This is a genomic window from Pontibacter populi, assembly GCF_019336435.1.
In the GTDB taxonomy this organism is placed as follows: domain Bacteria; phylum Bacteroidota; class Bacteroidia; order Cytophagales; family Hymenobacteraceae; genus Pontibacter; species Pontibacter humidus.
This window is the reverse complement of the sequence record NZ_JAHWXQ010000003.1, coordinates 288,358-346,028: the sequence shown is the minus strand read 5'-3', so window position 1 is coordinate 346,028 and position 57,671 is coordinate 288,358. Positions and strand designations below refer to the sequence as shown.

49 protein-coding genes (2 of these 49 only partly in view) are annotated in these 57,671 nt (G+C 45.7%); 36 read left to right on the top strand and 13 right to left on the bottom strand.

Features of this window, described 5'->3' with window-relative positions:
* Together KYK27_RS13230 and KYK27_RS13225 are read right to left on the bottom strand one after the other, a co-directional pair.
* On the bottom strand, positions 1–137 hold the 5' end (the start) of the coding sequence (locus KYK27_RS13230; protein WP_199110521.1) for a response regulator. Its footprint begins 310 nt before the window's first position; 137 of the gene's 447 nt are visible here — the first part of the coding sequence; its start codon is at positions 135–137; its stop codon lies off the left edge, out of view.
* Positions 138–147: 10 nt separating this feature from the next.
* Positions 148–1,683, bottom strand: coding sequence for a PAS domain-containing sensor histidine kinase (locus KYK27_RS13225; protein WP_199110520.1), 1,536 nt, complete (start codon positions 1,681–1,683; stop codon positions 148–150).
* Positions 1,684–2,045: 362 nt separating this feature from the next.
* On the opposite strand from KYK27_RS13225, the gene KYK27_RS13220 reads away from it, so the two are divergent.
* The 3 genes from KYK27_RS13220 (at position 2,046) to KYK27_RS13210 (ending at position 5,964) form a co-directional block, all read left to right on the top strand.
* Positions 2,046–3,875: a hypothetical protein gene (locus tag KYK27_RS13220; RefSeq protein ID WP_199110519.1), complete on the top strand. Its 1,830-nt coding sequence runs from the start codon at positions 2,046–2,048 to the stop codon at positions 3,873–3,875.
* 5 nt (positions 3,876–3,880) lie between these two features.
* A complete protein-coding gene (locus KYK27_RS13215; RefSeq protein ID WP_199110518.1) occupies positions 3,881–4,330 on the top strand; it encodes a 6-pyruvoyl trahydropterin synthase family protein in 450 nt (149 codons plus the stop codon).
* Positions 4,331–4,527: 197 nt separating this feature from the next.
* Positions 4,528–5,964: a M48 family metalloprotease gene (locus KYK27_RS13210; protein ID WP_199110517.1), complete on the top strand. Its 1,437-nt coding sequence runs from the start codon at positions 4,528–4,530 to the stop codon at positions 5,962–5,964.
* 83 nt (positions 5,965–6,047) lie between these two features.
* Here KYK27_RS13210 and abc-f read toward each other — a convergent pair whose 3' ends face one another.
* Positions 6,048–7,976: a ribosomal protection-like ABC-F family protein gene (abc-f, locus tag KYK27_RS13205; protein ID WP_199110516.1), complete on the bottom strand. Its 1,929-nt coding sequence runs from the start codon at positions 7,974–7,976 to the stop codon at positions 6,048–6,050.
* Positions 7,977–8,214: 238 nt separating this feature from the next.
* Here abc-f and KYK27_RS13200 point away from each other — a divergent pair, with 238 nt between their 5' ends.
* Positions 8,215–8,766, top strand: a complete 552-nt coding sequence (locus KYK27_RS13200) for a 2'-5' RNA ligase family protein (RefSeq protein WP_199110515.1) — start codon at positions 8,215–8,217, stop codon at positions 8,764–8,766.
* A gap of 71 nt (positions 8,767–8,837) precedes the next feature.
* Here the strand turns inward: KYK27_RS13200 and KYK27_RS13195 are convergent, their stop codons facing one another.
* The 3 genes from KYK27_RS13195 to KYK27_RS13185 form a co-directional block, all read right to left on the bottom strand.
* On the bottom strand, positions 8,838–9,809 hold the full coding sequence (locus tag KYK27_RS13195) for a deoxyhypusine synthase family protein (RefSeq protein WP_199110514.1): 972 nt from the start codon (positions 9,807–9,809) through the stop codon (positions 8,838–8,840).
* Between the two features lie 250 nt (positions 9,810–10,059).
* Positions 10,060–10,602, bottom strand: a complete 543-nt coding sequence (hslV, locus tag KYK27_RS13190; protein WP_199110513.1) for an ATP-dependent protease subunit HslV — start codon at positions 10,600–10,602, stop codon at positions 10,060–10,062.
* Between the two features lie 169 nt (positions 10,603–10,771).
* Complete coding sequence (locus KYK27_RS13185; protein ID WP_199110512.1) at positions 10,772–12,589, bottom strand: glycoside hydrolase family 15 protein; 1,818 nt, start codon at positions 12,587–12,589, stop codon at positions 10,772–10,774.
* Positions 12,590–12,768: 179 nt separating this feature from the next.
* Between KYK27_RS13185 and KYK27_RS13180 the strand changes: the two genes are divergently transcribed.
* Positions 12,769–13,353 carry a DUF922 domain-containing protein gene (locus KYK27_RS13180; RefSeq protein WP_199110511.1) on the top strand — a complete coding sequence of 195 codons (585 nt, stop codon included), beginning with the start codon at positions 12,769–12,771 and terminating at the stop codon, positions 13,351–13,353.
* Positions 13,354–13,843: 490 nt separating this feature from the next.
* On the opposite strand, the gene KYK27_RS13175 is transcribed toward KYK27_RS13180, so the two are convergent.
* Together KYK27_RS13175 and KYK27_RS13170 are read right to left on the bottom strand one after the other, a co-directional pair.
* The gene (locus KYK27_RS13175; RefSeq protein ID WP_199110510.1) at positions 13,844–15,565 is read right to left on the bottom strand and encodes a pyruvate dehydrogenase complex dihydrolipoamide acetyltransferase; all 1,722 of its coding nucleotides are present in this window, start codon (positions 15,563–15,565) and stop codon (positions 13,844–13,846) included.
* 85 nt (positions 15,566–15,650) lie between these two features.
* Positions 15,651–16,316 (bottom strand): histidine phosphatase family protein, encoded by a 666-nt coding sequence (locus tag KYK27_RS13170; protein WP_199110509.1) that lies wholly within the window; start codon positions 16,314–16,316, stop codon positions 15,651–15,653.
* 58 nt (positions 16,317–16,374) lie between these two features.
* Between KYK27_RS13170 and KYK27_RS13165 the strand changes: the two genes are divergently transcribed.
* From KYK27_RS13165 to menD, 3 genes are all read left to right on the top strand, one after another.
* Entirely contained in the window at positions 16,375–16,794 is a 420-nt protein-coding gene (locus tag KYK27_RS13165; RefSeq protein ID WP_162425941.1) for a PaaI family thioesterase, read from the top strand.
* A 4-nt stretch (positions 16,795–16,798) separates the two neighbouring features.
* The gene (locus KYK27_RS13160) at positions 16,799–18,010 is read left to right on the top strand and encodes an isochorismate synthase (protein WP_199110508.1); all 1,212 of its coding nucleotides are present in this window, start codon (positions 16,799–16,801) and stop codon (positions 18,008–18,010) included.
* A 161-nt stretch (positions 18,011–18,171) separates the two neighbouring features.
* The gene (gene menD, locus KYK27_RS13155; RefSeq protein WP_199110507.1) at positions 18,172–19,866 is read left to right on the top strand and encodes a 2-succinyl-5-enolpyruvyl-6-hydroxy-3-cyclohexene-1-carboxylic-acid synthase; all 1,695 of its coding nucleotides are present in this window, start codon (positions 18,172–18,174) and stop codon (positions 19,864–19,866) included.
* Between the two features lie 700 nt (positions 19,867–20,566).
* Here menD and KYK27_RS13150 read toward each other — a convergent pair.
* Positions 20,567–21,502 (bottom strand): transglutaminase domain-containing protein, encoded by a 936-nt coding sequence (locus KYK27_RS13150; RefSeq protein WP_219337371.1) that lies wholly within the window; start codon positions 21,500–21,502, stop codon positions 20,567–20,569.
* Between the two features lie 464 nt (positions 21,503–21,966).
* On the opposite strand from KYK27_RS13150, the gene glgP reads away from it, so the two are divergent.
* Positions 21,967–23,619, top strand: coding sequence for an alpha-glucan family phosphorylase (gene glgP / locus KYK27_RS13145; protein WP_199110505.1), 1,653 nt, complete (start codon positions 21,967–21,969; stop codon positions 23,617–23,619).
* An 810-nt stretch (positions 23,620–24,429) separates the two neighbouring features.
* Here the strand turns inward: glgP and mug are convergent.
* Entirely contained in the window at positions 24,430–24,990 is a 561-nt protein-coding gene (gene mug / locus KYK27_RS13140) for a G/U mismatch-specific DNA glycosylase (RefSeq protein WP_199110504.1), read from the bottom strand.
* A 273-nt stretch (positions 24,991–25,263) separates the two neighbouring features.
* Between mug and KYK27_RS13135 the strand changes: the two genes are divergently transcribed.
* The 6 genes from KYK27_RS13135 to KYK27_RS13110 are packed head-to-tail and all read left to right on the top strand — an operon-like array spanning position 25,264 to position 31,898.
* Positions 25,264–26,154 carry an EboA domain-containing protein gene (locus KYK27_RS13135; RefSeq protein ID WP_199110503.1) on the top strand — a complete coding sequence of 297 codons (891 nt, stop codon included), beginning with the start codon at positions 25,264–25,266 and terminating at the stop codon, positions 26,152–26,154.
* 51 nt (positions 26,155–26,205) lie between these two features.
* Positions 26,206–27,132, top strand: coding sequence for a TatD family hydrolase (locus tag KYK27_RS13130; protein WP_199110502.1), 927 nt, complete (start codon positions 26,206–26,208; stop codon positions 27,130–27,132).
* 1 nt (position 27,133) lies between these two features.
* Complete coding sequence (gene eboC, locus KYK27_RS13125; protein WP_199110501.1) at positions 27,134–28,045, top strand: UbiA-like protein EboC; 912 nt, start codon at positions 27,134–27,136, stop codon at positions 28,043–28,045.
* 16 nt (positions 28,046–28,061) lie between these two features.
* Positions 28,062–29,270 (top strand): 3-dehydroquinate synthase, encoded by a 1,209-nt coding sequence (locus KYK27_RS13120; protein ID WP_199110500.1) that lies wholly within the window; start codon positions 28,062–28,064, stop codon positions 29,268–29,270.
* An 11-nt stretch (positions 29,271–29,281) separates the two neighbouring features.
* The gene (gene eboE, locus KYK27_RS13115) at positions 29,282–30,514 is read left to right on the top strand and encodes a metabolite traffic protein EboE (protein WP_199110499.1); all 1,233 of its coding nucleotides are present in this window, start codon (positions 29,282–29,284) and stop codon (positions 30,512–30,514) included.
* Positions 30,507–31,898: an alkaline phosphatase family protein gene (locus KYK27_RS13110; RefSeq protein ID WP_199110498.1), complete on the top strand. Its 1,392-nt coding sequence runs from the start codon at positions 30,507–30,509 to the stop codon at positions 31,896–31,898. Before eboE ends, KYK27_RS13110 begins: the two co-directional genes overlap by 8 nt.
* A gap of 32 nt (positions 31,899–31,930) precedes the next feature.
* Here KYK27_RS13110 and KYK27_RS13105 read toward each other — a convergent pair whose 3' ends face one another.
* On the bottom strand, positions 31,931–32,173 hold the full coding sequence (locus tag KYK27_RS13105) for a hypothetical protein (protein ID WP_233150430.1): 243 nt from the start codon (positions 32,171–32,173) through the stop codon (positions 31,931–31,933).
* Between the two features lie 471 nt (positions 32,174–32,644).
* Here KYK27_RS13105 and KYK27_RS13100 point away from each other — a divergent pair, with 471 nt between their 5' ends.
* The 5 genes from KYK27_RS13100 (at position 32,645) to KYK27_RS18450 (ending at position 36,660) form a co-directional block, all read left to right on the top strand.
* A complete protein-coding gene (locus KYK27_RS13100) occupies positions 32,645–33,277 on the top strand; it encodes a hypothetical protein (protein WP_199110497.1) in 633 nt (210 codons plus the stop codon).
* 12 nt (positions 33,278–33,289) lie between these two features.
* The gene (locus tag KYK27_RS13095; protein WP_199110496.1) at positions 33,290–34,324 is read left to right on the top strand and encodes an SDR family oxidoreductase; all 1,035 of its coding nucleotides are present in this window, start codon (positions 33,290–33,292) and stop codon (positions 34,322–34,324) included.
* A 231-nt stretch (positions 34,325–34,555) separates the two neighbouring features.
* Positions 34,556–35,284: a hypothetical protein gene (locus tag KYK27_RS13090; protein WP_199110495.1), complete on the top strand. Its 729-nt coding sequence runs from the start codon at positions 34,556–34,558 to the stop codon at positions 35,282–35,284.
* 245 nt (positions 35,285–35,529) lie between these two features.
* Positions 35,530–36,330 carry a hypothetical protein gene (locus tag KYK27_RS13085; RefSeq protein WP_199110494.1) on the top strand — a complete coding sequence of 267 codons (801 nt, stop codon included), beginning with the start codon at positions 35,530–35,532 and terminating at the stop codon, positions 36,328–36,330.
* Positions 36,331–36,528: 198 nt separating this feature from the next.
* Complete coding sequence (locus KYK27_RS18450) at positions 36,529–36,660, top strand: hypothetical protein (RefSeq protein ID WP_255532116.1); 132 nt, start codon at positions 36,529–36,531, stop codon at positions 36,658–36,660.
* 39 nt (positions 36,661–36,699) lie between these two features.
* On the opposite strand, the gene KYK27_RS13080 is transcribed toward KYK27_RS18450, so the two are convergent.
* On the bottom strand, positions 36,700–37,812 hold the full coding sequence (locus tag KYK27_RS13080; RefSeq protein WP_233150429.1) for an alanine racemase: 1,113 nt from the start codon (positions 37,810–37,812) through the stop codon (positions 36,700–36,702).
* A gap of 195 nt (positions 37,813–38,007) precedes the next feature.
* On the opposite strand from KYK27_RS13080, the gene KYK27_RS13075 reads away from it, so the two are divergent.
* The 7 genes from KYK27_RS13075 to KYK27_RS13045 all read left to right on the top strand — a co-directional run bounded on the left by KYK27_RS13075 (position 38,008) and on the right by KYK27_RS13045 (position 44,345).
* Complete coding sequence (locus KYK27_RS13075; RefSeq protein WP_199110493.1) at positions 38,008–38,679, top strand: GIY-YIG nuclease family protein; 672 nt, start codon at positions 38,008–38,010, stop codon at positions 38,677–38,679.
* 36 nt (positions 38,680–38,715) lie between these two features.
* Positions 38,716–39,180 (top strand): hypothetical protein, encoded by a 465-nt coding sequence (locus KYK27_RS13070; RefSeq protein WP_199110492.1) that lies wholly within the window; start codon positions 38,716–38,718, stop codon positions 39,178–39,180.
* 137 nt (positions 39,181–39,317) lie between these two features.
* Positions 39,318–40,691, top strand: coding sequence for an oxygen-independent coproporphyrinogen III oxidase (gene hemN / locus KYK27_RS13065; protein ID WP_199110491.1), 1,374 nt, complete (start codon positions 39,318–39,320; stop codon positions 40,689–40,691).
* A 944-nt stretch (positions 40,692–41,635) separates the two neighbouring features.
* Positions 41,636–42,169 (top strand): CopD family protein, encoded by a 534-nt coding sequence (locus KYK27_RS13060; RefSeq protein WP_199110490.1) that lies wholly within the window; start codon positions 41,636–41,638, stop codon positions 42,167–42,169.
* 149 nt (positions 42,170–42,318) lie between these two features.
* Positions 42,319–42,957 carry a hypothetical protein gene (locus tag KYK27_RS13055; protein ID WP_199110489.1) on the top strand — a complete coding sequence of 213 codons (639 nt, stop codon included), beginning with the start codon at positions 42,319–42,321 and terminating at the stop codon, positions 42,955–42,957.
* Between the two features lie 382 nt (positions 42,958–43,339).
* The gene (locus tag KYK27_RS13050) at positions 43,340–43,552 is read left to right on the top strand and encodes a DUF1737 domain-containing protein (RefSeq protein ID WP_199110488.1); all 213 of its coding nucleotides are present in this window, start codon (positions 43,340–43,342) and stop codon (positions 43,550–43,552) included.
* A 157-nt stretch (positions 43,553–43,709) separates the two neighbouring features.
* On the top strand, positions 43,710–44,345 hold the full coding sequence (locus KYK27_RS13045; protein ID WP_199110487.1) for a class I SAM-dependent methyltransferase: 636 nt from the start codon (positions 43,710–43,712) through the stop codon (positions 44,343–44,345).
* A gap of 116 nt (positions 44,346–44,461) precedes the next feature.
* On the opposite strand, the gene KYK27_RS13040 is transcribed toward KYK27_RS13045, so the two are convergent.
* Positions 44,462–45,451 (bottom strand): polysaccharide deacetylase family protein, encoded by a 990-nt coding sequence (locus KYK27_RS13040; RefSeq protein ID WP_199110486.1) that lies wholly within the window; start codon positions 45,449–45,451, stop codon positions 44,462–44,464.
* A gap of 330 nt (positions 45,452–45,781) precedes the next feature.
* Here KYK27_RS13040 and KYK27_RS13035 point away from each other — a divergent pair, with 330 nt between their 5' ends.
* From KYK27_RS13035 to KYK27_RS12995, 9 genes are all read left to right on the top strand, one after another.
* Positions 45,782–46,996, top strand: a complete 1,215-nt coding sequence (locus tag KYK27_RS13035) for a glycosyltransferase family 4 protein (RefSeq protein ID WP_199110485.1) — start codon at positions 45,782–45,784, stop codon at positions 46,994–46,996.
* A 366-nt stretch (positions 46,997–47,362) separates the two neighbouring features.
* Positions 47,363–48,127: a polysaccharide biosynthesis/export family protein gene (locus KYK27_RS13030; RefSeq protein ID WP_199110484.1), complete on the top strand. Its 765-nt coding sequence runs from the start codon at positions 47,363–47,365 to the stop codon at positions 48,125–48,127.
* Positions 48,128–48,130: 3 nt separating this feature from the next.
* Positions 48,131–50,503 carry a GumC family protein gene (locus KYK27_RS13025; protein ID WP_199110483.1) on the top strand — a complete coding sequence of 791 codons (2,373 nt, stop codon included), beginning with the start codon at positions 48,131–48,133 and terminating at the stop codon, positions 50,501–50,503.
* Positions 50,504–50,583: 80 nt separating this feature from the next.
* Positions 50,584–52,110, top strand: coding sequence for a lipopolysaccharide biosynthesis protein (locus tag KYK27_RS13020; RefSeq protein ID WP_199110482.1), 1,527 nt, complete (start codon positions 50,584–50,586; stop codon positions 52,108–52,110).
* 87 nt (positions 52,111–52,197) lie between these two features.
* Positions 52,198–53,523 (top strand): O-antigen ligase family protein, encoded by a 1,326-nt coding sequence (locus tag KYK27_RS13015; RefSeq protein ID WP_199110481.1) that lies wholly within the window; start codon positions 52,198–52,200, stop codon positions 53,521–53,523.
* A 37-nt stretch (positions 53,524–53,560) separates the two neighbouring features.
* Positions 53,561–54,496, top strand: coding sequence for a nucleotide-diphospho-sugar transferase (locus KYK27_RS13010; RefSeq protein ID WP_199110480.1), 936 nt, complete (start codon positions 53,561–53,563; stop codon positions 54,494–54,496).
* A gap of 19 nt (positions 54,497–54,515) precedes the next feature.
* On the top strand, positions 54,516–55,361 hold the full coding sequence (locus tag KYK27_RS13005; RefSeq protein ID WP_199110479.1) for a glycosyltransferase family 2 protein: 846 nt from the start codon (positions 54,516–54,518) through the stop codon (positions 55,359–55,361).
* Positions 55,361–56,638, top strand: coding sequence for a glycosyl hydrolase (locus tag KYK27_RS13000; protein WP_233150428.1), 1,278 nt, complete (start codon positions 55,361–55,363; stop codon positions 56,636–56,638). The genes KYK27_RS13005 and KYK27_RS13000 overlap by 1 nt, the downstream gene beginning before the upstream one ends.
* A 156-nt stretch (positions 56,639–56,794) precedes the next feature.
* Positions 56,795–57,671, top strand: partial view of a glycosyltransferase family 61 protein gene (locus KYK27_RS12995; protein WP_199110478.1) — the 5' portion only. It continues 287 nt past the right edge of the window; the window shows 877 of its 1,164 coding nt (coding positions 1–877); its start codon is at positions 56,795–56,797; its stop codon lies beyond the right edge, outside the window.

Sequence of the window (57,671 nt, the reverse complement as noted above, 5' to 3'; positions counted from 1 at the left end):
TCCAGCAACTCTTCCCCATTCTCTACAAACTGTATATTATTATTCAGACGGCTCTCTTCCAGTGCTTCTTTTACAAGCATCCGGTCTTCGGCGTCGTCGTCGGCAATCAGTATGATAATTGATCTTTTATTGCTCATGCTACTATAGTTATTCCTGAAGATGTTTTTTTGCTAAGGTAATAATAAATCGGGTGCCTTCACCGGGATGGCTTTTGGCAGTTATGTCGCCGCCATGGCGAACAGCAATTTTCCGGCAAACGGCCAAACCGATACCCGATCCCTCATACTTCTGCCCTTCCAGTCGCTGGAAAATGTTAAAGATGCGGTCCAGGTACTTTTCGTCAAAACCTATTCCGTTGTCTTCAATTGATATTTCTACCATTTCGTCGCCGGGGGTTGATGTCAGGTGTGCGTGCAGCTGAACATTTCTGGATGCAATCTTAACGACAGGTGTAACACCATCTTTGCGGAACTTAATGGCATTACTGATCAGGTTCTGAAATAATTGACGGATCTGGGTAGGTTCGCCTTCTATAGTTGGCAGCGGCGTACGTTCAATTATAGTTCCTGTCTCTTCTATAGTTACTTCCAGATCCGAGAGTACTTCCGTAAGTATCTTATCCAGTTTTACTTTAACAAATGCTTTTGATTTGCTGGTGACTCTCGAGAAGTCGAGCAGGTCGTTTATCAGGTTTTGCATACGCGAAGCTGCATTCAGCATTCTGTCCACGTAATCTTTGCCCTGGTCACTTAGTTTGTCATATTCTTTGGTCTTGAGCCGGTCGCCAAAGGCCTGTATTTTGCGCAATGGTTCCTGCAGGTCATGCGACGAAACATAGGCGAAATCCTGCAGTTCACGGTTACTTCGTTCCAGTTCAGATGCATAACGGCGCAGGCGCTCCTCACTTACTTTCTGACGGGTAATGTCGTGCACAAAACCGGTGTATACTTTACGGTCGGCGAGCTGTACTTCGCTTATGCTCAGAAAGAACGGAAAAACAGAACCATCTTTACGCAGCCCAGAAACTTCGCGACCAATACCAATAATGTGTGGTACACCGGTGTGGTGGTAACGCTCCATATACCCGTCGTGCTGACTGCTGTCCGGCTCGGGCATCAGCATGTTTATGTTGCGGCCAAGCAATTCGCTTTCGTTATAACCAAAAAGCTTTTGAGCAGCCGGGTTCACCATCTCCATCAGGCCATGGGTATCAATCGTTATAATGCCGTCAACAGCTGTTTTAATGATGGAGTTAAACTTATTTTCGCTTTCGCGTAGAGCTGTTTCGGTTTTCTTCAGCTCTGTAATGTCGTGCACAATGCCCGTAAATATCTGCTTATCCTGCAGCTTTACCTCACTTATACTCAGCAGAAACGGGAAAATGGTACCGTCTTTCTTTTTACCCAGCACCTCACGTCCAACGCCGATGATCTGGCCCACTCCGGTACGATGGTAATTATCAATGTACACATCGTGCAGACTCTTGTCTGGCTCGGGCATCAGCATCTTAATATTATTGCCGATCACTTCTTCCGGCTCGTATCCAAAAATACTGGCTGCGGCAGGGTTCATGGTTTCAACTCTACCCCTGTTATCAATGGTGATGATACCGTCAATAGCTGTATCAATAATGGCCTTTAACCGTGCCTGGTTGTCAATGCTGTGGCTGTTGTTCTCTTCCAATTCAAAAGGATTTTACTAAATATAAGTGTTCTGTATGTAATGGCAAAACCTGAACTCCAAGCCTGAAATACGATATTTATAGTTTAATGGGCTATCTTCTTAACGCTCAGGCTTATTTATACCTTCTGTTTATAGGTGCGGGCTGTTCATTTCACCCTTCAAGTCTATATTAAATCTGCACTATAAACAAAATGACTCTTGTCATTTTTTGGGCTGATGCTGCTCATTTATAACTGGCAAGTTGCTACATACCTTGCGGCACGCTTATCATGTATCCATAACCTACTATAGTTTATAGTTGCTGCACTTATTTAGAACAGGTAAACCAGCAACACTATAGTTATTTATATAACCAAATTACAATGCAACTATCTACACCGCACAACTTTCATTTGCCTGTAATGGGGCTTGCTTTCTCTATTGATTCGCCGATTAAGGTAGCCCGCTTCGGAATATCCTCTGTGGCTTCGCTCAGCGACGATGCCTTGCTGGAGCATACCCGCTCACATTACGCCCAGGTATATAACCGCCCTTACGAACCAATCACCGACAAACAGGAAGACTACAGAGCCAAGCGCACCACTGCTTTCCTGAACCTGGTGGATGAGATCGTGAAAGAACAGATGGAAGCGTTAAGGATGCAGAAGTTTACACCGGAATCAGAAATTACCAAATACTTTACCCTGCTGCCTGATAACTCTCCGTTAAGAGAGCGCTACAACCAGATGCTGGAAACTACAGATCCGGCACAAAAAGAACTGCTGCAAACTGAATTACTCAATGCGCTGGTACCCGGCAGAATTGACGTAAACATCATGACCAAACTGGATAGGACAAACTATAGCAAATCAGGGGAAGCGTTGCCTCAGGAATTTTCGGATGCGCTGGCAGCTTTGCGTGGTTTTGCCAACAGCACGGTTAACTCATCGGTTGTTTTCTCAGCGGGCATGAACATGCGTTTGTTTGCTTACCTGGAGCAGTTCCCATGCTTTCTGCCGGATGCCAAAGGCCAGTTTGAAAAGACCGTGATCATTAAAGTAAGTGATTACCGCTCGGCGCTGGTACAAGGTAAAATACTGGCTAAAAAAGGTATCTGGGTATCTGAGTTCAGAATAGAGTCCGGGTTAAATTGCGGTGGCCATGCGTTTGCAACAGACGGTTACCTGATCGGCCCGATACTGGAAGAGTTTAAGCAGAACCGCCAGGCTCTACAGTCTGAGCTTTATAGTTTGTTCAGCTCATCGCTGGCAAGTAAAGGCATACACGTACCGGGCGAGATACCGGCACAACGCATTACCATGCAGGGCGGTATAGGCACTGCTGCAGAGCACAACTTTTTGCTGGAACATTACGGGATGGATGCCACCGGCTGGGGAACTCCTTTCCTGCTGGTACCGGAAGCCACCACAGTTGACGAACCAACCTTACAGCAATTATCTAATGCCAAAGCGGAAGACCTGTATCTGAGCCCGATTTCGCCTTTAGGTGTTCCATTTAATGCGTTGCGCGGTACATCAAGCGAGGAACTGAAACAGATACGCATTGATAAAGATAAACCTGGCAGCCCATGCATTAAAAAGCACCTGGTTTCAAACACCGAATTTACTGAAGAGGCGATCTGTACGGCATCGCGCAAATACCAGCGCCGCAAGTTAGAGCAGCTTGATGAGCAATTAAACACACAGGTTTTAACACCTGAACTATACAAGGCTGAAAAAGAAAGTGTGCTGGCCAAAGAATGTTTATGCGAAGGCCTGGCGAACTCGGCACTACAGATCTTTAACATTGGTAAAAAAGCCGCCTCTAAAGCTGTAACCATCTGCCCAGGACCGAACCTTGCCTTTTTCTCGGGTGTGTTTAAACTGCACGAAATGGTTGATCATATCTATGACCGTTTTAACGCGCTTAACCAGACCTACCGTCCGCATATGTTCATCAACGAGCTGAAAATGTATGTAGACTACTGGAAGAACAAAAAAGCAGAACAGTTTGAAACGCTTACAGACAAGCAGGAAAAATACCTGAACAATTTCTGGCAGAACATGCAGGACGGCATTACTTATTACAAGCAGCTTTTACCAGAGCTTTTCAGAAACCAGCTGGAGCGCCAGGTACTGATGCTGGATGAGTTGCTGGAAACGGAAGATGTATTAATACAAGCCCAACTGAGAAGAGCAGAAGCTGTAGCTTAACTGTAATGGATTTTATCAGACTTACGCGCCAGTTCACCTTCGAAACGGCGCATGCCTTACTTAACTATGATGGCCCGTGTAAAAATATACACGGGCACTCTTATAAACTGCAGGTAACGATAATTGGTCAGCCCATAACCGATGTTTCGGACCCGAAATATGGCATGGTACTGGATTTCGGCGACCTTAAAAAAGTAGTGAATACCTTTATAGTTGAACCCCTGGATCATGCCCTTATCCTGCGACTAGGCAGCTCACCTGAGCTGATTACCTTACTGCAGCAGCTAAATCATAAGGTGGTACTTACCCCGTACCAGCCTACCTGCGAGCACATGCTCCTCGATTTTAAGAACACGCTAACCCAGCATTTACCGGCAACTATAAAACTGCATAGTTTAAGGCTTTGGGAAACAGAAAACTCTTTTGCGGAGTGGCACGCCTCAGACAACGACTAAAGTATAATAAACTATAGTTTAAATGCTACAAGCCTTTAAACTATAAAGTTAAACCAGGCGGGTCAAAACTATAGTCTCAGGCTGCAACAAAGGGTTTGCTGCAACTAATCAATTTCATAATCGTTGCAAGTAGAATATAGGTTTTTGAAGATTTAGCTATCTTATACAAAAGCCTTTAGACTATAAACTATGATACAATGAAAAGATTATCGATAACGGTTTTAATGACCAGTATAATGCTGTTCTTTAACGCCTGCTCTACCAACCCGGTAACAGGTAAAAAGGACGTGATCCTGATGTCGGAAGGTCAGGAACTGGCGATGGGCCAGGAAGCAGACCCTCAGATTGTGGCGCAGTTCGGGATGTATGAAAACCCGGCCATACAGCGCTTTATAGATGAAAAAGGCCAGGCAATGGCCGCTGTATCTCACCGCAGCAATATCAAATACAACTTTAAAGTACTCGACTCACCGGTTATTAACGCTTTTGCGGTGCCGGGCGGTTATGTATACTTTACACGTGGTATTATGGCGCATTTTAACAACGAAGCGCAGTTTGCCGGTGTACTTGGCCACGAGATCGGGCACATTGCTGCACGCCATTCTGCCCAGCAGCAAAGTAAATCGATACTGGCTCAGGTAGGCTTAATAGCCGGTATGGTTATCGCTCCGGAACTGGCACAATTCGGAGATGTTGCCTCGCAGGGCCTGGGTTTGCTCTTCCTAAAATTTGGCCGCGATGATGAACGGCAGTCGGATGAATTAGGGGTGGAATATTCGACCAAAATCGGGTACGATGCCGATGAAATGGCCGATTTCTTTTTAACGCTGAAACGCAAGCAGGAAGAAAGTGGTCAAGCCATTCCGGAGTTCTTATCTACTCACCCTGACCCGGGCAACCGTTATACGACCGTGCATGAACTGGCCGCACAATGGGAGAAGAAACTAAACGTCACTAACCTAAAAGTCGGACGTGACTCGTATCTGCGACTGATAGATGGTATTGTGTATGGGGAAGACCCTAAGCAGGGGTTTGTGGAAAACCAGATATTTTATCATCCGGAGTTAAAATTCCAGTTCCCGATCCCGCAAGGCTGGAAGTACCTGAACTCACCACAGAGTTTCCAGATGGCTGAACCGAACGGTAAAGCGATCATAAACCTTACGCTGGCACCCGGCACCTCGCTGGAAGACGCCGCCCGCCAGACGCTGGAAGGTTATAAGCTGACACTGGTAGAATCGAAAAATGTAACAGTGAACGGAAATAATGCTTTGGCTATGGTTGCCGAGCAGAAACAGGAACAAGGAACTATAGGCACGCTGACGTATTTTATCCAATATGGCAGCAACATTTATAGTATCATGGGCATTACCACTGCTGCTGATTTCAATAATTATTTCAACACTTTTTCGGGCACCATGACCAACTTTAAGCAGCTGACAGACCAGTCAAAGATCAATAAAAAACCGGAGCGTGTTCGAATTAAAACTGTTGCCAACGCGTCATCGTTGTCGCAGGCGTTACAGTCTTTTGGTATGCCAACCAAAAGGCTCGAGGAACTGGCAGTACTTAACGGCATGCAGCTTAACGACCGCGTTGATAAAGGAATGCTGTTAAAAGTAATTACCGAATAACAGGTAGGATTAGCTTAAAAGTAAAGGCCCAACTATAGTTTGATAGTTGGGCCTTTACTTTTATAGTTCAGGTAACTGTTAGTTTAGTTTAGCTTCCCTTCCAGTTCCTCTACTTCCATCATCTGCTCTTCCCACTGGCTGTTGGCTTTTTCGAGCTCTTTCTGCACAGATTCAAACTTTTTAGAAGTCTCCTGCAGTAAGCTTACATTGCCATACACTTTCGGATCAGCCAGTTCGGTCTCATATTTTGCCAGTTCCTCCTCCAGGCGCTGCACATTCTTTTCCAGTTCGCTCAGTTTTTTGTTAGCCTGCTTCAGCTGGTTGCTCAGCTGGTTAAATTCAGAATTGTTGCGGGCTGGTTTCGGCTCTTCTTTTTTAGGAGCGGGCGCGACAGTAGCCTGTAGTTTGGCCTCTTTCTCACGCTTCTCCTGGAAAGCTTCGTATTCATGGTAAGTGCCAGGGTATTCTTTTAACTGATAATCTTCGATGTACCAGATCTTGGTGGCCACATTCTCTACAAAGTAACGGTCGTGCGAGATGATCACAAAGGTACCTTCGTATTGCTCCAGTGCCTGTATCAGGATGTTTACCGACTGCATGTCCAGGTGGTTGGTAGGCTCATCCAGCATCAGGAAATTAGCTTCTGAGATCAGTGTTTTTGCCAGCGCTACACGGCTCTTCTCCCCTCCTGACAATACCTTTATCTTCTTGAAAACATCATCGCTGGTGAACAGGAAAGATCCAAGTAGGGTACGCAATTCCACCTCAGTTTTCTTAGAGCCTGCCTGCTGTAGTTCCTGCAGGATCTCGTTATCTACATTTAGTGATTCCAGCTGGTGCTGTGCGTAGAATGACATGATCACATTATGGCCCAGTTCGCGTTTGCCCTGTATAGGCTCAGTGCCGGCAATAATGCGGAGCAGTGTAGATTTACCTTTACCGTTTGCACCAACCAACGCAATCTTATCGCCGCGCTCGATGTGCACGTTCGTATCCCGGAAAATAACTTTGTTGCCAAAGGCCTTGCTCATGTGCTCTAACCGGAAAATATGGCGGCCCGGTTGCACGCTGAACTTAAAGCTGAAATTTACCTTTGCTGATTCCGGTGCAACATCTTCTATCCGCTCCAATCGCTCCAGCTGCTTCATGCGGCTTTGCGCCTGCTTCGCTTTGGTCGCTTTGGCCTTAAAGCGCTCAATAAAACGTTCTGTCTGCCTGATATGTGCCTGCTGGTTTTCGTAAGCGCCTTTCTGAATCTCATTGCGCATCACCTTTTCTTCCAGGTAAAAACTGTAGTTACCTGCATACACATTCAGCTTGGCACCCGATACTTCTACTGTAATATTGGTAGTACGGTCCAGGAATTCACGGTCGTGGGAAACGATGATAACAGCCCCTTCAAAGCGCTCCAGGTAGGTTTCCAGCCACTTAATAGATGGTAAGTCCAGGTGGTTGGTAGGCTCATCCAGTAACAGCAGCGAAGGTTTCTGTAACAGTATCTTGGCCAGCATCACACGCATGCGCCATCCACCAGAAAAGGAAGCCAGTGGCTGCTGCAATTCCTCCGTCGTAAAACCAAGGCCTTCCAGAATTGCTTCGGCTTCGGCCTGCATGGTATAGCCGCCCAGCGCTTCAAAGCGCTCCTGCAAATTGGCCAGCTTTTCTACCAGGTTATCATGGAAATTATTCTCGAACTCCACCAGCACCTTATCGATCTCGGCCTGCAGATAGATTGCTTCTTCAAATGCCTGCATCGCCACCGAGAGAATACTTTCGTGGGTCTGGTAGCTGAGCAAATCCTGGTTCAGGAAGCCGATGGTGGTTTCCTTGCTCATTTGTATGCTGCCACTGTCTGGTTTGTACTCGCCCACTATAATGCGCAGCAAGGTAGACTTTCCGGTACCGTTCAGGCCAATAAGGCCTATTTTATCTTTTGGACGGATGTGCAGGTTGGCATCGTCGTACATCGGGCGGCTGCCAAAATGAAAGCTAAGGTTGTTTATGGAGATCATGTAATCAAATCAACTATAAAGTGCAAAGGTACTTAAATAAACCCATACTGCGCACCTACAAGCTAAACCTAAGACCATGAACTATATAACTTATTGCCGCTACATACTAAAAACTATAGTTGCCGCGTTTTAAAACGTTTAGCTAAACAATTACGGTAAGCAATCGTTTCATTAGCACATGCAGTTGTTTAAATGCATACCTTTGCCGGTTGGCAAAACATTTACTTAACAGGCAATTATGATCGCGATAACTTCGCTGTTAGACAAATTTCATTCCGACCGCGTTTCTGAACTGACAGAACTGCTTGAGACCAAGTTTGGACTGAATGGAGTAAAAATAACTCCTTACCCGCACCTGACTATTCTTACTGCAGAAATACCGGACATGGAGGAGCTGAAGCAATACCTGGAGCTTACCTGTTTTGAGATGCCTGATTTTACGATCCGCACTACCGGGCTGGGCATTTTCCCGGGGCCAACGCCGGTGGTTTACATACCTGTGCTGCGCACTTCCCCCCTTAACCAGTTACACGCAAAGCTGCACCGCGACATTTCTGAAATGAGCAGCGAGATGGGTGTGTACTATAATCCGAATATGTGGCTGCCTCACATTACCCTTGCCCTCGGCGATACCACGCCAGAGATGCTTGGACCTGTGCTTTCGTTTTTGTGCAACTATAACTTTAACTGGGAAGTAACCATCGATAACATTACCATTCTGCAACAGTGCGGCGACTTTTACCTTAAAGAAGAAGAGTTCCGGTTTGGCCGGCGCGAACTGATAAGCTAACTATAAAACAAGAGCGGCTGCAGGTTTTCACTTGCAGCCGCTCTTGTTTTATAGTCTAATCTTAGACTGTATTACATATCCAGAACTATAGCGAAGATAAGTGGCGCTACTATAGTTGCATCCGACTCAATCACGAACTTTGGTGTTTCTTTGCCCAGTTTGCCCCAGGTAATTTTCTCATTCGGCACCGCGCCAGAGTAAGAACCGTAGCTGGTTGTAGAATCGGAGATCTGTGCAAAATAACCCCAAAGCGGAACGCCGGTACGCTGCAGATCCTGGTGCAGCATCGGTACCACACAAATAGGGAAGTCACCGGCAATACCACCACCAATCTGGAAGAAACCTACAGTAGAATCATCTTTCGCATTCTCAGTATACCAGTCAGCTAAGTACATCATGTACTGGATACCAGTTTTTACAGTATGCACGTTTTTAATGTCACCGTTGATCACGTGGCTGGAGAAGATGTTACCCAGTGTTGAATCTTCCCAACCCGGGCAGATGATCGGAAGGTTTTTCTTGGCAGCTTCCAGCATCCAGCTGTTTTTAGGGTCGATCTGGTAATACTGCTCCAGATCACCTGATAACAGAATCTGATAGAAGAACTCGTGCGGGAAGTAAGCTTTACCTTCCTGGTCTGCTTTCTCCCAGAATTTAAGCACTGTGTGCTCAATGCGGCGCATCGCTTCTTCTTCAGGAATACATGTGTCGGTTACGCGGTTCATGTGGCGCTCCAGCAGTGCTTCTTCGTCAGCTGCAGATAATTCGCGGTAATGCGGCACACGCTCGTAGAAATCGTGCGCTACCAGGTTAAAGATATCTTCTTCCAGGTTAGCACCTGTACACGAAATGGCATGCACTTTATCCTGACGGATCATCTCAGCCAGAATTATTCCCAGCTCAGCTGTAGACATTGCGCCAGCCAGTGTGATCATCATTTTACCACCGTTGTTCAGGTGGGTTTTGTATCCTTCAGCAGCGTCTATCACAGAGGCCGCGTTAAAGTGTTTGTAGTGTTTCTTTAAGAAATTTGTTACTTCCATGTTCATTAGCTTAAGGCAAACATATCCGGTCTGCCTGGATCCCAAAGTTAAGACTTATTTCGTTATTCGTTCTCCGTTATTCGTTAATCGATGCTATAAGGTTAAGTAAGGGCAAACTACAAACCAGAAGGGCTTCATTGCACTCTGACCTTACTTTAAAATTAACACACCCTGCCCCTCTCTAGAGGGGAATTTGATCGTGGTCAACAAGACGCAAAATATTGCGTCTCTACACTTTCTAAATTCTTAACTACTGAGTCGGTTTCTCGATGATCAGGTTATGGTTGGTATAGATACAGATATCAGCGGCAATGTTCAGGGCCTCACGCACCATCTCTTCTGCTGATAAATGTGGAGCATGCTTTTTCAGCGCCAGTGCTGCCGAATGGGCAAACATACTTCCTGACCCGATAGCCGCAATCTGATGGTCGGGCTCCAGCACATCGCCTGTTCCTGAAATAATGAGTAGTTCTTCTTTGTTGGCTACCACCATCATCGCTTCGAGTTTGCGCAGGTACTGGTCTTTACGCCAGTCTTTGGCCAGCTCTATGGCAGCACGCTTCATATTGTTCTGGTAAGCGTTCAGTTTTTCCTCGAAGCGCTCCAGTAAAGTAAAGGCGTCGGCAGTGGAGCCGGCAAAACCTGTTACTACTTTGCCATCCAGCAGCTTGCGTATCTTCTTAACATTGCTTTTGGCAATATGCTTGTCCATAGTGGCCTGTCCGTCGGCGCCCAGGGCTACTTCGCCATTATGGTAAATGCCTAAAACGGTGGTTGATCTTATCTTGGTCATGTGTTGTGCAATTACGTTTATAGTTTGCTGCGGCTATAGTTTATAGTTAGCGGCTGTTTGTAAAACTACGCCATCCTCAAACAAAAAGCCAATTGTATAGTTTGCGCCAAATTGTCGGTATAGTTGTTTTGTGAAGAGCTATAGTTTAAGTCGATATAAGGTAAAGCCGTTATAGTCGCTTTTTGTTCTCATGTCCTTCCAGAATGTCGTTTATGGTCATGGCGGCGCTTATCAGGCCCAGGTGCGTAAAGGCCTGCGGAAAATTACCCAGGTGGTTGCCTTTCAAACCCAGCATTTCTGCGTATAGGCCCAGGTGGTTGGCGTAACCCAGCATCTTATCGAAGTATAGCCGTGCCTTGTCTATCTGCCCTGCTTTAGCCAGGCACTCCACATACCAGAACGTGCACATCGAGAAAGTACCCTCATTTCCTTTCAGGCCATCGAAACCTTCGCTGTTGCGGTAACGGAAAACCAGCGCATCCGAAACCAGCCTGTCTTCAATGAGCTTCAGAGTAGATAGCCAGCGCGGATCTTTGGGACTGATGAATCGGATAAGCGGCATAAGCAGCGTAGCTGCATCCACGGAGTCAGCACCTTTGTATTGCACAAAGCTTTGCAGTTCTTCACTCCAGAAGTCGTGGTGTATTGAGAAAAAGATCTTGTCGCGCTCCACGCGCCAGCGGGCCGGCAACGGATATGAGTGGTTTTCGGCAATCTTCATGGCCCGGTCTATTGCTACCCAGCACATCATGCGCGAGTACAGGAACTGCCTTTTGCCGCCGCGTACCTCCCAGATGCCTTCGTCCTCGCGATGCCAGTTGTCGCAGACCCACTCCACCTGTTGCCGCAGGTCGTCCCAAAATTCAAAGGCAATGGGTGCACCATATTTGTCGTAGAGGTAAACAGCATCCAGCAGCTCGCCGAAAATATCCAGTTGCACCTGGTCGTGGGCCGCGTTGCCAATGCGTACCGGCCTCGAGCCTTTGTAGCCTTCCAGGTGATCAAGTGCAATTTCGTCTAGCTCCAGTTTGCCGCTTAGGGTATACATTAGCCTGAGCCTGCCGGCACTTTGTAAAGCATCGCACTGACGATCTACCCAATCCACAAAATTCTTGGCTTCCTGTTTGTAGCCCAGCCGTAGCAAGGTATACACGGTAAACGAGGCATCCCGGATCCAGGTATAGCGGTAGTCCCAGTTGCGCTCGCCACCTAATTCTTCGGGCAAACCAAAGGTGGGCGCTGCCACCAACGAGCCGTATTTGTTCGACACCATCAGTTTAAGCACCAATGCCGAGCGATTCACCATCTCTACCCAACGGCCCTTGTAATGGCAACTAGTCACCCAGTTTTTCCAGTAGGCAATGGTTTCGTACAGGCTTTTGGTCACAAAACTTTCCAGCTCCTGTGTGGCCGGCTCCTGGTCAGAGGCGCGTTCCAGTAACAGATCCACTTTTTCCCCAGTCTTCAGGCTGAAGGTGGCAGCGGCATCATTATTAGTTATTTGCAGCGGCGTCGTACTTTTTAACCTGACCGCCATACCATCGGTTTCTTGGCAGGTAAATACCACTTCATACTCATTTACCTGAGTAGCGGTATGGGGCGAACGAGCATAGTTAAATCGCGGACTGCACTGCAACCGGAACGTCATATCGCCATGCACGCATGATACGCGACGAATGAGTCGGCTGCCTTTAGTCTGCTCTTCTACAGGCATAAAATCGGTCACTTCGCCAATTCCATCATCAGACAGGTAACGCGTGAGCAGCACATTGGTATCCGGCAGATACATCTGCTTATGTTTCATGTCGTTGTGCGTTGGCTCAATCGTAAAGTTCCCCCCCTTCTGATCATCCAGCAGCGATGCAAAAATGGAAGGCGAGTCGAAATCAGGGAAGCACATAAAATCGATGGAGCCATTCAGCCCGACCAGTGCCACTGTATTCAGATCTCCGATTACGCCATGATCTTCGATGGGTAAATATGCCATAGTGCCGTGTAGGTGTTAATAAAACTGGTACGGCTGCTAAGGGCATGGGTTCAGAAAGAGCAATATACTGTTCTACAGTCGTTTATTTGCTGCTGCATATATCTCACACTTTGGGCTACAGCAGATAATCAATCAAAATTACACTAACATAACCACCAACTTTACACTTGGCCCGTTTTATGCATTATACAGGAGGTACAACTATAAAACTATACATGAAACGGACTTTTCTGATCTTTCTGGGTTTGCTGCTGTGGTTGCAGGGTTTTGCGCAGGACTACAATGTGCTGGCTTATGAAACAGACCGCAAACTAACATGGCAGGATTTTAAAGGCAGACCTAAACCTTCGGATGCACACAAAGGCGCTGAGATCACAGTCAGTATTTTTCTGAAGATACGGGATACCAGTTTCTGGTCGGGCAGGGTAACGTATGATGCTTATGCGGTTGCTTTTAAAGATGAGTCGTGGGTGAAACCTGCTTACCGGGAAAACTATTCGTTGCAACACGAGCAGCTGCATTTTGACATAGCGCACCTGTACGCTGAAACCCTGGAAGTAAAACTAAACAGCCTGGACAGTAAAACATCAAAAGACGAAGCTGAAGTGGAGAAGATCCTGAAAAACCACCTGGCTGAGATGCAGCAGTTCCAGAACAAGTACGACCGCGAAACCAACGGCGGTAACAACTATAAACAGCAGATGAGATGGGCCAGGAAGATTAGTAAAGCACTTGGAATTCTCAGTACGACAGTAGAAGTTTAACTATAATCTACCTACATAAAAGACCTTTCCGAAACTGGAAAGGCCTTTTGTTTTTATAGAGACGATGTCTGAACCGAAGTTAATACCACGGCCGCAAGTTTAGCGCCAGCGTAACTTGTGGCTTTGTATGGCAGCAAGTTTTCAACTTGCTTTGCTTTAAAAAAGCAAGGTTAGCGCTGACAGTAACTATAGTTGGGTCTGAACTATGCGGGCGTAGATCTGTGACCTGCCTATAAAATTGGATCTATAATCCAACTGGGCCAGAGGCCCAACTATAATCGACACGAGCGAGGACGCTCGCGCCATGGTAATTGCCACAACTATAGATTTAGGCAAAACTATAGTTTCCAGCTCGCGCAGAAAGCCAGTTACAAACTGGCACCAAACTCAACCACAAGTTAAGCTGGCGCTAAACTTGCGGTATGTCTGCCAATAAAAAAGCCTCTTCGTTTCCGGAGAGGCTTTTTTATTAGTCTATAGTTGATGGAATCTACACCAGTATTCTTACCGGGTTCTCCAACAGATTCTTAAATGTCTGCAGGAACGCTGAGCCAACGGCACCATCCACTACGCGGTGATCGCAAGAAAGCGTAACTTTCATTACGTTGCCGATCTGGATATTACCGTTCTTCACAACCGGCGTCTGCTTGATAGCGCCAACGGCCATAATGCAGGCATCCGGAGAGTTGATGATAGCAGTAAACTCTTCGATACCGAACATGCCCAGGTTAGAGATGGTGAATGTGTTACCTTCCCAATCAGATGGCTGCAGTTTTTTGTTCTTTGCCTTGCCACCCAGGTCTTTCACTTCGGCAGCTATAGTTGACAGCGATTTATAATCGGCGTTGCGCACAACAGGTACTAATAAGCCTTCCTCAACTGCAACGGCTACACCAATGTTTATCTGCTTGTTGTATCGGATCTTATCACCTAACCACGACGAGTTAACCGCAGGATGCTGGCGCAATGCAGCAGCAGCAGCTTTTATTACCAGGTCGTTAAACGATACCTTAACCGGAGATACTTCGTTGATGCTGGCACGTGCTTCCATGGCCTTATCCATGTCAATTTCCATGGTCAGGTAGAAGTGCGGCGCAGAGAACTTGCTTTCAGACAGACGGCGGGCAATTACCTTACGCATCTGAGAAACATTCACATCTTCATAAGAATCGGCAGGAATGCCTGGTGTAGTAGCAACTGGTGCAGCGGTAGGTTTAGCAGCCGGAGCAGCCTGTTGTGCAGGTGCAGCGCCTGGCTTAAAGTTCTCTATATCACGCTGAACAATACGGCCACCTTCGCCGGTACCTTTTACCTGTGCTAAGTTAATGCCTTTCTCCTGAGCCATTTTCTTAGCCAGCGGAGAAGCTTTGATACGGCCACCTTCAGCAGTTGTACCTTCAGTTTCAGAACCTTGTGCAGGTACAGTTGTGCTCTCTACTTTATCAGAAGTAACGGCATCTACGCCGGCTTCAATACCTTCATCAGTCTGTGCGTTTTCCTGACGTTCCTGTTTGTCGGCAGTACCTTTGTTATCAGATGCGCCACCTTCCAGCAGGGCTTTGTAGTCAGCGCCTTCTTCGCCGATGATCGCGATAATCGCATCAATAGCTACAGAGTCGCCGGCATTTACGCCAGTGTACAGTAAAGTACCATCTTCGTACGATTCCAGCTCCATAGTTGCCTTATCGGTTTCTACTTCTGCTAAAACATCACCTGATTTTACTTTATCGCCTACTTTTTTCAGCCAGCTAACCAACACGCCTTCCGTCATGGTATCGCTCATTTTTGGCATTCTGATAACAGATGCCTTGATGTTGCTGGTATCAACAGACGTTTTAGCAGCAGGTGCTTCGGCTTTGGCTGCAGCAGGTTTCGCTTCTTCTTTCTTCTCTTCTTTCGGGGCTTCAGCTTTTGCAGTTTCAGCTGGCTGAGCGCTTCCGCCTGCTTCGTTCAGTAAGCCCGAAATATCTTCACCTTCTTTACCAATAATAGCTATAACTGCATCAATAGGAACAGCTTCGCCTTTTTTAGGACCAATGTAAAGCAGTACGCCGTCGTTGTAAGATTCCAGCTCCATAGTTGCCTTATCGGTTTCTACTTCTGCCAGCACATCACCGGAACTTACTTTATCACCAACCTTAACAAGCCAAGATGCGATCACCCCTTCGGTCATCGTGTCACTCATCTTAGGCATTTTTATTACTTCAGCCATAGTTATCGTATCTTTTAATCGCCCGGTCCGGGCATCCTTATAATCCGCCCAAAATTAGATTTAAAAATATTTTATTCAAACTATACTACCTAAATTGTTCGTGGGGAGCTGTTATAGTTTGGTCTGGCAGTTTAGGAAGGTGCAGATGCACTGTGTCGCAATACTTTTTTACCGTGAACATACTGCCCGTATAATCCAGTTGGTAAAGGCACAGGTTCTGATGTTCGAACTGGTCCATGCAGCGTAGCGGGTACTTTAGCAGCTTACACAGCAAAATGCGCATGGCCCGCCCGTGCATACAAATCAGTATCGTTTCTTCTTCGGGCCGGCTCAGTATAGTTTCAATTACCGGAACCTGCCTGGCAGCAACCAGGTCCGGGCTTTCGCCGCCTTCTATACAAACTCCGGTCTCGCCATTAGTCCAGGTTTGCAGAATGTTATGGTAATAGGCATCTTCTTCGGGTGTGATGCGGGTGCCTTCGCGGGTTCCCCAGTTTATTTCGTTCAGGCCGGCGTGTGTTTCGTGTGGTATGCCCAGCTCCAGGAAACCCTGCACCGATTCTATGCTGCGCTGCAACGTGGAAGTATAAACTTTATTGAAAGGGATGTGTTTATAGTGCTGGAAAAACAGGTTGGCCTGCTGCTGGCCTTCGTTGTTCAAATGCGAATCCACACCGCTGCCCTGCACAATGCACTGCACGTTGTAATCTGTTTGCCCGTGGCGGATGAGGTATACTTTTTTGATACTCAAAATTCTTCTACTTTTGCTTTTTAAGACTTTTCAACCGCGAAAATAGCCATCGCAGCTTATGGATAAAAATAATAGTACGTTAGAGCGCGTAAAGGAGTGGAATAAAAATACCATGGTTGAGCACCTGGGTATTGAAGTGACTGAAGCCGGCGAGGGTTATTTAATTGGGAAGATGCCTGTCGATTTCCGTACACACCAACCCATGGGTTTGCTGCATGGTGGCGCTTCGGTGGTACTTGCCGAAACACTGGCTAGTATAGGCGCTGCGCTTCAGGTTGATCTAACAAAAAAAGCCTGTGTTGGTTTAGAGATAAACGCAAACCACATACGTGGCGTGAAAGAAGGCTGGGTTTACGGCAAAGCAACTGTTTTGCATAACGGCCGCAGTACGCAGGTATGGGAAACTAAAATTACAAACGAAGCCGGCGACCTGGTGTGCATCAGCCGTATGACGGTGGCTGTTATCGATAAAAAATAATACCATGGCAGATATTGCCCCAGGCACTACAAATTCGGGAACCGATTCTATCGTTTATAGTTTAGAGCAGGTTGTACATGCCGCCTTTGCCTTAGGCTTACCTGTAGCCGCCTGGCGCTTACCTTTAGCTACAGAAACCACTGTTTGCATCACTTTTGATAAAGATTTAAAGATAAGCAAGCCTGCGCTAGAAAGTAGTCCTTACGGTTTCGTTTTCAGTCCATTTGTAGTTGGGGAGCAGCCTTCCATTTTTGTTAAAGCAGATATAGTTTATAGTTCTGAAACAGGGCATATCCGGTTTTCGAAAGCTGTTACAGAAGCTCAGAAGCAGGAATTTATAATTACCCTGAAACAACCCCAAACGACAAACTATAGCTGGCACCTGCATGCCTCCGAAACTATAAACCAGCAAACCGAAACCGGATTTAAAAGTGCCGTTACAGAAGCCATTGCAACTATAAACAGTGGCCACATGGAAAAAGTGGTGCTGTCGCGTACGGCTTTAAAACCATTGCCTTCCAGCTTTAACCTGGTCGCTGCCTATAGGTTGGTTCTGCAATCTTACCCGGGAGCTTTTGTATCATTGGTTTCGGTACCGGAAGTTGGTACATGGCTGGGAGCTTCGCCGGAAATTCTGGTAAGTATTGATCCTCAGAAAATATTCAGAACGGTAGCTTTGGCTGGAACACAGCCTGCCTTGGATGGTGAACCGGTGGGCAATGCGATCTGGCGGCAAAAGGAAATTGAAGAACAGGGCATGGTGGAGCGCTACATTCTGAGCTGCTTTAAAAAACTGCGGTTACGTGAATACACTGAAGTCGGCCCCAGAACTATAGTTGCCGGAAACCTGATGCACCTGCGCACTGATTTTAGCGTGGATCTGAAGGAAGTAGATTTTCCGACGCTGGGTACGGATATGCTGGAACTGCTCCACCCTACTTCTGCGGTCTGTGGCTTGCCCAAAGAGCCCGCTCTTACCTTTATTTTAGAGCACGAGGGTTATAACCGCAGCTACTACAGCGGCTACCTAGGCCCGGTAAACAGCCCGCAAGGCACTCATTTATATGTAAACCTGCGTTGCATGCAATTGCTGAAAAATGAAGCTATACTTTACGCCGGCGCCGGCATTACCGGCGAATCTGACGCTGAAAAAGAATGGCAGGAAACTCAGCACAAAATGCAGACGATGCAACGTATACTTGCTAATTTTGAGTAACAATAAATTGTTAAATTGTTGAGTGGCTTAATTGCTAATCACTTGTCATTTCGAGCAGGAGGGAGAAATCTGGTTATGATCTTCGATAGATCTCTCCTATCGTCGAGATGACAGCATACGACAACCAACAATTCAGCAATCAACAATTTAACCATCAACCCGTGATCCTACAGCCAGTTGTTAATATAGCCGAAATCTGTGCCCGCAAGGGAGTGGAAAATGTGGTGTTATCGCCGGGCTCTCGCTGCGCACCGTTAACTATAGCTTTTGCCCGCCACACTAAACTGAACGTGCGAACTATAAGCGATGAGCGCGCCGCTGCTTTTATTGCCCTCGGAATGGCCTTAACAACCGGAAAACCAACCGTACTGATCTGCACATCCGGCACTGCCGCTTTAAACTATGCACCGGCCGTTGCCGAAGCATTCTTTCAGCAAGTACCTTTGCTCATTCTAACCGCTGACCGCCCACCAGAATGGATCGACCAACTGGACGGACAAACGATACGACAGCAAAACGTGTATGGCCAGCACATCAAACACAGCTATACTTTCCCGGCTGATCTCTCGCACAAAGACAGTATCTGGCATAGCGAACGCATGGTATCTGAAGCGCTGAATGAAACCATAGCTTACCCAGCCGGACCAGTGCATATTAACATTCCTTTACGGGAGCCCTTTTACCCTGCTCCCGGCGAAGACCTGGTATTTGATACGGAGGTAAAGATCATTGAAGAAGAGCCGGCTAACTATAGTTTAAGTGAAAAGCAGGTTGCCCAACTCCAGCAAGAAATAAGCAACTATAGCCGCATTCTTATAGTTGCCGGACAGCAGAACCATACAGCAGAACTACAGCCTGTATTACAGCAATTTACCGATAAAAGTGGCGCCGTTATAGTTGGGGACCTTATCGCGAACCTGCATGAACTACCTGAAACTATACGACACCAGGATGCTATCCTTGCCTGCCCTGATCCTGAGAAGTTAGCTAAACTACTGCCGGATTTACTGATCACGTTTGGCAAATCGGTTATTTCGAAGGCGCTGAAATTATACCTGCGCAAGTACAAACCAAAAGCGCACTGGCACATACAACCTGCCGGTCAGGTGGCAGATACTTTTCAAGCCCTCACGCGCATTATCCGCTGCACGCCGGAAGCTTTTTTTGCAACTATAACTACCGCTAAAAACGAAGCAAACTATAGTTCAGCCTGGAATGAAATTGAAAGTAAAGCCGCCGCATTTCTAAAAGAGTATACTTCTGAGGCTGCGTTCAGCGAACTTTCTGCCGTTGCCCGGATTTTTGAGAGTTTGCCAACTAAGAGTAACCTGCATTTAGCCAACAGCATGGCCGTACGGTATGCCAATATCATCGGACTAGACGCTGGCAAAAATGTGGAAATATACGCTAATCGCGGCACCAGCGGCATTGATGGCAGCAACAGTACAACAGTAGGCTGCGCCCTCACAAGCAGTAACATCACGACCTTGCTAACCGGCGATATGGCTTTTTTCTACGACCGGAACGGCCTATGGCATAACTATCTACCTCAAAACCTGCGCATCGTAATCCTGAACAACCACGCCGGCGGTATTTTCAGGTTAATAGACGGCCCAAAACAACAACCGGAACTAGAGGAGTTCTTTGAGACCAAACAGACTTTGGATGCTGCCAACACAGCCCGGGATTTTGGCATGAACTATACTGCCTGCAGTTCTTTGGAAGAATTGGAGCAAGCGCTGCCAGCATTTTTCTCATTACAATCCGGCGCCGGCATCCTCGAGATTTTTACAGACAGCAAAGCAAACGCAGCTGCCTTTGCGGATTATAAGCAGGCGTTGTTTAAGGCGTTGTAGGTGTTAGTCTATTTCCGGCATTCTGTAGGATTTATGTTTGCGATCGTTAGGTTTATAGTTCTATAGTTGGTGCAGTCCAACCACCCCTTTATCCCCTCCTTGTCAAAGGCGGGGAGTTTTTTACTACTATACTTTCCGTTCTAGTTTCATAGTTAGCGATTTAACCCACCCCTGCCCCTCCCGAGAGGGGAATTGCTGCTATGTTATAGTTTGCGATACAGTTCTATAGTTAGAGTTTGTCATCCCCCTGCCCCCTTCAAAGGGAGACTTTTTGCTACTGCTATAGTTGGTGGCTATCGAACTATAGTTTAAGTCCAGAATCAGGACAGGTTTACCTGTCCCTTGGAAACTATCACCACGATAAGGCGATGCAACTATAGCTTCTCAATCAAACTATAAAATACCTATCGAACTGATCGCAGTCTTTGGGTGGAGCGCCTTTGATTTGTTGCGGTGCCGCCAGGCAATCCGACGTAGGAGGATAGCAAGAAAGCAGCAGCGCGATGCCCGAAGACGAGGCCTCCCGGCCGTGAGGGCACCAAAGCTAGATTGAAACTAAAGGCAAGTAGAGCTCCCAGAATGAGAGGTGGCTATGGAAGGATAGCTTGGCTCAAGGTGAAGTTAATCCTACTGTAAGCTGAGATAGATTTCTCACGCTGTTCGAAATGACAAAAGAAGAAACTACAGTAAAATATACCTTTTACCCTCCAACCTTATACTCCATAAAATAATTATAATTCCCTTTACTTCCTTTTTTACGGGCCATAATGGCGAGGCTACCCGGTGCTGGTTTTACCTGAATGGTGTGGTTAGATCCTTTAGTATCAAAATAAAACCATTGTTTGTTATTTAGCACAAGCAGTTCCACGTCTTCAGCAGTTGTAATCGACAAGCTGTAAGGTTTTCCGGGCTGCAATTTACCGTGCAGCGGTGCACTTTCTACTTTTATGGGTAAGTCGGTATTCCAGGTAGTAGCTACTGACTGTAGTTTACCGCTGGTGAGGCCGTTTAGAACTTCAGATGCATCTATTCCCAGCTTAAAAAGCGATTCTTCCACCGAAGTTAATTTTTCATACTGCGCAAGGGTGATCGGTTTTTCAATTTGCTGCCATTTCGGGTCTTTCGGCAGATGACTGAACAGAAAAGCGTGTGGGTCAACATCAAACCAGTAAGGAGTATAGTTAACAATGGTTTTTAACTTACCATTCACCATTTTGGCGCTTCCTGAGCCCCAAGTGGCATCTACTAAACGCCAGCTCCCGTTCAAAAACACACTGTTCCAGGCATGATTTGTTTGGGTAAAGCGCTTGCCAGGAGCATATCCGTACCCTTTGGCATAACCGCTTACAGTTTCCACTTTCAAACCCATTTCCTCTCCCAGCGCTTTATACAGGCGGGCATAGCCATCGCAAACCGATATGCGGCTCTTCAAAACTACCTCAGCCGAGTTGTCGCCAAAGTTGCCGGCATTGTAGCCGTTGTCGTTGTAGCGAATATTTCGGGCAACCCACGCAAAAATGATTCGGGCGCGTTCGTAGTCGTTGGTTGCTTCTTTGTTAAGGTAGGCGGCAAGTGTTTTTACATCTTTGGAGTAGCGCGCATCGGCATTAAAAGCAAACTGGTCGAGTTGCTCCAAGCGTTTCGAGCCTGGTATATTGGTTGCAACAGCCTGACTAATGCTAACCGCGACAAAAAGCAGCACCAGTTGTAAGCGCAGAAAAAAGTGGCGGGATTTTAAAATATGTATAAGGGGTAAAAAATGCAAGGTAGAGCGCATATACAACTATAAGTAATTAAACTATAAGCTACAATGCCGGTTGTGGCAGCATTGGTTCAACTATAACGACATGTTTAAAGCGCCAAGTATACTATTCCGGGACCATTTTCCTAAAATATAAAGATACAGAAGTAGTTACAGGCATGTATTTTGTGAATGATTTGGTTAGAGCAGTTCAGGGTTGTAATCTTGCACTGCCTGGCTATACCTTATTTTTACCGACTGGTAGAATTTTATCAAGCCAGAAAAGTAACATTTCGGGTTTATTGCTTTTACAGAAACTATAGACCTGACTTGTTGGTTTTTATTTAAATTTTGAGCCTATGACACAATACAACAGGTGGTATCACCCGTACGATATTGACGAAAAATACAATAAGAGAGTCGCCTACTTCAGCATGGAGTATGGTATCGATCAAGCCTTTAAGATCTATTCTGGCGGCCTCGGGTTTCTGGCTGGTTCGCATATGCGCAGTGCCCATGATCTGCGTCAGAACATGATCGGTATCGGAATGCTCTGGAAATATGGATATTATGACCAGGTGCGCCACGACGATCAGAGTATGCGGGCCCAGTTTCAGAAGAAATTCTATACGTTCCTGGAAGAAACTGACATCACTGTTTCTGTTGCTGTTAACGGCCACGAGGTAAAAGTAAAGGCGCTTGTGCTTAAACCAGAAGTGTTTGGTACTGTCCCGATGTATTTCCTGAGCACCGATATTCCTGAAAACGATTACCTGGCACAAACAATTACGCACCGTTTATACGACCCGGAAATGAGCACCCGAATTGCCCAGAGTATTGTGCTGGGTATTGGCGGCGGTAAAGTGGTGGAAGCCCTTGGCGGTGCCGAAGTTTACCACATGAACGAAGCACATGCTCTTCCGCTCTCATTCTGGTTGCTTGATAAATACAGAAGCGTAGAAAAAGTGCGTGAGCACATGGTGTTCACCACGCACACCCCTGAAAAAGCTGGCAACGAAGAGCATGACACCAACTTCCTGGACAGAATGAGCTTCTTTAATGGGACTCCGCTGGAAGAAGTGCGAAAGTTAACCCACATGGACGGCCACTTATTTAACCATACGCTGGCTGCCCTGCGTCTTTCTAAAGTTGCCAACGGTGTATCGCAGTTGCACGGTGAAGTAGCCAGACAGATGTGGAATGAGAACCACGGAATCTGCGAAATAAAAGCCATTACAAACGCACAGCACGCTAATTACTGGACCGATGATGACCTTTGGGATGCGCTGCAGTCTGGCAACGACAATGTTCTGGTGGTTCGCAAAAAGGAAATGAAACACCTGCTGTTCAAGATTGTATCTGACCAGACAGGGAAGCTGTTTAATCCTGAGGTGTTAACTATAGTTTGGGCACGCCGCTTTGCAGCTTACAAACGTCCTGATCTTCTGGTTCGTGATTTTGAACGCTTCCTTACAATTATCAATAACAAAGAGCGTCCGGTACAGGTTATTTGGGCTGGCAAGCCTTATCCTTTTGATGAAGGAGCGGTAAATACATTTAATAAGCTGGTGGACCTGTCGGAGAAACAGCCGAACATGGCCGTGTTGTCCGGTTACGAAATGGAGCTTTCGCGCAAACTAAAGCAGGGTTCTGATGTTTGGCTTAACACGCCACGTCGTCCGCGCGAAGCATCGGGTACCAGCGGTATGACTGCATCTATGAATGGATCCATAAACTTTTCGATCCAGGATGGCTGGTTGCCGGAATATGCACGCCACGGCGAAAACAGCTTCATTCTGCCTATAGTGGATACCAATCTACCAGAGCATCTACAGGATTCAGAAGACCATAAAAACCTGATGCATATCCTGGAGCACGAGATTGCCCCTGCTTATTATCATGATCGGGGTAAATGGCTCGGCATCATGAAGCAAAGTATGTTTGATGTGTTACCGTTCTTCGGCTCAGACCGTATGGCACATGAGTATTACGAGAAACTTTATAGTTACTAATCTATATTCAGCTTAAAAAAAGCCGCTTTGTTTATCGCAAAGCGGCTTTTATGCTTACAAAGCATTGATAACTTTTATACTTCTGTCAAACCAAGCTTGAGGCGAGAAAGCTAGGTACAAAAGCCTTTCTTTTGTCATTTCGAACGCAGAGAGAAATCTATCTCAGCTTTTAGCTAACTACAGTTGCAACCTGAACCAAGCCTTTTTTATAGTTACTTCTAATCCTGGGAGCTTTACTAACCTATAGTTGTCATAGTTGGCTTTGGTGCCGGGAAGCCCCGTCTTCGGGCATCGCGCGGTGTACATTTCCTTTTCTCGTACCTCGAAATGCCTGGCGCCACCAGATATTCACAAGGCGCTCCACCCAAAGACTGAGAAGTTTCTCATAGCTACCACTAACTATAGTTTGAGCCGGTAAACTTCGACTTTTTATCGTGGCTATTATTCCGAAGGGACAGGTAAACCTGCCCTGCTTGTGGTCTGAGACTATAAAACTATAGCCCCAAATTATAATCAAGGCAGAGATTGTCCCCTTGAGGGGACTACAGGGGTGTTAACGCTGCAACTATAAAACTATAAACCAAACAATAGCAAAAAACTCAATCCTGCCAATCCTTTAATCCTATAAATCCTGATTCAGACAATTCCTGTCCCTGCCGGGCCAGTTGAGTCAGAAAACTCAACACCATAGTAAGACACGGGTTACAAACCCGCGCCATCAAAAAAGAGAAACTATAAAACTAAAGGTTTAGCTATACCAAACACCCCCCAAATTTAGCAAACGACTGAGTTATGATAACTCCTGAACAACTAACTCCTCAACCCTAATCCATCCAACTCATCCCTGAACTCTCTAAAAACCTCAGCCAGCTTAACCGGCGGAAAATGTGCGTTTAAACCACTGGGGTTAGGCAATACCCAAACATTAGTGTTAGCGATTAATTCGGATTGGCGGCCCAGTACGGCTTTGGGCTGGTTAAAAGCAGTTCGGTAAGCGGAGATTCCTAAAACGGCCAATACTTTTGGCCGGAACACCTGTAGTTTACGCTCCAGGTTAAGGCCGCCCTGTTTCAGTTCTTCTATAGTTAAATCAGCTGCTGCTGCCGTAGCCCGGTCCACAATGTTGGTAATGCCGTAGCCTAACGAGATCAGTTCCAGTTCTTCGTCGGGCGCAAACAGGCGTGGCGTAAAACCTGAACGGTAAAGCGTAGGCCAGAAACGGTTACCCGGGCGGGCAAAATGGTGCCCCGTAGCAGCAGAATACAGGCCGGTGTTAATTCCACAAAAGAGCACATCCAGCCCAGGCGCTATCACATCACGTATAGTGCTGTTCTGTGAATTTATAATATCCGCCTTTGTAGGTTTTATCATTGATTTTATGCTATTCTTTTTACCCAGCGAGCAACCAAATTGTAAGGATTAAGCTAATATATAGTGTTTTACATATTTTAATACAATTCCGGCACATAACAAGGGTTGTAGTTAATACAACTCGCCTCAACCTTATAGTTTCATAGTCGTACTTAGTCAAAACGAAATATAGTCGGGAGCAATTCTTAATACCAGTTGATGTACGAACGTACGCCTCCAGGAAAATTAAGTCGTGTTACCGGCTACCGATCTGATACCTAACCGAACGAAACAGTGTATAGCAACTTTCTACCGAACACTATCGCTTTTCTGGAACAACTTTTCGACCGCCAAGCTACGCCTGCGGCTGCACAATGGCTGAAAGAAAAACAAAACCTGGTGAGATCATCTGAAACCGGCAAGGACTTATACTTACCCTTCAGTGCTGCGCCACGTTACGTAGGCAAATCGATGTTAAGCCTGACACCAGATGAACTGGAACAGGCAAGCCAGCTGCGTAAAGGTTTTAACCCAACTAACTGGACCACAGACCAACTGGCCCGGACTATACTTTTGCTAAGCCTGCCGCACGATAACGCTGATAACTATAGCAAAACGATACTAAAGCTATTTGGCACCGCCGACATGGGCGAACTGGTAGCACTATACGCTGCCTTGCCACTATTGCCGCATCCTGAAAAATTTGTAGCGCAGGCCACCGAAGGCATCCGGACAAACATGGGCAACGTGTACGAAGCCATTGCTTTAAACAACCCCTACCCTTTCGAGAACTTTATAGAAGCCGCCTGGAACCAACTGGTGCTGAAAACAATATTCACAGGCAAGTCGCTGCATAAAATTTATGGGCTGGATGAGCGCAGCAACCCAGACCTGGCTCGCATGCTTTCAGATTACGCGCACGAGCGCTGGGCTGCCGGCCGCACCGTTACACCCGAACTATGGCGCCCGGTTGGTCCGTATATCAACGAAACTATAATCTCCGACATCAAAAAGCTGTTCGCCAGCGAAAACGAGACGGAACATGAAGCCGCTGCCCTTGCCTGCACACAAAGCAGTTACCCGGAAGCACAGGCGTTACTGGACCAACACCCCCTGTTAAAACACAAGATCAAAGAAGGGCAGCTTAACTGGAGCCACATCGGCCAGAAAGCGATCACAGCCTAAAATTATATATCACCCCGAACCTAACCCTTTACGCTAATGAATACTTTGAATATGAAATTCATCGATCCACACATTCACATGACATCCCGCACCACCGACGATTATGCAGCTATGCAGAAAGCCGGTATTGTGGCCATTATTGAACCTGCTTTCTGGTTGGGGCAGCCCCGTACCGAGTTGGGCTCTTTCAAAGATTATTACAGCAGCCTGATTGGCTGGGAGCGTTTCAGGGCAAGTCAGTTTGGGATAAAGCATTACTGCACCATTGGTTTGAACTCTAAGGAAGCCAACAACGAGGCGCTGGCCGAAGAAGTGATGGACCTGCTGCCGCTATTCATCTGCAAAGAAGGCGTGGTGGGTGTTGGTGAGATCGGTTACGACGACCAGACCGCAGCAGAAGACAAATACTATAGATTACAGCTGGACCTGGCCAAAGAAGCCAACCTGCCGGTACAAATACATACCCCGCATCGCGATAAAAAAGCCGGCACCATCCGTAGTATGGAAGTGGCTCTGGAACATAAGCTGGAACCACACATGGTTATTGTGGACCACAACAACGAAGAAACTGTGCGCGATGTGCTGGACCGTGGCTTCTGGGCAGCCTTTACCATTTACCCAAACACCAAAATGGGCAACGAACGCATGGTAGAGATCGTGAAGCAATACGGCTCGGAACGAATTATTGTGAATAGCGCTGCCGACTGGGGCATCAGCGATCCACTGGCCGTACCTAAAACTGCTTCTTTGATGTTAGAGCAAGGCATCAGCGTGGATGATATTCATAAAGTGTGCTACCAGAATGCGCTGGACGCTTTTGGCCAGAGCGGTCAGATGAAGGAAAGCGACTGGATGGACAATACAACCATAGACCAGAGCCAGAAGCTGTTCAACAACTCTATTCTGCGTGGCGGACAGCTGCCAACTATAGGCGAGATCAGAACCAACCCGATCTTCGATTCTAACATTATCCGTTAACATGACCTCATTCGGAGCTTACATACGCCTGATGCGGCCAGCAAACATCGTAACCGCCATTGCCGATATCCTGATGGGTTTTGCCGCATCAGGTGCTGTGGTCTTAACCTTTACACATGTTCGGGGAGATTTTCCGGAGAATGGATTTGAGATCCTGGCCTGGCTTATACTGTCAACGATTGGCTTGTATGGCGGCGGCGTGGTGTTTAACGATGTATTTGATGCGGATCTAGACAGAGTAGAACGCCCGGAACGCCCTATCCCGAGTGGAAAAGCAACTATAGCCGGTGCATCTTTACTGGGCATGTTGCTTTTAACAGTAGGTATAGTTGCCGCTTTACAGGTTTCTGTAGTTAGTGCCATCATTGCGGCTATTGTTGCTGGCCTGGCCGTGCTTTACGACTGGAAAGGCAAACACCATCCTGTACTCGGCCCGATCAATATGGGTAGTTGTCGTGGTGGTAACCTGCTGCTGGGTGTAAGTGCCATACCTGCTGCCCTGGAGCAACTATGGTTCATCGCTTTTATTCCGATCATTTACATCTCGGCTATCACCATGATCAGTCGCGGGGAAGTGCACGGGGGCAGCACAAAAGCACTAAAAGGTGCGGTGGCGTTATACCTTATTGTTTTTGCCGGAATTGCCAGTTTAGCCTTATTGCCGCAGTTTTCGTTAGCATATAGTTTGCCGTTCCTGGCGCTGTTTGCGTACCTGGTTTTTCCGCCATTGTTCCGGGCTATGCCGTCGCCGGAGCCGCAGTTTATTATGCGTGCCGTAAAGGCAGGTATTCTGGCCCTGATCGTGATGAACGCAAGCATTGCCGCTGGATTTGCCGGCTGGCAGTATGGCTTAGCGGTTCTTTTGTTGTTACCAGTATCGATGTTTATGGCGAAACGCTTCGCTGTAACCTGATCTATAGTTAAGGTTTATGAGATCAATTCAACAATCTTTTGCCGTGCAGTTTAACTACGGCATCTATTTTACAGAAGATATTTTTGAGCAGGAAAACGCCATGCTACGCGATGTAGTGCAACAAAGCAGCCATGCACCTGCAAAAGTATTTTTTGTTATAGATAGCGGCGTAGCCGAATCGCATCCGTTCCTGCTGCAGTCCATCCTGAACTATACGACGACTCATGCTGATGCGATGACGTTAGCTGCCAAACCGCTTATTATACCGGGCGGCGAAGCCTGCAAAAACAATCCCGAAGTGCTGCAACAGGTACTGGAAAGCATCAACCAATACGGCATCTGCCGTCACTCTTACCTGGTAGCCATTGGCGGTGGTGCCGTGCTGGACCTGGCTGGTTTTGCAGCGGCTATTGCGCATCGCGGCATCCGCCTCATCCGCATCCCAACTACGGTTTTATCACAGAATGATTCGGGTGTGGGCGTAAAGAACAGCATGAATGCCTTTGGCAAAAAGAACTTCCTGGGCACCTTTGCGCCGCCGGTTGCCGTTATTAATGACAGTAATTTTTTACTAACTCTAGACGAACGCGACTGGCGAAGCGGCATTTCAGAAGCCATAAAAGTAGCCCTGATAAAAGATGCCAGCTTCTACCATAGCATAAAAGCCGATGCCAGTTTACTGAAACAACGCGATATGCGCGCTATGAACCGCCTGATACACCGTTGTGCCGAAATGCACGTGGAGCATATTGGTGGCGGCGATCCGTTTGAGTTCGGCTCTTCCAGACCGCTGGACTTTGGCCATTGGGCGGCCCACAAACTGGAACAGCTCAGCAACTATAGTTTGCGCCACGGCGAAGCAGTAGCCATTGGCATTGCCCTGGATATAGTGTATGCCAGGCTAAGTGGAATGCTTTCTGCGGAGGCCTGTAATGATATCCTGAACCTGCTCCACAAACTCGGCTTTGATATTTACACAGAACATCTTTCAACTATAGAAAATGGCCAGCTGAGCATCTTAAGAGGCTTAACTGAGTTCCGGGAGCACCTGGGCGGGCAACTGACCATTATGCTGCTGGACGAAATAGGCCACGGCGTGGAAGTGCATCAGATAAACGAAACTATAGTTACCGAAGCAGTAAAAGTGCTGCAGCAAAAGCAACATCAACTTTCATCAAATATTTTATCTGAATCAAAAGAGACAGAACTTGTAGTACCCTTATAATACCTTTAGCCATGATTTTACCAAACGGCACCCATCTTACCTATTGCACTAACATACACCCCGGCGAAAACTGGAAAGATGTTTTTGCAAGCCTGAAACAATACCTACCTGAAGTTAAAAAGCAGCTGTCGCCGGATGCGCCTTTTGGTGTTGGCCTGCGCCTGTCTAACCTGGCAAGCCAGGAACTGCTGATCGGCAATAATCTGACGGAGTTTAAAAGCTGGCTTGATGCCGAAGGATTGTATGTGTTTACGATGAACGGTTTCCCGTATGGCGGTTTTCATAACCAGGAAGTAAAAGATGCTGTGCACAAACCAGACTGGACCACTCAAAACCGCCTGGCTTATACCATACGTTTGGCCTATATTTTGGCAGAACTGCTGCCGGAAGGCATGGAAGGCGGCATCTCCACCTCGCCCCTCTCCTACAAACCATGGCTGGGCTTTAACAAAGAGCGTTTCAAGGAAGTGTTTGAGGTATCAGCACTGCATTTGGCGATGGTAACCGAAGAGTTGCTCTACCTGAAAGAAAGCAAAGGCAAGACCATCCACATCGACATTGAACCGGAACCAGATGGACTGTTAGAAAACACGCAGGAAGTCATCCATTTTTACCAGAAATGGCTTTTATACATTGGCTGCAAGCGTCTGGCCTGCACCAAAGGCATGTCTCCGAATGATGCGGTAAACGCATTACTGAACCATATCCGGGTTTGCTACGACGTGTGCCACTTTGCGCTGGCTTACGAAGCTCCTGAAGACACTTTTGCTAGACTCCAGTCCGCTGGTATTCAAATTGGCAAGATACAGCTGAGCGCCGCTTTAAAGACCGAATTGCCTACCGGCGAAGCAGCCCGCACCGAACTGGCCACAAAGCTACAGCCTTTTGCTGAATCAACCTACCTTCACCAGGTGGTAGAACGCGATGTGTTTGGCAAGCTGAACTACTATAGCGACCTGCCTTACGCGTTGCAACACATCCAGAAACCAACTGCTGCCGAATGGCGCACCCATTTCCATGTGCCGCTCTTCACTTCAACCTATAACGGCCTGAACTCAACCCAAGACGATGTGGAAACGGTGCTGAACTATATTTCGGAGCGCCCGGAGCTTACGCAACACCTGGAAGTAGAGACCTACACCTGGGAAGTGTTACCAGAAGGCCTGAAATCGGATTTAACCACCTCTATTGCCCGCGAACTGGAGTGGGTACTGCAACAAATACAAGTAAACGAAAATGCGTAAAACCGTAGTTTTAAACGTAGTGGGCCTTTCTGGCTCTCTTATCGGCGAACATACCCCTTTTTTAAAGCGCTGGTCCGATCAGGGCCAGCAGGCAACTATACAGCCTGCCATGCCAGCGGTTACCTGCTCAGCGCAGGCAACTTATATGACCGGCAAATGGCCCGAAGAGCATGGCATCGTGGGCAATGGCTGGTATTTCAAGGATGAATGCGAGATCAAATTCTGGCGTCAGTCTAATAAGCTGATACAGGCACCTAAGATCTGGGACGTTGCCAAAGCCATGGACCCGAGCTTCACGGTTTCGAATATGTGCTGGTGGTACAACATGTATTCCAGTGCAGATTATTCGCTAACGCCACGTCCGCAATACCTGGCCGATGGCCGCAAACTACCCGACTGCTATACCCAACCAGCCGAGCTTCGTGACACCTTACAAGCCAAACTGGGCACGTTCCCGCTGTTTAATTACTGGGGACCAGCTACTTCCATTAAATCGAGCCAGTGGATCGCGGATGCTTCTAAGATCACCGATGACCTGTATGACCCTACCCTGACGCTCATTTACATGCCTCACCTGGACTATAACCTGCAGCGCTTCGGCCCCAGCGACCCGCGAATTGCAAAAGACCTGCGTGAGATAGATACGGTTTGCGAAGACCTCATCAGCTTTTATGAAGCCAAAGGCGCACAGGTAATGGTGGTTTCGGAATACGGGATTTCGGATGTGAGCCAGCCGGTGCACCTGAACCGCGTGCTACGCGAAAAAGGCTACATTGCCGTGCGCGATGAGCGGGGTACCGAGTTACTGGACGCTGGCATAAGCAAAGCCTTTGCCGTTACCGACCACCAGGTAGCGCATATTTATGTAAATGATCCGAAGGACCTGGAAGCTGTGAAAAAGCTAATCTCGGGAGTGCCGGGTGTGCAGGAAGTACTCGCGGGGGATGGACGCGACAAGTATAAAATGGCTCATGAGCGTTGCGGCGACTTGGTAGCCATAGCCGATAAAGGTGCCTGGTTTACCTATTACTTCTGGCTCGATGATGCCAAAGCACCCGACTATGCCCGCATGGTCGACATCCATAAAAAGCCTGGCTTCGACCCGGTGGAGATGTTCATCAACCCGACTATAAAATTCCCGAAGGCACTGCTCGGCACGAAGCTATTGAAGAAAAAACTCGGCTTCAGAACAGTGATGGATGTGATACCGTTGGATGCAACTTTGATAAAAGGATCGCATGGCAGAGTGCCCGAAGACAAGGGAGAATGGCCGGTGCTGCTGACCAAACAAAAGGAACTGTTACCCCAGAAAGAGCTGCAGGCAACCGATGTTTTTGAGGTGATACTTCAACATCTACAGGCCGAACAATTTGTACTTAACTAAGCAGAAGAGCAACCAACCCGGTTGCTCTTTTTTTATTCGTGCGAGAGGTTCGTTGTGTTTGGCCGGAACAATAGCCAGAGCACAAGCCCGAGTGGCCACGACATCAACGCTACCAGAATAGCGACCATCCAGCCCGGCTTTCCCCGTCGGTTCGCATCCTTGTAAGCCCAAACCACGCTCCAGCAATACAGCACCAGCAGCACCAATCCGATGATAATACCAATGATACCAAAGCCCGCCCAGAAGTTATCCATGTTCATCTCTGCCACCATCATAACAAAGCCTGTTTTACTTTATAAAACGAAGGTCTTGCAATTCCGTTTACTACGCGCTTAATCAATCACTTATATTCATTTTAATAAATATTAACTTTAAACTATATCCAAATTAAAATACAACCAAACGCCTGCGCATTAGCCTTCCTGATTCTACCTGTAGCCCGGTTTCTGCTTATCTGCTCCTGTAAACTCCAAACAAACTACTGACAAGGCGCCATATTATCTCCAAAAATGCATTCTCTGCCAAAAAATAACCTGTAGTTATAGTTTAACAACGTTATCACAACTACATCATACTCAACCTTTACTATATTAAATAAGACACAATGTCAGGCTCATTCAGATTGCGTTTTAAATAGATCAGACCACTATACCTATAGTTGCTTGCTGCTCTTTACTAACCACATGGTCTGCAGTCGCGTAACTCTAAGGTCTGGAGTAACAGAAAAAAGCTTAAACAGAAATTTTATGGGACTGAAAAATATCATCAACAAAATAAAAGAAGAAGCCGAAGTGCTGAAGGGCGATGCTTCGAAAGACAAAGTGTATAGCACCGAAAACACCTACCCCGATGCGACCTCGGCCCGGCAGGGATTTGAAGATTCAAAGAGAAAACTATTTGACGTAAACAGCTGGTCGGACCTGCCAGGCATCAATTCAAAATTTGTACTTTACGACCAGCACGGCAACGAGCTAAACAGACCACTCACCATACCCGGATGCTACATCCGGATAAACCTGCCGGGGCCAACGCCGGAGAACTGGGTGCGGGTAACGGACGTGCACGAAGAGGAAAACATAGCCGAGTTTATAGTGCACCCCAGCGAGAAGCCACAGCCCGAACCCGGAAACGAAAACGTAACTGAACACTTTTTTGCGAAAGAAGCCAGCAGCACTTTCCGGGTGGAGCTGAAGGGAAATAAGCTGACCGCGTACGAGATCGGTAAGAACGAAGCGATAAACAACAAAGGCGAAGAAGCCGGAGACCGCGGACTTGCCAACACCTTGCTGGCCGAAGGGGGCTGGGCCGGCGTGCAGGCTTTGCAATGGAACAAACTTACCTCCTACCTAGTGCACCAGACCGAGAGCAAAAGCAACTAACCAACATACACTATGAAAACAGACGAACAACAGCAAAGCAAGGGGGTGGTGGTAGTAACCGGGGCATCAGCAGGACTGGGCCGCTGCATTGCCCGCGAATTTGCCAGCAACGGCTACGATGTAGCGTTGCTGGCGCGCGGCGAAGACGGCCTGAAAGGTGCTAAAAGCGAGGTGGAAGCTATGGGCCGTCGTGCGGCTTATTTTATAGTTGATGTTGCTGATGCAGCTGCTGTGGAGCATGCCGCCGAAGAAACAGAAAAGCAGCTTGGCCCGATAACGGTTTGGGTGAACAATGCCATGAACAGCGTCTTCAGCCCGATAAAGGAAATGCAGCCCGAAGAATACAAACGCGTGACCGAAGTAACCTACCTGGGCCAGGTTTACGGCACGCTGTCTGCTTTAAAGCGCATGCTGCCCCGCAACAAGGGTGTGATCGTGCTGGTAGGTTCGGCACTGGCCTACCGTGGCATTCCGCTGCAGTCGGCGTACTGCGGCTCCAAGCATGCTATCCAGGGCTTCTTCGACTCGCTGAGATCAGAGCTGCTGCACGACAAGACCAACGTACGCGCAACCATGGTACAACTGCCTGCCATGAACACTACGCAGTTTATGTTTGTAAAGACCCGCCTTCCCAACAAGCCTAAACCAATGGGCAAGATATACCAGCCCGAAGTAGCCGCCAGAGCTATAGTTTACGCTGCCGAAAACGAACGCCGCGAAGTGTATGTAGGCTACCCTACCGTGCAGGCTATAGTTGGCGACAAAATAGCACCGGAAATAGGCGACTGGGTACTGGCAAAAACCGGTTTTGATGGGCAGCAAACCAACATACCCGAAGACCCGAACCGGCCGAATAACCTGTGGGCTCCTATCCCCGGCGACCATGGCGCACATGGCACCTTCGATGCGGAAGCCACCTACGACTCGCTGCAGTTATGGCTAAGCATGCATAAAAAGGATATCCTCACTACAGCAGCCGCTTTAGGCGGATTTCTGCTCGGAAGCATGGCCTTGAAAAAGTGGTTTGGCAATGGTGAAAATGACTGATCAGAATTTATTATATGTTGATCTTAAAATTGAACTATAGGGATTTATTTATAGTTTGTTAAATTACTTTACAACGTTTGCTTTAGCAGCTTTTTAGCGTGAAAATAAATTGTTGTAATTTAGTAGTATGTATCATGGTATAAGTGCCTTAGAAAGGATCAAAGTTTTGCTTTTCTCTATACTAAAGCATTCTTACTCAAACCATTTCATCTTTTAACAAACTAAAAATCAATGACAAGATCAGTACTCAGATCGCTGCTGTTACTCGTGTTGGGTGTTTTCATTTTTACAGCCTGCGATGACAAAGAAACTACGGAACCAAAAACAGAGTTTAAAACCGATACTGCTTTCCAGATCGGCCCAAGTTATGCAAGTGTATCAGTAGACCTTAACTTAACTGATGGCACCAAGATCGAAGAAAAAGGAATTTGCTGGAACACATTCGGCGGCCCAAGAATAGATAATGATGTACTTAAGGTTGGCGAAGGTTCGGGCTCGTTTACCGGTAACATGACAGGCTTATTAGCCAACACAGAATACTTTGTACGCGGTTATTACATCAGTAACGGAGCAGTAAAATACAGCAACGAAGTTAGCTTCAGAACACCGGAATCACCGTTTAAAGGCGAATGGGCTAATGAGCAGGGTACACTTAAGTTCACCGGTTCGGGGCTGGGACTTATCTTCAAAACTGCCAATACTCCGGATTGGTCTGAGGCTGTTGCTGAAGGATATGTAACACTGAACAGTACTTTTTTCCTGCGTAATTTTGTGCCAGCCGGAAAAAAATACCGCGCTGAGGCGTTATGGAACTATGGAACAGGCACGGATGCCGTAACCGGTGTGCAATACAGCACAAACACTACGGTAACGTTCAACACGTCGGGTTCTGAGATCCTTATTGAAACTTATAGCCCTATAAATAACGCCTATAAAGCTCTTACTCTATACAGGCAATAAGGCGCACAAGCAAAATTCATAGAAGCCCCGGCAGCAATGTCGGGGCTTTTTTTGTAGTTGAGATTAAGGGTCTTTAAAGCATGTTTAGTGAAGCCTGTTGCAAAGCCCGTTCAGCCAGAACCGACTAGACCATCTCATCTCTAAATGACTACAAACAAGACATTTACACACTAGCCACTAACCTGCGCCCTCTCCTGTCGTTTATTTAATTAGAAGCATTTTCCATTATTACACACGTTAAAGCTATGAATTACAATACACCAGACCGATACGAAAGAAGCCAGAGAAGTTACTTCGCACAACGTTCAGAGCGCTATCGCCACCCCGATCAGGGCAACAGCAGGTACAGTTTTGATGACTATGGTGATCCCGCACACGGTGGCTATGGAAACGAAGGCTATACAGGCACTTTTGGGAACCAGGGCAACGAGGCGGGAAGCTCCCGACACGTAGCGAACCGTGGCTCCGAAACATATGCAACATCGCAGAACTATGGCAATATGGGCAGTTATGGCGGTGCACAGGGATTTGGTTCATCACGCGCCGGTTATGGCTCGCAGCGTACGTCTCATACAGGTTCGCAATTCGACAGCGGCCATGGAAGAAGCCGAAGCGATGCTGATTTTGAACGTGAGCATGACCATCACAGACGATATGGGTATATGAGCGATTACGACAGTCATGGTCAGAATTCGGGCAGTTATGATCCTCGAGAACACGACCTGTATGGGGATTATACACCCGGAAGATCGCAGCGACCAGACCAGCGGAACTATAACTTTGACCGCGACACCTATACGACCCACAGCTTTGGAGGTGATCGGGGTAATTACATGGGCAGTGGCTACGAACGCACAACCCGAAGAAATGAATATGGTACCAACCGTGGCGATTATGGCTCCTCAGGACAGTACATGCCCTATCCATCCGGCAGAGATAACTATAACGAACCTTATGGCATGAGCGGTTACTACCGTGGCGGCTATTACGACTCAGACTATGAAAGCTACGCCCGCGACCGCGACGAACGCAGCAATGACTGGTAGACTGTAAGACCGGTTATCAGAGAGATGAACCGGATGAAGGGATTCCGGGAATAGCAGGACTACATATCTGCCGCAAGTTTAGCGCTAGCGTAACTTGTGGCTGTGTATGGCAGCAAGTTTTCAACTTGCTTTGGAAAAGCAAGAATTACGATGGCTGTAACTATAGAACTATAGTTTTTGCACTGACCTGAACTATAGATGCAGCTCTTTCAAACTATAGTTCTGCTGAACTATAAACTTTCGCAGCCTTTCCTGTTCCCGCAGGGAACCAGTTGTAAACTGGCCCCAAGCATAACTATAAGTTACGCCAATGCTAAAATTGCTCTATAAAACAGGCTAATTCCCAAATCCCTTCACCCAGGTTTACAACTATAGAAAGCTCTCCGGTAAGCCCGACAGGTGTTCCAATCGCTCACCATCCAGGGTAAGATAGCTTTTCATGCTGTCGGCGGTGAGGCACGAATGAATGGGCAGAATGTACATGATATCGCCAACGGTATAGTTTGCAAACTGCTCATCGGTAGCTTTAACAATACCATGCTCCTGCGACAACGACACCAGGTTAATACCTTCCACGGGCTCCGACCAACCATTTTCCGTTAATTCCACTACCCTTCCGAACAAGCTGCAACCATCCGCTTCCGGCAACACGTCTTTCGAGAAATGTACGCTACCTCCATGTATAATGAGTTCGTTGCGCTCAGGGTGTTTGGCAATAACCGGGCAGGCCATGCAAATAGCAATCTGGTTATAGTTGTTGCTGCCGATATGCTGCTGCGTAAGGTCGTAAAACACGAAATTGCCGGGCCTGATCTCGTCAACACCAACTATAGTTTGCAAAATGCTGCAGCTTGGTGTGTCGCCGATGGAAAGTTGCAGATCCGGGAATTGGCCTTTGTAACGCTCGCGCAGCTGGTTTAGTAGCTCCACTGTAGTTTTATGGATAGCGTGGATGGCTTCGGCATCGGTTTGTTTGTACGTGTGGCCGTCGTGAGCCATAAAGCCCTGGAACTCCAGTTTATCAGAGGCAGCTATAGTTTGCAGCGCGCTTTCGATGGCGTTATAGTTGGTAGCCGGAATGCCGGTGCGGTGATAGCCCGTATCGATCTTGAGCCAGACAGCTACCTTGTGGTACAGACCTTCCTGCAGTAAAGGCAGCACTTCTTCGTTCACAACTATAAGGTGCAGACGAATGCGGCCTGCCAGCTCATTTATAGTTTCCAGTTCCAGCACATTTACCGGTATGGCCACCATAATATCACTCCAGCCGTGGTTGGCAAAGTACCGCGCCATGCGCAAAGATGAAACCGTTATTGCTTCTACCCCTTCCTGCATGAACCACTCCCCCACCTGCGCCGACTGGTGCGTTTTAAAATGCGGCCTTAGTCTGAGATTATTCCGCTTCGCTTTATTCACCATCATGCGGATATTTCGCTGGCATTTTTCTTTGTCGAGGAGTAGGGTTGGGACGGTAATTTTCATGGTCAGAATCGGGTAAAGTAAAACCGTGAAGTTAGTAAGATTCGGGGAGAGATGCTTTTGTAGTTTGAAGACTATAGTATTAGATAAAGTTTATATATTGTGACTGATGTATTTCTAATAATATTTAGTAATCAACATAGTCTGTGATTCTATTTATCTAAAACTAACATAAAGAGTAACCTACGACTCCAAAGTATGACATCTGAGAATTCAATACTACAACTACTTGAAATTATTGATAATAACTTTATGATCTCAAGGAGACATTCATTTGGAGGCTTTTATAGTTTGTCCTTGAAAGAATTTGCTGATCAAAATTTGCATTTAATACCTTCTAATTGCACCTCAGCAGAATTCTTAAAACATTTAGTTGCTCGAATTCAGATTGAAGAAATAATTGAGAAATACTCTTCTGAAAATGAAAACTTGAGGTGGGCCAAAAGCATGCCTGACATGTTTAATATTGAATCCGATTTCATCCAATTAAATGAATATGCGAAAAACTACGTGCGGTCAAATAATCTATTGAATACATTCCAAGATATCTTAGACCAAGCTCGAAACATAGTAATCCCCAAACAAGAAAAAAAGCCAACTAACCAAATAGGGTATATCTATCTTATTAAATCTGAGCTTGGTTATAAAATAGGAAAGACAAAAAATATTAGGCAAAGAAGCAATTTATTTTCTGTTAAGCTTCCTTTCGACTTTGAATTTGAAGATTATAAGAAGTGCTTAAATTATCATGAAGTTGAAATCGAGTTACATGAAAAATTTGCAAATAAAAGAATCAATGGTGAATGGTTCGAACTTTCTTTAAGTGATGTAAATGAGATCAAAAATTTTCTATCACAAATCGAAATTTAATCTCTTTAAAAATCATTGAATAAACTCCTAAACAGATTGCTCTTCGGCTTACAACTCGGATTTACATTCGTGGTATTAGTCGGCATTTACATGCTGTTTGCGCTGCTGGATTATACTGGCGGTTTTGATAGTTTTATAGGTTTTATAGTTTTCCAGCCTGTGATAGCAGCTGTACTTTCCGTACTAACTATAATTCTTTGTTTTATAATTGGTTTACCTATCAGGTTTAACCGAACTGTAAATCAATGGTGGACGAAGAATTTTATAGTTGCATTTATGCTGGCTATTGTTGGCTTTACATTTTTAATCTTGTCTGTGCTTCCGCTATTTACTGAAGTAGTACCTGTAACTATAGATAAAGACAGTTTAAACGAAACTATCCCTAATGGTTGGTTTGCAATTACGGGATGGTTCGTTACAGCCTTTGCTTTACTTCACACTTTTCCGCCTTATATTCTCAAACAAAAAACGATAACACTCTTAAACACCATCAAACTATAGTTTCCCAAACCTGACAAATATCTCCCTTTCTACTTCCCTACGACTGACATATATCATTTCCTGCGGCGCAGCTTCTTCGGACCTTTGTAACAGAAATTCAGCCCAAACTATAGGCTGGCTTACAAAAAACCGAAGTTATGACCGCACCAGTAACTACACCATCTGAACTACTTGCCAAATACGATGTGCCTTCTCCGAGGTACACCAGTTACCCAACTGTGCCCTTCTGGGACGAAACTCCCCTGAGCGAAGCCTCCTGGATGCTACACGTAAAACAGGCTTTCGATAAGACCAACGATACTGATGGCATTAGTGTGTACATGCACCTGCCTTTTTGCGAGAAATTGTGTACCTATTGCGGCTGCAACAAGCGCATTACCAAGAACCACGCTGTTGAAGAGCCCTATATAGTAGCCATTTTAAAGGAATGGGAACGCTACCTGCAGGTTTTCGGGAAGAAGCCGCGCATTACAGAACTGCACCTGGGTGGTGGTACACCCACTTTTTTCGGAGCCGAGAACCTGAAAGTGATGCTGGGCAAACTGCTGGAGAAAGCTGAACTGGCCCCCGATGCCGCTTTAAGTATAGAAGTACACCCGAACGCTACCAATGCCGAGCAACTGCAGGTGCTTTACGATCTTGGTTTCAGAAGACTGAGTGTAGGTGTCCAGGATTTCGACATAAAAGTGCAGTTTGTTATAAACCGCATCCAGACTTTTGCTAAGACCAAGGAGATATTTGATGCAGCCCGCGAAATTGGCTATACATCTATAAACGGCGACATTATTTACGGCCTGCCAATGCAGACTGCCGAGAGTGTGCGCTATACTATAGAAAAAGTAAAAGAGCTTCGTCCGGAGCGTATTGCGTTTTATAGTTACGCTCACGTGCCCTGGAAGAGTAAAGCCCAGCGACGCTACTCAGAAGAGGACCTGCCGGAACCATCCGTAAAACGTGGTTTATACGAGATGGGTCGCGCCATGCTGGAAGAAGCCGGCTATGTAGAGATCGGCCTGGACCACTTTGCCTTGCCAACTGACGAACTATACATTGCTGCGAAAAACGGAACCCTGCACCGCAACTTTATGGGCTACACCCCACGCCACACTGAGCTTCTGATCGGTTTGGGTTGCTCGAGCATATCAGATACAGGTACTGCCTTTATGCAGAACATTAAAGAAGTGGAAGCCTACGAAGCTGCTGTTAATTCCGGTGTTCTGCCAATTCTGAAAGGACACGAACTAACCGCCGAAGACCGCCTGATCCGCCAGCACATCACAAACCTGATGTGCCAGTTTAGCACCAGTTGGGATACAGCAGTTGCACCATACTTTAATGATGCCCTGGTCCGCCTGCAGCCACTTGCCGACGATGGATTAGTAGAGTATACAAGCAACAGTATTACTATCCTCCCTGCTGGTCACCCATTCGTGCGCAACATAGCCATGTGCCTGGATGCCAGATTATGGTCGCAACAGCCAACTACCCCGGTGTTTAGTAAGTCAGTATAAATAAAATTGCCTGAACCGGGATGAATGGGATAGAATTGATTTTGTAAGATTTGGATTTTGATTTTTAAAGGGCTGTTCTTAGGGGCAGCTCTTTTTTATTCCGTGATTAAGGTGTTTGATGGATTGATTGGTGTCTTGTAGTTGAGGTTATTGTTGTATAGTTGGCAAGGTCCAATCACCTCAGCCCCCCTTGTCTAAGGCGAAGAGCTTTTACTGCCATTGCTATAGTTGCTCTATAATTCTATAGCTGCGATTTTAACCCACCCCTACCCCTCCCGAGAGGGGAATTTCGGCTATAGTTACTATCAGATCTATAGTTCTATAGTTCCTGTTTATCATCCCCCTGCCCCCTTCGAAGGGGGACTTCTCTGCCTCCGCCAATTTCTAAACTATCATTCTATAGATTAAGTCCAAGAGCAGGACAGGTTTACCTGTCCCTTTGAAATTACCACCACGATAAAGATCGAAGCTTACCGGTTCAAACCATAGATGCTGGTTGCCATAAGAAACGTATCAGTCTTTGGGTTGAGCGCCTTGTAGATTTCTGGTACCGAAGGTATTGTGAGGGACGAATAAAAGAAATGTACACCGCGCGATGCCCGAAGACGGGGCCTCCCGGCCGTGAGGACACCAAAGCTGGATTGAAACAATAGATTTGTAGAGCTCCCAGGATTGGAATTGGTTATGATAGGAAGGCTTCGTTCGGGTCGCAAAGTCTCTAACTATAAGCTGAGATAGATTTCTCCTGACGTCGAAATGACAAAAGAGAAACTATAGACCAGACACTAGCAGGAGCTACGCACATTGCCAGGACTTCCCTAAACGCAAAATCAATCTAATCCCATTTACTTCCGGATTACACTCAACTTTTACACTCCACTGAGAAACCTACATTTTTAGTTACTATATTATGAACTACTTTTGTAGCAAACTTACTATAGTTCATGGACTATTATTTCTACGTTAAGGCGCTGCACATCATATTTGTGGTTACCTGGTTTGCCGGGTTGTTCTACATTGTGCGGCTGTTTATATATTTTGCGGAGGCTGCTGAGAAACCGGAACCTGAGAGAACTATATTACAGGAGCAGTTTAAGATCATGCAGAAGAGGCTGTGGTATGGCATAACCTGGCCATCGGCAGTACTAACGCTTATATTCGGTCTGAGCATGTGGAATTTGTATGGCGGCACACCTAACTGGCTTATCTGGAAAATATGCTTTGTAATAGGGCTTTACGTGTATCATTTCCTGTGTCATGCTATTTTTAAGCAGCAGCAGCAAGGCACATTAAAGTATACTTCTACGCAATTGCGCATCTGGAACGAAGTAGCCACACTTTTTTTGATCAGTATTGTGTTCCTGGTGGTGCTGAAAAGTTCGCTGAGCATGCTGTGGGGCATTATCGGACTAATACTTTTCTCGGCAATCCTGATGCTGGCCATCCGCATTTACAAACGAACACGCGAAAAGAGTTAGCAGTAGAGCAGCCATATACTATAACACAGTAGTTTTTAAGATCACCATATACACACAGTTTCCTATTTATCGAGGTTTACTACTAGTTTAAGTAACACAAAACGGGAAGCAACACTTAACAACCGAACAATCCAGCAATTTAACAACCCATGAAGCAGCCAGAACTGAAAGCCAACGAGCGTGAACTGATCAAATTAATCCGCTTTTTTAGTAAGCGTGCTAAATTGCTGATCGACAAAGGCCAGCTGGACCCTGAACACGAAAAACTGACTTCAGCTTGTGAGAACCTGGAGCAGCAACTATACACACATGCCCAGAACCGAAGTATTATCCTGGAAAAGCGTGCCCGCCTGGAAAAAGTGGTAGAAGATAATGCACAGTGTCCGCAATGCAAGCACGCAGATATGCTGAAGCGTACTGGCACAACAAGCAATGAGCACGGCTGGCGCTGCAACACCTATAAATGCCGCAGGTGCAACATCACCTTTACCTGGAATCGCCCTAACAACCCGTGGCACCTGGTAGAGTTCTTAGAAGTCTATATGAAGGAGTTGGAAACTACCCTGGAAACGGAACAGAATCCAGCTATGCGCGAGCATATCCTGCAGTCAATCGCGCAGATGCAGGAAAGTTTGAACAGACTTCGCCCTGTTTTGTCTGACTCTAATGAAGAAGTAACAGCACTTGACCAAAAAGAACAGGAGATGACACGCCTGATCCACCAGTTTAAAAATTACCTGCTGATCGAAAAGATAAAACTTGATACATTAGAGGAACCTGAAATTTAATCTACAGACCTTTCTGTTCATAATATTGCACCGTTCTGGCGCGGATTACGGATCCTTATTAGTGAGTTTATAGTTGGCTTATACTTAATAAGTTACATTTTACCCTTAGCTAAACGTTGAAACCATTCATCGCTAATACCAACCTGTAACTTATAGATCAACAGGTTATTTGCTTTTATTCCTGAACTTATGCTGTACACTGGCCATCTGTCAATTGGACTTAAACCAACAAACTGGAGTAATAGGCTGTGTTTTATATAATTATACCAATGCGTTTATTAATTTTTAAAAAAATATAACCTTCTTCACTAAAATTCCGTAGCCCGGCCGTACAACCTGTGTTTTTATTTTCTATATTGTCCTTGAAGTTAGTTATATCACTATGGAGTACAATATTATAACCGCACCTGATCTTGATTCTTTAGCCACAAAAGTGGCCGATTTTTTCCCAATGGGCTGGAAACTGAAAGGCAGTATTCTGGAACATAACGATGGTTTTGCCCAGCAGCTGGAACGCAGGCCTTCTGATGCGCTTCGTATGCAGCGTACCAAGCAGCGCCCGTCCAAGCAAAAGCGCACTAAATGGATTGAGTAATTAATAAAAGTATAAGCCAAAGACGAACCACTCCGGCAATGCACTTAATGCAATTCCCGGAGTGGTTCTTTTTTTTGAGCCAGCCCTCAGACATAAAACCCAATGATAGGTCCGATAGTATAGAGTGGGTATAATATTACCCTAAACCTATACGAACATGGCACAACTTGCTACTATACCTGGCAATGCTATGGGCATACAAAACCGTTCTTCTTTAAAGAACCAGTTTTACCTGCCCCTGAAACGGTGGCTACTTCTGAATTTCCGCCTGGATGATACGTATTTTAGAAAGCAGCCGGACCGTATCTGGCTTAACACACAACTTTACCCCAGACTTGCCAAACTAGAACAAGGCCGTATCCTGTTTGTAGGCTGCGCTTATTATACCTGGGAATCGCTTAAACTTTTTAACAGAGGCGTAGACCTGGTTACGGTAGACATTGATGAGAACAATGTGATCTGGGGTGGCAAGAAACATTTAGTAGCCAGTATTTTAGATATAGATAACTTTGTAGCCCCCGCCAGCTTCGATATAGTTTTGCTGAACGGCGTTTTCGGGCATGGAGTTGACACCCGGGAAATGCAGGAACAAACCTATAAAGCGCTGCATAACATACTTAAACCAGATGGTATGTTATTGGTAGGTTGGAACAACGACCTGATTCCTGACCCAACAGAGTTACAGATCTGCAAAGAACTTTTTTACAAATCAGAATACGAAGGGCTTCCGCAACGCACCAGCTTTCAGAACTCAACTCATGTAATGGATTTTCTAAGGGCAAAGAAAGTATAATTGTTCCATTATTAACTGTCCAGGGCCTACTCTATAGTTGCTCTCATCATATTACAAACCAGAAAAGGCACCGCTAAACTATAGCAGTGCCTTTATAATTTGTAAATCCAGTCAGGTTATCCTTTTGCTTTAAACTTCTGCAACACCCCTTTCACTTTATCAAGCACATGGTAGTCAGACCTAAAGAAATCGCATTGGCTTTTAAGGTCTTCGTTACCCCAGATAGTAAAGCGGTTTAATGTTAGCAAGTTATCCGGCTCGTATAGCCGCGGACTAAAGTTTTTGGCGTGTTCCACTGTAATTCCCAGCTTAATACCTTCCTGTTTGCAAACCTGTAAAACAGTGTCGTTAAACTCCCCGCAAGGGTACGCTATCGTTACTGGCCGATACCCAACTATATCCGCTATAATATCCTGGGCCTTACCTATTTGTTCTTTTATACCTTCAGCATCGTAATTTATAAGCACGGCATGGTCGCAGGTATGATTTCCGATATGTACCAACGGATGCTGTGCAAACTTTTTCAGTTCTGCAGGGGTAAAGGGCCGGTCTGTATCCCCTACCGGCTTAAAGCACTCCGGGCCATATTTAGCTATGATATAAGCATCTACGGCATCATCGGTCAGGGTTATCAGGTATTTTTTTTCAGCTAAAAGTGCTTCATCCGTCATGCCTGCTTTTTTGCCTTCGCGGTAAGCCACATCCCACCAGAAAGCTTTGTTATGCAGCACATGGTTTGCCGATATAAAGAAAAGTGCAGGCACATTAAATTCTTCAAGTACAGGTATGGCACGCAGGTTATTATAATATCCGTCATCAAACGTAATCATGATATACTTTCTATCCGGCGCAAGCCCCTGCAGCACATCAGCCGGTGAAACAAACGTGTAATCCTTCTCTTTATGGTAGGCAATAAACTGGCGGAATATATCAACTGTTACCTGTTGCTGCGGGTCCGCAATACCTGCTGACAGCTCATTTTTATCTTTAAAAAGCGCATGAAAAAGATACGTATTAAGAGCATTCAATTCTTTAACCGCAGAAAGTACCAGGGGCGCAATCATCACGTCTATCTGCCGTATTGTTTTTCTTAAAGTCGTCTTCATCGGGATAAAAGCTCTGGAGATTCTAAGTACCGCTTTCGGGAGTGTATTTGGAACAAACCAAATAATTTCGATAATATACTTTGTTAGATAAAATTTGGTTTGCTTATAATTTATACGAGGCCGCATCTTTCATGTCATTACTTGCAACTACAGAGGGCTTACTGAAGAATACGAAGAATACGACTCAATTACAGTTTAAACACTAAAAAAGAAATAAATTATTCAAAACCCAGCAACTTTATATAAGTATATGTATCAGTCGGCGCAGCAGTATTGCTGTCCTCTCTTTCCAAGCTTACAATAATAGACTGTTTACGAAATCCCCTACCTATGATGACTGTTGGCGTATGTGGCCCTGTTGACCTTAAACTACTACACTGGGATATACCGAAAAACTCGCTCCCTTTAACAAATACATTTCCGCTTACTTCTTATTTTGTTAACGCACTGCTTAAACGTGGCCACGAGGTTATTGTATACACAAACTCGCCTGACATTACAGAGCCCCAAGTGCTTAAAAGTGGTAAACTGACTGTTTGTGTCAGCAGAGAAAAAAAACAACCCGGACGACGATTTTTCAATTTTGAGGTAGAAGATCTGAAAAGAATGATCAAGGCGCATCCTGCTGAGGTTATCAGTGCCTTCTGGACATATGAATATGCATTGGCTGCATTAGGCTCTGGTATTCCAACTATAGTTAACATACACGATGTAGCCCTCAAGATCCTGCTGAAGCAGTTCGACCCGTTCAGGTTAGTAAGGTGGATGATGAATTACCGGGTAATAAGAAAGTCTGACGTACTGGTTGCCAACTCTGACTATACCTATAAACAACTATCTGCAGCAACAAGGGCCAAAACTATAGTTATCCCTAACTTCTATCCGGATGAGCTCGAAACTATAAAAGCTCCTGGCGGGACAAAGGGCAATTATATAGTTGCTTCTTCAAACGGTTTCACCAAACGCAAGAATATACATCTGGCTTTAGAAGCATTTCAGAAAGCACGAAAAAAATTCCCGGATGTAGCACTGCATTTAGTAGGTGTGGATATGCAAAAGGACGGCCCTGCCAACCAGTATGCACTTTCAAAAGGCTTAGCTAATGGAGTGCGGTTTGTAGGCCCATTACCTAACCTGAAAGTTTTAGAAGAGGTAGCAGGCGCAAAAGTACTGGTATGCCCGTCTATGGAAGAATCGTTTGGGATGGCGCTACTGGAGGCTATGGTTGTAGGCACTGCTGTGATAGGCGGAGAAAAAAGCGGGTTTGTACCAACACTGTTAGATAATGGCAAGGCTGGCATATTATGCGACATTTATTCTCCGGATAGTATGGCCGACGCCATAACAAAGTTGTTAGGCGACGAAGAACTTAGGTTAAACATGGAACAGACTGCCCAACAGTTTGTAAGGAATAACTTTTCTGAAGAGATCGTCCTACGTCAGCACCTGGCGCTAATGTACAAGCTGCTTTCAAAAACAGAACCCACACCTGAAAAGGAATTGATCAAGCCTGAGCTAGAAAGCAAAAAAATTGAGATTTATTAAAGTAATAAACCGTTGGCTGCATCGGTCACACTAACCGGCTTGCTATTTTATAAATCTCAGGTTCTGTTCAGGGAGCCGACAATCTCTTTAGCTGACCTACAATTTGCATTTTAATCATTTTAAAAGAGATGCAGCCCTGCTTTTTCAACAAATTGCCTGAGGGTATCTTTTTGTTTATAAGCAAATAGCAGCCCGACCAAAAAATAACATATTAAAATATTAAACTTATTAAGAACCCTTTTTTAACAAGAGAAGTATATATGCCTGAACTAATAAACAGGGTAGTATAAAAGCCCCGATTTACTCAACTACTGTAATATTTCAGAATATTACTTAACCCTTAACACAACACCCTTACATAAAATCATGAGAAACCTTTTATATTTTCTCTCATTCCTTGTGCTTGTTTCTTCGTGCATGACCAAAAAGGAACTTGTTTACATGCAGAACCCGAACTATAAGGAGACTACACCAACAACACACGCCACTTCTTATTCAGTATATAAGCTACAGCCAAACGATGTACTATCTATTAAAGTGCTGAGCGTAGACCCGGACATGGCCGACATGTTTAACATTGTAAACCCTACAAATGCTTTTGGTATGTCTGATCCTGGCTCTATGTACCTCAGCGGCTATACTCTAGATAATGAGGGCAATGTAAACCTGCCTACGGTTGGTAAACTGAAGATGGAAGGACTTACCACATCACAGGCCCAGGATCTGATCCAGCGTAACCTTAACCGCTATATAACAGACGCTACCGTTGTTGTAAAGCTTATCAGTTTTAAAATAAGCGTTTTAGGAGATGTTAAAGCGCCTGGCCGTTATCATATTTATAACGACCGCGCCAACCTGCTGGAAGGACTAAGTATGGCCGGCGACCTGACCCAGGGAGCCAGCAGACAGAACGTGAAACTGATCAGGCAAAAAGGAGATCAATCTGAGGTTGTACTGTTAGACCTCACCGATCCCAACCTCGTACAATCACAGTATTATTACCTGATGCCAAATGATGTAATTTATGTAGAGCCACGTAAAACACAATTGAGCCGGGAAAACCTGGTGGTTGTGGGTGTAATGCTCAGCATCATCTCTACTGGTGTCTTGTTGCTTAATTATCTGAAATAACCGATGAGAAAAAATAAAAAAAGTCACGAAATAGACTTAAAAAGCTGGTTCTTTAAGTTTAGGTCAAAATGGTATTTATTTGCTGCCTTTGCCCTTATATCGCTTGCAGTTGCTTATGTATATGTTAAAACTTCGCAGCGTGTTTACCAATTCAAAGCCACTCTCCTGCTCGGCGACCAGCAGACCGGATCTAAGAAAGCGCAGGAGCTGTTAGAGGTTTTACAGGTACAAAGCAAAGGTATTAAAGTTGAGGATGAGATTGGTTTAATACAATCTGCTGAAGTAATCAGAGAAGCACTTCAGGGCCTTGACTTTGCGGTAGCATACTATAAGGTATCTGATCATTGGCTGAATAAAATAGGAAACCTGGTGGTGGAGGAACAGTACGAATCTGCTCCTTACACAGTAAACCTGGATACCAATGCACATCAGTTAGTAGATGTTCCTATAGTTGTCCGGTTAGTGGATGACAAAACCTATGAGATCAATATTGAAGCTGAGCATGTGTCGCGCTATAATTTTAAGACGCACAGCGTGGTTGAAGCGATACCGGAAGTAAACTTTAAAAAGCAGCTTAAGTTCGGCGAGCCCTACAAAAGCGAATTCCTGAATTTTACACTGGAGCGTAACAAAGTAGAAGACCTGGCTCCGGGTAAAGAATATTATTTCCTGATCAACAGCCTTGAAAGTCTTGTGAAACAACATCAGGCTTCGTTAGGGGTTGCCCCTATCGAGCGTGAAGCACGTGTGCTGTCCTTATCAACAAAAGGAAGTATACCTGAAAAACAGCTTGCTTTCCTGAATAAGCTGATGGAAACATACGTAGCACGTGACCTGGACGAAAAGAACCTTAATGGTCAGAAAACACTGGAGTTTATAGATAAACAGCTGGCTACGCTAACCGACTCGCTGCGCCAGAGTAAGCAGGCTTTATCATCATTTAGGTCTACGAACCGCATTGCCAATATCGGTGTGCAGTCAAACATCAGCTACGAGAAGCTATCACAACTGGAAGCAGAACGTGCAAAGCTTAACACGGACAAGTCTTATTTTGAAGCGATACTTGACCAGGTGCAGAACGGTAATGGTATCGCGCAGTCTGTATCTCCTACTGTGGCCGGCATCCAGAGTCCGATCATCAATGACCTGTTCCTGCAGTTAGCTGACCTGAATCAGAAAAAGGCAGGCTATAGTGTTACAGCAAGCGCTGAAAACCCAATGCTTCGCAAAATTGAAGGCGAGATAAATAACACCAGAGGCGCTATAGTTGCCAACCTTAAAAACCTGATCCGTTCGGCCGACATTTCCATTAACGATGTTAACCAGCGAATTGGCAAAATTGAAGGAAACCTGGCCTCTTTGCCTGAACACGAGCGTAGACTTATGGACTTACAGAATGAGTCTGAGTTTATAGCTAAGAAATATGACTTCCTGCTGGAAAAACGCAGCGAAGCAGCTATCGCGCTGGCAACTAACACTACCGACAAAAAGATAGTGGATCATGCCTCTATGGTAGGCAACGCCCCGGTTAACGTGAAGCCGAAAATGATCTACCTGCTTGCGCTGCTTATAGGTATGGCTATACCTGCCGGTTTTGTGATATTGATGAACAATGTTGACAACACTGTACAAGGGAAAGATGACCTGAGCAATATTACCAGCATTCCATTCCTGGGTGTAGTGGCACATAGCCCTAAAGCAGATAAGCTTGCCGTACAGAACATGCCACGTTCTGCCATTGCAGAGTCGTTCAGGTCAATACGCATTAACCTGCAGTACCTGATGTCTGACAGTAACTTTAAAGTGATCGGTATTACATCTTCTGTATCAGGTGAAGGCAAAACATTCTGTTCTGTAAACCTTAGTACTGAATTGGCGCTATCGGGCAAGCGTGTAGTGTTGATAGAATCAGACATGCGCAAGCCTACTTTCACGAAGTATTTTAAAGATACTATTAATGTAGGTCTGTCTTCGTACCTGACTGAAGGCCTGCCGTTGCATGAAGTTGTTCAGAAAACACAGAACGAAAACCTGGACATTATACCGTGTGGCGTGATACCTGAAAACGCGCTTCAGTTACTGGAACAGCCAAGAATGCAGCAACTGATAAACCAGCTGAAAGAAGAGTACGACTATGTGGTGATCGACACGCCTCCTATCGGTTTTGTTTCTGAGTATTTTGTACTCATGCGCCACATGGATGTAAACCTGTATGTAGTAAAACACAAATATACCAACCGCGACCTGCTAGCCCAGATAGAAGAACTATATGCTGCTAAAAAGATCAAGAACATCTATACAATTATAAATGACCTTGACTATAGCAACACCTACGAGTATGGCTATAAGCGTAAGGCAGAATACTATTACGTATAGCACGTCAAATTAATAAATACACCAGAAGAGCTGTAGGTTAAACACACCTACAGCTCTATTTACGAGACAGTTTTGAGGGAATGGGACAGAGTTTAGCATCTAAGGCCATCAGCGGCCTAAAGTGGAATACCATATCAACTATAGCGAATGCTGTAATGCAGATAGGGTATACCTCTATCATGGCGAGACTACTAGATCCTGAAGCTTTCGGATTAGTTGCTATCTCTATAATAATACTGCAGTTTGGCGGATACTTCGCCAACATGGGTCTTAACAAAGCCCTTATCCAGATCGATGAGCTGAAGAATGAGCACATACGTGCCGCTTTTACCTCTTCCTTTTTGCTGGGTCTTGTTTTTACAGGCCTGGTATGCGCACTTGCTCCACTGGCTGCCCAGCTTTTCAAAAACCCTGATGTAGCGCCTGTAGTACGCGTAATGTCGCTAACGTTCCTGGTAAATGGTATGTCAGCAACGGCATTTAGTTTACTGGAGCGCAACATGCGTTTTAAAGCCATCAGTATTCTCGAAACAAGCTCCTATGTTATTTCTTACCTGGGTATAGGCGTACTGCTGGCTTACCTGGATTTTGGCGTTTATAGTTTGATAATTGCGTCGCTGTCGCAGGCAACTATAGTTGGACTAAGCTCCTATGCTATAGTTAGACATAACATCATCATGCTTTTTAAATGGAGCGCCTGGAAGCCCCTGTTCAGCTATGGGAGCAAAATGTCTGTAAACAGTTTACTGGAGTGGTTTTCCGCTAGTTTACCTTCTATTCTGATCGGGCGTTTACTTGGCGACTATAAACTGGGTATTTACGACCGGGCCCATAAGCTGGTAAGTTTGCCTATGTACATGCTTACCCGCACCATCTCGAAGGTTATATTCCCGTCTTTCAGTAAAATGCAGGCTGATAATGAAAAGCTGGGTAAAGTTTATCTCTCGAGTATAACACTGGTCATAGCCCTTGTTATACCTGCGTGTGCCGGCATTTTTGTAGCAGCGCCAGAGTTGGTTTATGTGCTGCTCGGCAAACAGTGGGGCGAGTCGGTTCCTATTTTGCAAATCCTTTCTTTTGCGGTTGCCATAAACTTAATAACCATGTTCGCAGGCATTATCTGCGACGCTAAAGCAGCTTTAAATTCTAAGATCGTTCTCAATATCGTTTTTGTATCCGTGCTGGGAATATTAATGTTCTCATTAAAAGGCTTTGGCTTACAGGGATTTGCAATGGCATTTTTGCTGGCAGAACTGGTGCGTACCCTCTTTTATCAGCGGGCAATGCATAAAATTCTGATACTCCCATACAGGCAACAACTATCCGTTTATTTACCCGGGATAATTAATGGTGCTGTAATCGGCGTTTTACTATATCTGTTCAGCTCTTTCTTACGTACTACAGCGCTGGCACCTTTACTTATACTAGTTGCCCAGGTTATAACAGGAGCTATATTGTTAGCAATACTCAGCCTGTTGTTCCCGCACAAGATCCTGAAATCGGAGATACAGGCTATTTTAACTAAAACCGGCCTTTCAGATAAGTTAAGTACACGTTCAGGACGGGCATTTCAACTATACAAGAGTTACATTTTAAACACCAAATAGAACTGACACACTACACCGTAACAATGCGTAAAACGACATGCATAGCTTATAAGGTGAACTATAGTTGCTGTTAAACCAAGTTATACCATGAAACTGAATTACTCCTTTCTTTTTGTAATTCCCCTGGCTCTTATCCTCTTCATGGATAACATGTACATTGAGCTTGCCATGCCTGATAATCCGGTTGGCCAGGAATTGCTGCTTAACACGTTGGTGAAAGGATCAGCTGTGTTATCCATTGTGTACTGCCTGATCTATTTTCAGCGCATGTCAACCTATATGCGGTTTGCCTTCTTTATGCTGCTATTGTATGTGGCAGGCCTCGTTTTCGAATCAAAGTATGTTTACGGGTCGTTTATGGTGTACCCCCACGTGTTCGTGAAGGTGCTCATTTTCTCCTATTCCTTCTTTGTCTATACCTTTTATAAAGCAAACTACTATATCAAGACCAGCCACGTGGTATGGTTCATTCTGATCGGTTTCTGGTTAAATGTATTGCTTATCAAACCACATACGCTCAGTATCTCCGCTTTCACTAACCACGAACGAGGTGTTTATTCTACTTCGGTATACATGCTGGTAGTACCTTTTCTATACTTCATGAGCAACTATTTTTATAAAGGGAAGTTCATGAGCCTTTTCTGGTCCTTTTTTGTACTCTTTGCCATCTTCTTTTTCCAGCACCGTACCGTCTGGATCTCGACAGCTTTCGTGTTGGTGATTTATTACTTCTTTATAAGGTTAAAAACAGACAAGCCTATAAATTTCGTAGCCAAGTTGCTGCCTGTTGGTACTTTAGTCGGTATTCTGGGTGTAATTGCCAGTGGCTTTGTGCTTTCCATTCACCCCGAGATCATCGAAAAAGTACAGGAGAACTTCTCGGATATAGAGAACTATGATAAACAGGGAACAGGTGGCTGGCGCTATATCCAGATCATGTCTTACCTGCCGTTTATACAGGATAACTTCTTTTTCGGAATGCGCTTTGATGGATTTGAGCTACCTATCCAATTCTGGAGAGATGATATTGACGCTCCGGTTTTCGAAGACGGCCACGGCCATCACTTCCATAGTTTTTATTTAGAAATCTTCTTTTATACCGGCTTAGTCGGATTTGGCTTGTACCTGCTTATTGCATTGTACCCTATCGTTCAGGCGTTTAAGAAGCGCGTGCTAACTATAAACCAGATCATGCTGGTTGCGTTTATATGCAGCAGTTTCATATTCTCGATCTCCTATGTGCTTCCTGTTTTCTTCTATGGCATCTTAGGTTGGACTATAGCCGCCATTGAAGTAGAACATGTACCATATGTAAGTTTTATAAAGAATTCCGGGCTACGAATGAAAGCCCGGCGACTTTTTCCTCAACGTACGCTTCCATCAACCGTAGAAGCCACAACTTCTTCTTATTAATAGCAGTAGAAGAATATACTAAAACCCTTATTGATGTATGAATACTTCATTACCGCAAGAACCGCTGCACACTCCGGTGTTGCTGATCATATTTAACAGAGCACACACGACCCAAAAAGTATTTGAACGCATTCGGCAGGTTAAACCTAAAAAACTTTATGTTGCTGCCGACGGCCCCCGCGCCCATGTAGCCACCGATGCTGAAAGATGCGCTGAAACCCGCCGTATAGTGGAACAGGTAGACTGGGATTGTGAAGTAAAAACGCTTTTCCAGGACCAGAACCTGGGTTGTGGTGTAGCTCCCTCCCGCTCTATTTCCTGGCTCTTCGAAAACGAAGAAACAGGCATTATCCTGGAAGATGACTGCATTCCATCGCAAAGCTTTTTCTGGTTTTGCCAGGAGACACTTGAGCGCTATAAGAAAGATACCCGCGTGATGCACATCAGCGGCAATAACTACCTGGATGGCTGGCGCCGCGACTCCGACTACTCGTACTACTTCTCTGATAAAGTGAATAGCTGGGGTTGGGCTACCTGGCGCCGTGCCTGGCAACTATACGACTTTAACCTGGGTAACTATAGCGAGCTAAAGAACAAAGGCTATTTAAACGGCATTTTCCTGAACAAACTGGAAGAAACTTACCGGTTAAGCAAGCTCGAAGAAACGTTTACCAACATACAGAAAGGCGACGTATGGGATTACCAGTGGGAGTTTACAGTGTACAGCAACTCCGGCCTTTGCATTGTTCCGGAAGTAAACCTGGTTCGTAACATAGGCTTCGGCGAGGATGCTACCCACACGTTTAACCTGCATGATAAAAAAGCACAGGTACACGAACAGGAGATCGAGTTTCCGCTCCGCCACCCAAAATTTGTGATCCGGGATGTGGAATCTGATCGCCGCAACTTTAATAAGATGATGCGCGATAAAGCAAGTGCCAAGCTAAAGGCTTTGTTCAACTTCAGTCTTTAACAAAAACTTATTTGATACGATGAAACCTATATATATAGTAATACCAGTTTTCAACAGGAAAGAGCATACCCGGGAATGTTTAAACTCATTAAGGGCACAAACCAACCCAAACTATAAAGTAACTATAGTTGATGACGGCTCTACGGATGGTACCGAAGAAATGCTGAAAACGGAGTTTCCGGAAGTAGACATACTGAAAGGCGACGGCAACCTGTTCTGGACAGCTGGCGTGAATATGGGCTTAAGGCATGCTCTTAAACGAGGATCGGAGCTGTTTATGACCATGAACAACGATGTGGTTACAGACGAACAACTGATCGAGAAAATGATTTACTGGCACAGACAGAAACCGGAAGCCCTGATAGGTGCACTGGAACTGGATGCCTTTACAAAACAGCCTATTTTTGGTGGCGAAAGACTTAACTGGAAACTCAATACCATAGACCAGGTGCTTGCCAAACTGCCAGAATCGAACCGGAAAGGATTGCACGCCGTTACGCACCTGCCCGGCAGGGGCCTCCTTATACCGAAAGTGGTGTTCGAAAAGATAGGCTTATTTGACGAAGACAGGTTCCCGCACTACATTGCTGACTACGACTTTACACACACCGCGCGCAGAGCAGGTTTTGAGCTGTTTGTAAATTATGATGCCAAGTTGCTCACTTACCCGGAAGAAAGCGGCGAGCGCCAGTTGCGTAGCAATAAGAGCCTGAAGAATTATTACAAGCACCTTTTCGACCTGAAAGGAGGCGGCAACCTGAGAGATTTTACCAGATTCACGCTTAAGAACTGCCCAACACCATATATTCCTTATCATTTACTGAACGGGTACACCCGACGACTTTTAGGCTATTTTCTGAAGTAATGCGCAATGCCAATGTAGCTACTGCTGATCGAAGAACTACCCAGTCTGGCAACTATAGTACTATAGTTGCCAGACTGCTGGTGGCTCTTATAGTTATAGTAGCAGGCAGTTACATTGTTGCCACTTATAGTTTCAAGCCTTTTACTACAGATAAGTCGGTTTCTGGGCTGGCTCAGAACTATAGCAAACCTATAGTTATAACAAAAGGCGGCACGTACACCGGCAACTGGGAATCTAACAATGCTGATGTCCCGGCCGTTGATATTCAGACCTCTGAACCGGTCGTGATCATTAACTCCAACATTCGGAGTGCCGGTATTTTAATAAAGAGCTGGTATCACAACGCCGACATAACTATAAAGATCACCAATGGCTATGGCCTCTCTCCTACTCCATATACAGGGTCTGCTAAGACGCGGCGCTTTGTTGCACTGAATGATTTTAAAAACCTGGTAATTGAGAATTGTTACCTGGAAGGCACAGCCGGCATAGGTGTTGGCGATAATTACCGTGGCAATGGCACTCCAGACCAGACGATCAGGATCCGGTATAACCTGGTAAAGAACATAGACGGGAGGGTTTACGCCGGCACGGTGCATTCGCAATTCGTGCAGTTTAACTTTAAGGGAAGCCTGCCTCATGCCGAGATCTCCTGGAACCAGGTGATCAACGAACCTAACCGGTCTTTGGTAGAAGATAACATCAACATCTTCAACTCTCGGGGCACGGCTGCTTCTCCTATCAAAATACACAATAATTATATACAAGGTGCTTACCCGTTATTTGCTGCCGACAGCAGTTTTTCGGGCGGCGGCATTCTGATGGATGGGGATGGCAATTTAAAAACCTGTACGGCTTACGTGGAAGCTTATGAGAACCACCTGGTAAACCTGGGCAACTATAGCATGGGAATAGCCAGCGGAAATAATATCCGTTACCACCACAACAGGGCTATAAATGCTGCAACTTTCGAGGATGGTGAAAAGTTTCTGATGTATACCTCCGGTTTCTGGAGCCTCGACTATTATAAAAAAGGAACAACCTTCTCAAATTCTATTGATAACAATACAATTGGCGTAATGGCGTGGGAATGGCCGGATAACAGGAGAGATTTTTCAGATATAAAAGGAGCTATAGTTGCGGAAAATACGCATATAACCGGCACTATTACCACGCAGCATGAAGCCGCAGAATTTGGCATTTGGCAGCAAAAGCTTAAAGTAAATGCTATCACGCTGGGACCGGTCGGTAAGAACAAACCATTCATCCCTTTTTAACCGGTTACTGAATTATGTATTCCCGGTCAGCAGGAATTTGTATTAAAAACAGAAGCTGAATTGTACACGTAAAAGCTGCAAAAGAAATCAATTGTTAACATAGTTAGTAAACTGACTAAATATTTACACACTTTCTACCCAAGTCTGAGCCCTACAATGAAAACCATACGAGCTGGAATAGCTAAATACAGAGTACTGATATCCAGGAAAGCAACCCAACTGTTACTTGGTAAGTTAAGTGGAAACACACCGGCTACTATAGTTAACTCTGTGGAAGAAGATTTTCACCAGCCTTCTGTTAGCAGGCATGTAAACAGAATCGTAACTATTTCGCCCCCAACTATAGCACAATACCCTTTCCCTGAAAGCTTTCCTGTAAACTTCAGAAGGTCCAAAGCATTCGAAAAGAAGAACATGTATCTGCTGAAAGATGTGAACGTCTCTCCTTTTTCGGGCTTGACCTGGCTTGAGAACAAACATTTCTTAGTTGAAAGCATCGGCTCGCTGTTCAGGTTAATTGGCTGGGATAATGTGTTGCACGAGCCGTTGTTACCTAATAGCAAATTAAAAGAGCAGGATATTATAGTTAGCTGCCCCAACAACCCGTTTTATCACTGGGTATTCGAATCGCTGGGAGGCCTGCTGGTAACGCTGGAGCATTTTCCGGAAGCTAAGGTTATGATACCGGCCAATAGCCCACAGTATTGCAACGATGTATTAAAGCTTATTTTTGACGAAAATACGTATGCCCAGCGAATTATAGTTGCCGATGGGGTAAAGCAGATCTCAAACTTTGCAATGTTCCAGCAGGAGCAGGATGCAGGTTTTATTCATCCCGTAACTATATGCGCACTGCAGAACTTCCGCAATAAGGTGCTAAGCCAGATGCAACTGTCTGTACCTAAAGAGCCCCTGATATACATCTCAAGAAGTAAGACAAAGAACCGGAGCCTGGCAAACGAGGAAGAACTGGAGAAAGCACTGGAGGCTATTGGCTTCACCATTATATATAGTGAGCAACTTTCTTTTGCAC

Bases quoted from the DNA above. Each gene is read 5' to 3' on its own strand.
- KYK27_RS13025 (WP_199110483.1), top strand. From the start codon at position 48,131: ATGAGAAAAAATAAAAAAAGTCACGAAATAGACTTAAAAAGCTGGTTC.
- glgP (WP_199110505.1), top strand. From the start codon at position 21,967: ATGACACAATACAACAGGTGGTATCACCCGTACGATATTGACGAAAAA.
- KYK27_RS13000 (WP_233150428.1), top strand. From the start codon at position 55,361: ATGCGCAATGCCAATGTAGCTACTGCTGATCGAAGAACTACCCAGTCT.
- KYK27_RS13095 (WP_199110496.1), top strand. From the start codon at position 33,290: ATGAAAACAGACGAACAACAGCAAAGCAAGGGGGTGGTGGTAGTAACC.
- KYK27_RS13085 (WP_199110494.1), top strand. From the start codon at position 35,530: ATGAATTACAATACACCAGACCGATACGAAAGAAGCCAGAGAAGTTAC.
- KYK27_RS13175 (WP_199110510.1), bottom strand. From the start codon at position 15,565: ATGGCTGAAGTAATAAAAATGCCTAAGATGAGTGACACGATGACCGAA.
- KYK27_RS13160 (WP_199110508.1), top strand. From the start codon at position 16,799: ATGGCAGATATTGCCCCAGGCACTACAAATTCGGGAACCGATTCTATC.
- KYK27_RS13110 (WP_199110498.1), top strand. From the start codon at position 30,507: ATGCGTAAAACCGTAGTTTTAAACGTAGTGGGCCTTTCTGGCTCTCTT.
- KYK27_RS13015 (WP_199110481.1), top strand. From the start codon at position 52,198: ATGAAACTGAATTACTCCTTTCTTTTTGTAATTCCCCTGGCTCTTATC.
- eboE (WP_199110499.1), top strand. From the start codon at position 29,282: ATGATTTTACCAAACGGCACCCATCTTACCTATTGCACTAACATACAC.
- KYK27_RS13090 (WP_199110495.1), top strand. From the start codon at position 34,556: ATGACAAGATCAGTACTCAGATCGCTGCTGTTACTCGTGTTGGGTGTT.
- KYK27_RS13005 (WP_199110479.1), top strand. From the start codon at position 54,516: ATGAAACCTATATATATAGTAATACCAGTTTTCAACAGGAAAGAGCAT.
- KYK27_RS13215 (WP_199110518.1), top strand. From the start codon at position 3,881: ATGGATTTTATCAGACTTACGCGCCAGTTCACCTTCGAAACGGCGCAT.
- KYK27_RS13055 (WP_199110489.1), top strand. From the start codon at position 42,319: ATGAAGCAGCCAGAACTGAAAGCCAACGAGCGTGAACTGATCAAATTA.
- KYK27_RS13080 (WP_233150429.1), bottom strand. From the start codon at position 37,812: ATGAAAATTACCGTCCCAACCCTACTCCTCGACAAAGAAAAATGCCAG.
- KYK27_RS18450 (WP_255532116.1), top strand. From the start codon at position 36,529: ATGCAGCTCTTTCAAACTATAGTTCTGCTGAACTATAAACTTTCGCAG.
- hslV (WP_199110513.1), bottom strand. From the start codon at position 10,602: ATGACCAAGATAAGATCAACCACCGTTTTAGGCATTTACCATAATGGC.
- KYK27_RS13035 (WP_199110485.1), top strand. From the start codon at position 45,782: ATGATGACTGTTGGCGTATGTGGCCCTGTTGACCTTAAACTACTACAC.
- KYK27_RS13100 (WP_199110497.1), top strand. From the start codon at position 32,645: ATGGGACTGAAAAATATCATCAACAAAATAAAAGAAGAAGCCGAAGTG.
- KYK27_RS13105 (WP_233150430.1), bottom strand. From the start codon at position 32,173: ATGATGGTGGCAGAGATGAACATGGATAACTTCTGGGCGGGCTTTGGT.
- KYK27_RS13120 (WP_199110500.1), top strand. From the start codon at position 28,062: ATGAGATCAATTCAACAATCTTTTGCCGTGCAGTTTAACTACGGCATC.
- KYK27_RS13020 (WP_199110482.1), top strand. From the start codon at position 50,584: ATGGGACAGAGTTTAGCATCTAAGGCCATCAGCGGCCTAAAGTGGAAT.
- KYK27_RS13040 (WP_199110486.1), bottom strand. From the start codon at position 45,451: ATGAAGACGACTTTAAGAAAAACAATACGGCAGATAGACGTGATGATT.
- hemN (WP_199110491.1), top strand. From the start codon at position 39,318: ATGACCGCACCAGTAACTACACCATCTGAACTACTTGCCAAATACGAT.
- KYK27_RS13200 (WP_199110515.1), top strand. From the start codon at position 8,215: ATGATCGCGATAACTTCGCTGTTAGACAAATTTCATTCCGACCGCGTT.
- KYK27_RS13165 (WP_162425941.1), top strand. From the start codon at position 16,375: ATGGATAAAAATAATAGTACGTTAGAGCGCGTAAAGGAGTGGAATAAA.
- eboC (WP_199110501.1), top strand. From the start codon at position 27,134: ATGACCTCATTCGGAGCTTACATACGCCTGATGCGGCCAGCAAACATC.
- mug (WP_199110504.1), bottom strand. From the start codon at position 24,990: ATGATAAAACCTACAAAGGCGGATATTATAAATTCACAGAACAGCACT.
- KYK27_RS13210 (WP_199110517.1), top strand. From the start codon at position 4,528: ATGAAAAGATTATCGATAACGGTTTTAATGACCAGTATAATGCTGTTC.
- KYK27_RS13050 (WP_199110488.1), top strand. From the start codon at position 43,340: ATGGAGTACAATATTATAACCGCACCTGATCTTGATTCTTTAGCCACA.
- KYK27_RS13195 (WP_199110514.1), bottom strand. From the start codon at position 9,809: ATGGAAGTAACAAATTTCTTAAAGAAACACTACAAACACTTTAACGCG.
- KYK27_RS13180 (WP_199110511.1), top strand. From the start codon at position 12,769: ATGCATTATACAGGAGGTACAACTATAAAACTATACATGAAACGGACT.
- KYK27_RS13130 (WP_199110502.1), top strand. From the start codon at position 26,206: ATGAAATTCATCGATCCACACATTCACATGACATCCCGCACCACCGAC.
- KYK27_RS13075 (WP_199110493.1), top strand. From the start codon at position 38,008: ATGACATCTGAGAATTCAATACTACAACTACTTGAAATTATTGATAAT.
- KYK27_RS13010 (WP_199110480.1), top strand. From the start codon at position 53,561: ATGAATACTTCATTACCGCAAGAACCGCTGCACACTCCGGTGTTGCTG.
- KYK27_RS13185 (WP_199110512.1), bottom strand. From the start codon at position 12,589: ATGGCATATTTACCCATCGAAGATCATGGCGTAATCGGAGATCTGAAT.
- KYK27_RS13045 (WP_199110487.1), top strand. From the start codon at position 43,710: ATGGCACAACTTGCTACTATACCTGGCAATGCTATGGGCATACAAAAC.
- KYK27_RS13030 (WP_199110484.1), top strand. From the start codon at position 47,363: ATGAGAAACCTTTTATATTTTCTCTCATTCCTTGTGCTTGTTTCTTCG.
- KYK27_RS13060 (WP_199110490.1), top strand. From the start codon at position 41,636: ATGGACTATTATTTCTACGTTAAGGCGCTGCACATCATATTTGTGGTT.
- KYK27_RS13220 (WP_199110519.1), top strand. From the start codon at position 2,046: ATGCAACTATCTACACCGCACAACTTTCATTTGCCTGTAATGGGGCTT.
- abc-f (WP_199110516.1), bottom strand. From the start codon at position 7,976: ATGATCTCCATAAACAACCTTAGCTTTCATTTTGGCAGCCGCCCGATG.